Origin of the sequence: Streptomyces sp. NPDC047130, from assembly GCF_040643475.1 — a bacterium.
Taxonomy (GTDB): Bacteria; Actinomycetota; Actinomycetes; order Streptomycetales; family Streptomycetaceae; genus Streptomyces.
On the sequence record NZ_JBEYUK010000020.1, the window covers coordinates 1 to 56,791 of the forward strand.

The 56,791-nt window shown below is 72.6% G+C and carries 47 protein-coding genes, 2 tRNA genes and 3 pseudogenes (1 of these 52 cut by a window edge); 28 read left to right on the plus strand and 24 right to left on the minus strand.

Annotation, left to right across the window (positions count from 1 at the left end; genetic code table 11):
* The first annotated feature begins 1,119 nt into the window (after positions 1-1,119).
* Together ABZ836_RS22160 and ABZ836_RS22165 are read left to right on the plus strand one after the other, a co-directional pair.
* Positions 1,120-1,458, plus strand: coding sequence for a DUF1330 domain-containing protein (locus ABZ836_RS22160; RefSeq protein WP_356139379.1), 339 nt, complete (start codon positions 1,120-1,122; stop codon positions 1,456-1,458).
* Positions 1,459-3,356: 1,898 nt separating this feature from the next.
* Positions 3,357-3,485 carry a DLW-39 family protein gene (locus ABZ836_RS22165; protein WP_007824483.1) on the plus strand — a complete coding sequence of 43 codons (129 nt, stop codon included), beginning with the start codon at positions 3,357-3,359 and terminating at the stop codon, positions 3,483-3,485.
* Positions 3,486-3,640: 155 nt separating this feature from the next.
* Here the strand turns inward: ABZ836_RS22165 and ABZ836_RS22170 are convergent, their stop codons facing one another.
* On the minus strand, positions 3,641-4,195 hold the full coding sequence (locus ABZ836_RS22170) for a DNA-binding protein (RefSeq protein ID WP_356139376.1): 555 nt from the start codon (positions 4,193-4,195) through the stop codon (positions 3,641-3,643).
* A gap of 200 nt (positions 4,196-4,395) precedes the next feature.
* Here ABZ836_RS22170 and ABZ836_RS22175 point away from each other — a divergent pair.
* A tRNA-Ala gene (locus tag ABZ836_RS22175) sits at positions 4,396-4,468 on the plus strand.
* Between the two features lie 132 nt (positions 4,469-4,600).
* Here ABZ836_RS22175 and ABZ836_RS22180 read toward each other — a convergent pair.
* From ABZ836_RS22180 to ABZ836_RS22200, 5 genes are all read right to left on the minus strand, one after another.
* Positions 4,601-5,362, minus strand: a complete 762-nt coding sequence (locus tag ABZ836_RS22180) for a class E sortase (RefSeq protein ID WP_356139374.1) — start codon at positions 5,360-5,362, stop codon at positions 4,601-4,603.
* A gap of 36 nt (positions 5,363-5,398) precedes the next feature.
* A complete protein-coding gene (locus ABZ836_RS22185) occupies positions 5,399-6,583 on the minus strand; it encodes a class E sortase (protein ID WP_361144688.1) in 1,185 nt (394 codons plus the stop codon).
* A complete protein-coding gene (locus ABZ836_RS22190) occupies positions 6,580-7,218 on the minus strand; it encodes an aminodeoxychorismate/anthranilate synthase component II (RefSeq protein WP_356136497.1) in 639 nt (212 codons plus the stop codon). The genes ABZ836_RS22185 and ABZ836_RS22190 overlap by 4 nt, the downstream gene beginning before the upstream one ends.
* Entirely contained in the window at positions 7,215-7,376 is a 162-nt protein-coding gene (locus ABZ836_RS22195) for a hypothetical protein (protein ID WP_356136499.1), read from the minus strand. Before ABZ836_RS22195 ends, ABZ836_RS22190 begins: the two co-directional genes overlap by 4 nt.
* A gap of 85 nt (positions 7,377-7,461) precedes the next feature.
* The gene (locus ABZ836_RS22200; protein WP_356136501.1) at positions 7,462-8,256 is read right to left on the minus strand and encodes a DUF881 domain-containing protein; all 795 of its coding nucleotides are present in this window, start codon (positions 8,254-8,256) and stop codon (positions 7,462-7,464) included.
* Between the two features lie 161 nt (positions 8,257-8,417).
* Between ABZ836_RS22200 and crgA the strand changes: the two genes are divergently transcribed.
* The gene (crgA, locus tag ABZ836_RS22205; protein ID WP_151773591.1) at positions 8,418-8,675 is read left to right on the plus strand and encodes a cell division protein CrgA; all 258 of its coding nucleotides are present in this window, start codon (positions 8,418-8,420) and stop codon (positions 8,673-8,675) included.
* 259 nt (positions 8,676-8,934) lie between these two features.
* On the opposite strand, the gene ABZ836_RS22210 is transcribed toward crgA, so the two are convergent.
* Both ABZ836_RS22210 and ABZ836_RS22215 read right to left on the minus strand, forming a co-directional pair.
* The gene (locus ABZ836_RS22210; RefSeq protein ID WP_361144694.1) at positions 8,935-9,801 is read right to left on the minus strand and encodes a rhomboid family intramembrane serine protease; all 867 of its coding nucleotides are present in this window, start codon (positions 9,799-9,801) and stop codon (positions 8,935-8,937) included.
* A 113-nt stretch (positions 9,802-9,914) separates the two neighbouring features.
* On the minus strand, positions 9,915-10,433 hold the full coding sequence (locus ABZ836_RS22215; RefSeq protein WP_356136505.1) for a peptidylprolyl isomerase: 519 nt from the start codon (positions 10,431-10,433) through the stop codon (positions 9,915-9,917).
* A 269-nt stretch (positions 10,434-10,702) separates the two neighbouring features.
* Between ABZ836_RS22215 and ABZ836_RS22220 the strand changes: the two genes are divergently transcribed.
* Both ABZ836_RS22220 and ABZ836_RS22225 read left to right on the plus strand, forming a co-directional pair.
* Positions 10,703-11,443, plus strand: a complete 741-nt coding sequence (locus ABZ836_RS22220; RefSeq protein WP_356136507.1) for a DUF5324 family protein — start codon at positions 10,703-10,705, stop codon at positions 11,441-11,443.
* Between the two features lie 244 nt (positions 11,444-11,687).
* On the plus strand, positions 11,688-12,815 hold the full coding sequence (locus tag ABZ836_RS22225) for an LCP family protein (RefSeq protein ID WP_361144698.1): 1,128 nt from the start codon (positions 11,688-11,690) through the stop codon (positions 12,813-12,815).
* Positions 12,816-12,964: 149 nt separating this feature from the next.
* On the opposite strand, the gene pknB is transcribed toward ABZ836_RS22225, so the two are convergent.
* From pknB to ABZ836_RS22255, 6 genes are all read right to left on the minus strand, one after another.
* Positions 12,965-14,902: a Stk1 family PASTA domain-containing Ser/Thr kinase gene (pknB, locus tag ABZ836_RS22230; protein WP_356136511.1), complete on the minus strand. Its 1,938-nt coding sequence runs from the start codon at positions 14,900-14,902 to the stop codon at positions 12,965-12,967.
* A 198-nt stretch (positions 14,903-15,100) separates the two neighbouring features.
* Positions 15,101-16,552: a penicillin-binding transpeptidase domain-containing protein gene (locus ABZ836_RS22235; protein ID WP_356136513.1), complete on the minus strand. Its 1,452-nt coding sequence runs from the start codon at positions 16,550-16,552 to the stop codon at positions 15,101-15,103.
* A complete protein-coding gene (locus tag ABZ836_RS22240; RefSeq protein WP_356136515.1) occupies positions 16,549-17,973 on the minus strand; it encodes an FtsW/RodA/SpoVE family cell cycle protein in 1,425 nt (474 codons plus the stop codon). Before ABZ836_RS22240 ends, ABZ836_RS22235 begins: the two co-directional genes overlap by 4 nt.
* Before the next feature lie 27 nt (positions 17,974-18,000).
* The gene (locus ABZ836_RS22245) at positions 18,001-19,500 is read right to left on the minus strand and encodes a Stp1/IreP family PP2C-type Ser/Thr phosphatase (protein WP_356136517.1); all 1,500 of its coding nucleotides are present in this window, start codon (positions 19,498-19,500) and stop codon (positions 18,001-18,003) included.
* 174 nt (positions 19,501-19,674) lie between these two features.
* Positions 19,675-20,196, minus strand: a complete 522-nt coding sequence (locus ABZ836_RS22250) for an FHA domain-containing protein (RefSeq protein ID WP_356136519.1) — start codon at positions 20,194-20,196, stop codon at positions 19,675-19,677.
* A 10-nt stretch (positions 20,197-20,206) separates the two neighbouring features.
* Positions 20,207-21,100 (minus strand): DUF3662 and FHA domain-containing protein, encoded by an 894-nt coding sequence (locus ABZ836_RS22255; RefSeq protein ID WP_356136521.1) that lies wholly within the window; start codon positions 21,098-21,100, stop codon positions 20,207-20,209.
* A 630-nt stretch (positions 21,101-21,730) separates the two neighbouring features.
* Between ABZ836_RS22255 and ABZ836_RS22260 the strand changes: the two genes are divergently transcribed.
* The 4 genes from ABZ836_RS22260 to ABZ836_RS22275 all read left to right on the plus strand — a co-directional run bounded on the left by ABZ836_RS22260 (position 21,731) and on the right by ABZ836_RS22275 (position 25,152).
* A tRNA-Leu gene (locus ABZ836_RS22260) sits at positions 21,731-21,817 on the plus strand.
* 206 nt (positions 21,818-22,023) lie between these two features.
* A complete protein-coding gene (locus tag ABZ836_RS22265) occupies positions 22,024-23,463 on the plus strand; it encodes a DUF2252 domain-containing protein (protein ID WP_361144703.1) in 1,440 nt (479 codons plus the stop codon).
* Between the two features lie 471 nt (positions 23,464-23,934).
* On the plus strand, positions 23,935-24,768 hold the full coding sequence (locus ABZ836_RS22270) for a hypothetical protein (RefSeq protein ID WP_361144706.1): 834 nt from the start codon (positions 23,935-23,937) through the stop codon (positions 24,766-24,768).
* Positions 24,769-24,822: 54 nt separating this feature from the next.
* The gene (locus ABZ836_RS22275) at positions 24,823-25,152 is read left to right on the plus strand and encodes a rhodanese-like domain-containing protein (RefSeq protein WP_356136674.1); all 330 of its coding nucleotides are present in this window, start codon (positions 24,823-24,825) and stop codon (positions 25,150-25,152) included.
* A 239-nt stretch (positions 25,153-25,391) separates the two neighbouring features.
* Here ABZ836_RS22275 and ABZ836_RS22280 read toward each other — a convergent pair whose 3' ends face one another.
* From ABZ836_RS22280 to paaA, 5 genes are read right to left on the minus strand one after another with little or no spacing between them, the layout of a single operon-like run.
* Positions 25,392-26,543 (minus strand): 2Fe-2S iron-sulfur cluster-binding protein, encoded by a 1,152-nt coding sequence (locus ABZ836_RS22280; protein WP_361144709.1) that lies wholly within the window; start codon positions 26,541-26,543, stop codon positions 25,392-25,394.
* Positions 26,543-27,112, minus strand: a complete 570-nt coding sequence (paaD, locus tag ABZ836_RS22285) for a 1,2-phenylacetyl-CoA epoxidase subunit PaaD (protein ID WP_356136527.1) — start codon at positions 27,110-27,112, stop codon at positions 26,543-26,545. Before paaD ends, ABZ836_RS22280 begins: the two co-directional genes overlap by 1 nt.
* Complete coding sequence (paaC, locus tag ABZ836_RS22290) at positions 27,106-27,831, minus strand: 1,2-phenylacetyl-CoA epoxidase subunit PaaC (protein WP_361144713.1); 726 nt, start codon at positions 27,829-27,831, stop codon at positions 27,106-27,108. Before paaC ends, paaD begins: the two co-directional genes overlap by 7 nt.
* A complete protein-coding gene (gene paaB, locus ABZ836_RS22295) occupies positions 27,828-28,115 on the minus strand; it encodes a 1,2-phenylacetyl-CoA epoxidase subunit PaaB (protein ID WP_356136531.1) in 288 nt (95 codons plus the stop codon). Before paaB ends, paaC begins: the two co-directional genes overlap by 4 nt.
* Positions 28,112-29,137, minus strand: a complete 1,026-nt coding sequence (gene paaA / locus ABZ836_RS22300; RefSeq protein WP_361144718.1) for a 1,2-phenylacetyl-CoA epoxidase subunit PaaA — start codon at positions 29,135-29,137, stop codon at positions 28,112-28,114. The genes paaB and paaA overlap by 4 nt, the downstream gene beginning before the upstream one ends.
* A gap of 221 nt (positions 29,138-29,358) precedes the next feature.
* On the opposite strand from paaA, the gene ABZ836_RS22305 reads away from it, so the two are divergent.
* The 3 genes from ABZ836_RS22305 to ABZ836_RS22315 all read left to right on the plus strand — a co-directional run bounded on the left by ABZ836_RS22305 (position 29,359) and on the right by ABZ836_RS22315 (position 32,372).
* Complete coding sequence (locus ABZ836_RS22305) at positions 29,359-30,039, plus strand: DUF5819 family protein (protein ID WP_361144721.1); 681 nt, start codon at positions 29,359-29,361, stop codon at positions 30,037-30,039.
* Positions 30,036-31,406: an HTTM domain-containing protein gene (locus ABZ836_RS22310; RefSeq protein ID WP_361144724.1), complete on the plus strand. Its 1,371-nt coding sequence runs from the start codon at positions 30,036-30,038 to the stop codon at positions 31,404-31,406. Before ABZ836_RS22305 ends, ABZ836_RS22310 begins: the two co-directional genes overlap by 4 nt.
* Before the next feature lie 198 nt (positions 31,407-31,604).
* Positions 31,605-32,372 (plus strand): TrmH family RNA methyltransferase, encoded by a 768-nt coding sequence (locus tag ABZ836_RS22315; RefSeq protein WP_356136539.1) that lies wholly within the window; start codon positions 31,605-31,607, stop codon positions 32,370-32,372.
* A 54-nt stretch (positions 32,373-32,426) separates the two neighbouring features.
* Here the strand turns inward: ABZ836_RS22315 and paaN are convergent, their stop codons facing one another.
* Positions 32,427-34,163, minus strand: a complete 1,737-nt coding sequence (paaN, locus tag ABZ836_RS22320) for a phenylacetic acid degradation protein PaaN (protein ID WP_361144727.1) — start codon at positions 34,161-34,163, stop codon at positions 32,427-32,429.
* Positions 34,164-34,313: 150 nt separating this feature from the next.
* On the opposite strand from paaN, the gene ABZ836_RS22325 reads away from it, so the two are divergent.
* Both ABZ836_RS22325 and ABZ836_RS22330 read left to right on the plus strand, forming a co-directional pair.
* A complete protein-coding gene (locus ABZ836_RS22325) occupies positions 34,314-35,828 on the plus strand; it encodes a 3-hydroxyacyl-CoA dehydrogenase (protein ID WP_361144731.1) in 1,515 nt (504 codons plus the stop codon).
* Between the two features lie 12 nt (positions 35,829-35,840).
* Positions 35,841-36,425 carry a TetR/AcrR family transcriptional regulator gene (locus ABZ836_RS22330; protein WP_356136545.1) on the plus strand — a complete coding sequence of 195 codons (585 nt, stop codon included), beginning with the start codon at positions 35,841-35,843 and terminating at the stop codon, positions 36,423-36,425.
* Between the two features lie 140 nt (positions 36,426-36,565).
* Here ABZ836_RS22330 and ABZ836_RS22335 read toward each other — a convergent pair.
* Positions 36,566-37,066, minus strand: a pseudogene (locus tag ABZ836_RS22335) (Lrp/AsnC family transcriptional regulator); the annotation flags it as partial.
* Between the two features lie 189 nt (positions 37,067-37,255).
* Between ABZ836_RS22335 and pdhA (ABZ836_RS22340) the strand changes: the two are divergent.
* The 8 genes and pseudogenes from pdhA (ABZ836_RS22340) to ABZ836_RS22375 all read left to right on the plus strand — a co-directional run bounded on the left by pdhA (ABZ836_RS22340) (position 37,256) and on the right by ABZ836_RS22375 (position 46,120).
* A complete protein-coding gene (gene pdhA, locus ABZ836_RS22340; protein WP_356136547.1) occupies positions 37,256-38,413 on the plus strand; it encodes a pyruvate dehydrogenase (acetyl-transferring) E1 component subunit alpha in 1,158 nt (385 codons plus the stop codon).
* On the plus strand, positions 38,410-39,426 hold the full coding sequence (locus ABZ836_RS22345) for an alpha-ketoacid dehydrogenase subunit beta (protein ID WP_361144734.1): 1,017 nt from the start codon (positions 38,410-38,412) through the stop codon (positions 39,424-39,426). Before pdhA (ABZ836_RS22340) ends, ABZ836_RS22345 begins: the two co-directional genes overlap by 4 nt.
* Positions 39,426-40,907, plus strand: coding sequence for a dihydrolipoamide acetyltransferase family protein (locus ABZ836_RS22350; RefSeq protein ID WP_361144737.1), 1,482 nt, complete (start codon positions 39,426-39,428; stop codon positions 40,905-40,907). The genes ABZ836_RS22345 and ABZ836_RS22350 overlap by 1 nt, the downstream gene beginning before the upstream one ends.
* Positions 40,908-40,932: 25 nt before the next feature.
* Positions 40,933-41,322, plus strand: a pseudogene (locus ABZ836_RS22355) (NTP transferase domain-containing protein); the annotation flags it as partial.
* Positions 41,323-41,919: 597 nt separating this feature from the next.
* A pseudogene (locus tag ABZ836_RS22360) lies at positions 41,920-42,447 on the plus strand (DUF6457 domain-containing protein); the annotation flags it as partial.
* A complete protein-coding gene (locus ABZ836_RS22365) occupies positions 42,444-43,916 on the plus strand; it encodes a molybdopterin molybdotransferase MoeA (protein WP_361144740.1) in 1,473 nt (490 codons plus the stop codon). The pseudogene ABZ836_RS22360 and the gene ABZ836_RS22365, both read left to right, overlap by 4 nt.
* The gene (locus ABZ836_RS22370; RefSeq protein ID WP_356136555.1) at positions 43,904-45,040 is read left to right on the plus strand and encodes a potassium channel family protein; all 1,137 of its coding nucleotides are present in this window, start codon (positions 43,904-43,906) and stop codon (positions 45,038-45,040) included. The genes ABZ836_RS22365 and ABZ836_RS22370 overlap by 13 nt, the downstream gene beginning before the upstream one ends.
* A gap of 90 nt (positions 45,041-45,130) precedes the next feature.
* On the plus strand, positions 45,131-46,120 hold the full coding sequence (locus tag ABZ836_RS22375; RefSeq protein WP_361144743.1) for an NAD(P)H-quinone oxidoreductase: 990 nt from the start codon (positions 45,131-45,133) through the stop codon (positions 46,118-46,120).
* Positions 46,121-46,346: 226 nt separating this feature from the next.
* Here ABZ836_RS22375 and ABZ836_RS22380 read toward each other — a convergent pair whose 3' ends face one another.
* Positions 46,347-46,547: a hypothetical protein gene (locus ABZ836_RS22380; protein ID WP_356136558.1), complete on the minus strand. Its 201-nt coding sequence runs from the start codon at positions 46,545-46,547 to the stop codon at positions 46,347-46,349.
* Positions 46,548-47,213: 666 nt separating this feature from the next.
* Between ABZ836_RS22380 and ABZ836_RS22385 the strand changes: the two genes are divergently transcribed.
* Positions 47,214-47,750, plus strand: coding sequence for a bacterial proteasome activator family protein (locus ABZ836_RS22385; RefSeq protein ID WP_356136560.1), 537 nt, complete (start codon positions 47,214-47,216; stop codon positions 47,748-47,750).
* Positions 47,751-48,000: 250 nt separating this feature from the next.
* On the opposite strand, the gene ABZ836_RS22390 is transcribed toward ABZ836_RS22385, so the two are convergent.
* Positions 48,001-49,626, minus strand: coding sequence for a protein kinase (locus tag ABZ836_RS22390; RefSeq protein ID WP_356136562.1), 1,626 nt, complete (start codon positions 49,624-49,626; stop codon positions 48,001-48,003).
* A gap of 387 nt (positions 49,627-50,013) precedes the next feature.
* Between ABZ836_RS22390 and ABZ836_RS22395 the strand changes: the two genes are divergently transcribed.
* The 4 genes from ABZ836_RS22395 to ABZ836_RS22410 all read left to right on the plus strand — a co-directional run bounded on the left by ABZ836_RS22395 (position 50,014) and on the right by ABZ836_RS22410 (position 56,093).
* Positions 50,014-51,675 carry a protein kinase gene (locus ABZ836_RS22395; protein ID WP_356136564.1) on the plus strand — a complete coding sequence of 554 codons (1,662 nt, stop codon included), beginning with the start codon at positions 50,014-50,016 and terminating at the stop codon, positions 51,673-51,675.
* 700 nt (positions 51,676-52,375) lie between these two features.
* The gene (gene pdhA / locus ABZ836_RS22400; RefSeq protein WP_361144749.1) at positions 52,376-53,581 is read left to right on the plus strand and encodes a pyruvate dehydrogenase (acetyl-transferring) E1 component subunit alpha; all 1,206 of its coding nucleotides are present in this window, start codon (positions 52,376-52,378) and stop codon (positions 53,579-53,581) included.
* Positions 53,582-53,583: 2 nt separating this feature from the next.
* Complete coding sequence (locus ABZ836_RS22405) at positions 53,584-54,603, plus strand: alpha-ketoacid dehydrogenase subunit beta (RefSeq protein ID WP_356136568.1); 1,020 nt, start codon at positions 53,584-53,586, stop codon at positions 54,601-54,603.
* 14 nt (positions 54,604-54,617) lie between these two features.
* Complete coding sequence (locus ABZ836_RS22410) at positions 54,618-56,093, plus strand: dihydrolipoamide acetyltransferase family protein (RefSeq protein ID WP_361144753.1); 1,476 nt, start codon at positions 54,618-54,620, stop codon at positions 56,091-56,093.
* 114 nt (positions 56,094-56,207) lie between these two features.
* Here ABZ836_RS22410 and ABZ836_RS22415 read toward each other — a convergent pair whose 3' ends face one another.
* Positions 56,208-56,791: the 3' portion of a serine hydrolase gene (locus tag ABZ836_RS22415; RefSeq protein WP_356136572.1), read on the minus strand. 361 nt of this gene lie beyond the right edge of the window; 584 of the gene's 945 nt are visible here — the last part of the coding sequence; its start codon lies off the right edge, out of view; it ends in the stop codon at positions 56,208-56,210.

Consider the following 56,791-nt stretch of genomic DNA (forward strand, 5'->3'; position numbering starts at 1 on the left):
GACACGGCACCTGGCGTCCAGGTCGTTCGTACAGTGGCGCGCTCCACCTGGACGCCAGGCACCGCGCCTGCTCCACGGAGTGTGGGTCGACGGCACACGGGATGGGAGCTTGGGGGAGTAGTTGGTTGAGGAGGAGCGGACAGCTCACCGTGGGGAATTTCCTACTCTTGGACTGTGGATGCCGAAGAAGAGGAAGAGCGCGTCTTCGTTGCGATCACCTGCACGGATCGAGGCCAGCATCGGCGCATACGGCTGACTACAGCGCGCTTGCACGCGAGTGACCGGGGAATGGGATACGCCCTTGAGCACTTCGCGCCCCCGATGCGGGATGCCAAGCCAGGCTCGTTCGTGGGGCGAGACTCGTACGTTTTCATCTGCCCGCGGTGTAGCCGGACACCGCAGATCAAGGCCGATAGGTGGTGGTCGCTGCTGGAGGCCGTATCTGCAGCAGGGCAAGACGAGTTCGACATCTCACTGCTACCATGATTCCGTCACGGTTGTGACCCCTGTGCGAGGACGGGGTGACCTTCCAGTCGGTTGATCATCAACCGGCGTTCGCGAAAGCCCGCTCATCCGGTGGGTAGCTTCCAGCTGCCTACGGAGATGAAGTGGAAGGCTTCCTGAACGACCTCTTGGTCAACATCGCTGCCACCAGTGTGTCGGGTGTTCTCATCTTGGCTACCAAGCGGGCTGTGCAATTCCTGCGGAACCGCCGGAACCAGGAGACGGAGCGTCAAGAAGACGCGGAGTGATCGGCACGCTGCACGGCCCATCGGTGATGTCACCGGTCTGTGACATCAGTGCCTGACACCAACAAGTGCGAACTGCACCGATCACAGGCACCCGCCAGCGGCTGATCATCCAGAGCAGGACCGTGCTCCGTCGAGGTCGATAGAGCTAGTGATCGACCTGATAAGGATGAGGCCACAGGTTCAAATCCTGTTAGCCCCACCAGCACGAAGACCCCCGGTCCCCATGGGCCGGGGGTCTTCGGCGTCCATGGCGACATCGTCCCCTCGGGACGAAGGGGCTCCGGTGCTTACCTGAGAGGTCATTGAGGCGGGTCAGGCCCCTGGCTACGTTTGCGTCGTCCCACCGGAGCGAACGAAGGAGCCGGACGTGCCCGCATACGGGTTCGCGCACCTGCGTGATCGTCGCCACCACCCGGACGTCGTCGAGTACCTCAGACGCATCCAGGGCACGCTCGACCCGTTCCAGGGCCGTTTCCTGATCCACGGCCCGCCGACGGCGGTGGTCGAGGGCAGCTGGCCGGGCAGCATGGTGCTGATCGAGTTCCCGGGCATGGCCGAGGCCCGCGCCTGGTACGAGTCGCCCGAGTACCGGAAGATCCTGCGACTGCGGGCCGACCACATCGACGGAGACCTCGTGCTGGTCGAGGGCGTCGGCCCCGGGTACGACCCGCGTGAGCGCGCGGAGAAACTCCGGGCGGAGGCCTGACGCCAACGGGCGTGAACACCGTGGTCGGCCGGGTTCCCTGTTTCTCGGGCAGGGGGAAACGCCGCCGGCCCGCCGGTGGGGGCGGGCTCGAGGCAGTGGTCCGCGACCGCTGCCGCACGTGCGGTACGGCCCGGCCGAGTGTCGGCGGGCCTTCGGGGTGCGGGGTGCGGAGCGTGCGGTGCGGGTCTGCGGCCGCGTGGGCCGGGGTGCGGCGTGGGGCGGTGCTGCGGGTGCTGCGGGTGCTCGGACGGGCTTGCGGGCTTGCGGCCTGCGGCCTGCGGCTTGCTGGAGGGGACGGTCGTGCCGGGGTGGGGAGCGTGGCCGGTGTGGTGGGGAGCGGGCGGTCGGTGCGGTCGGCAAGGCGTGGGTGGGGCGGCGTGGGCCGGGAGGCCGGGCAGAGGGCTTCCGGTTCGCGAGGTGGAAGGCGGGCCAGGGCCGCCGGGAGGTGGTCACGAGGGCGTCGTCCACGGGCGGGAGAGCGGTGCGGGGCGGTACTGAGGGGGCGTCGGCACCGGGGGAGAGGCGGGGCGTTGGACGGGTCGGTACGGCGGGTGCGTGCCGGGGCCGGGGCCGGGGCCGCGCAGGGCCGTGGCGGGACGGCAGGGTCGGTGGCTCGGTGCGGGGCGCGGGGGTGCGGTCGCGGTGCGTGGGCCGGAGGGCTCCGGTGCGGAAGGTGGCCGGTGGTCCGGTGCGGGAGGTGGCCGGTGGTCCGGTGCGGGAGGTGGCCGGTGGGGTGACGGTCGGGTGGGCGTTCCGGCAGGGGGTGGCGCGAGCTCCCCGGGCACGGTGGCGGAGGCCGGCGTGCGGAGGCCGACGGGGGCCGGAGGATTGACTCGGAGGGCGCGGGGACTGGTGGACGGGCCTGCCGTGCTCCGGCCGGCCGACGTCGCTCAGGAGAGCGTTGAGGGGGTCGAGCGCGTCCAGGGTGTGGACGGTGCCGAGGGCGCTCCGGGCACTGCCGCAAGGTCCGGGACGGACCGTGCGGGCCTGCCGGGGCCGGGGCGGGGCGTGCGGTGCGGTGGTGCGGTGGTGCGGGCGGCCGAGGGCCGTGCGGCGGGAGCGGGCGGGGCGTCGCGCGGTGGTGCGGCGGGGCCGTGGGACGCCGGTGGCGGCCGTGCGCCCGGCCCGGGCGGGGTCTATGGCCGGCTCCTGCTCGGTGGCTTCGAGGAGCGGGTCGGAGGCGTCGCGGCGGGCGGCCGTGTCCGGGCCCGCGGTGGGCGCGGTGTGGAGTTCGGCGGGGGCGGCCAGGACCGCGGTGCCGACGCCGGTGCCGGAGTGCGCCCGGGACTGCGGGGAGCCGCCGTGGGCCTCGGCGAGGATGCGCTGCTTCATCGTGGGCGGCAGGGCCCGGTACGAGGGCCGGACGCCGTTCCCGGGCGTCTGGCGCGGTACCGCGGCCGTGGCCGTGGCCGTGGCCGTCGCGCGGGGCGCCGGGACGTCCGCACGACGACCGCTGCCGCCGCGGCGTCCGCCGTTGCGGGTGGGCTCGCTCCGGGGTACCGCGGTCGCGGACGGGGCGGAGACGAGCCCCAGCGCCGTGAACAGCGCGAGGAACGCGGAGACCAGCAGCTGCCACATCTTCCTGACCTGGGTTCCGGCCATGGATGACCTCACATTCGGGTTGGGCGATTTGCGTACTTTCCTCATGATGTGTATGCGTGCGGCGATCCGTGGGACGCTCGCCCATGGCGCGTCGATGGTCCGATGAACACCACCCGGATGGACCCACGGGCGGGAAGCAATCGCCGGCGCCCGGATCGGACGGGCCTCGCGGGCCGGTGGATCGGTGCCGTGCGGGGGCGGTCGGGCGGGCCCCCCTTGGTCACCGTTCGGTATCGGTCGGTGTGTATAGTCGGGCGCCAGAGGTCTCCTACGTCAACGAAAGACGAGGTCGCGCGGTGAAGAAGCTCCTCCTGGTCGCCCTGGCCGCCATCGGCGGTCTCCTCGTGTACCGCCAGATCCAGGCGGACCGCGCCGAGCAGGACCTGTGGACGGAGGCCACCGACTCCGTGCCCAGCGGTTCCTGAGCCGGCGACACCCGAGAACACACGAAGACCCCGGCCGCCCGAAGGCGGCCGGGGTCTTCGCCCGTCCACAGGAGCCGCAGGAGCCGCACGATCCGCCGGAGCCCGGCAGCCGCCGAAGCCGCAGCCGCCGGAGCCGGGGCAGGCCGGCTCCGGGCTCAGCTCTGGTGCACCTGGTAGTGCGCGACCGCGTCGGCGGTGCGGCCCGCGCCGTACACCCGCAGGAACTCCGCCAGCTCGGGGTGGCTCTCCCCGATGCTGTCGGCGGCCTCGATGATGTCACCGGCCGCGGCCAGCGAACGCAGGAGACTCTGTATCTCGCGCACCACCCGCTTGACCGTCGGAGCGCCCACCGGGCTCCCCACGGCCTGCTGGGCGGCCGCGCTCAGCATGGAGCCGCCCTGGGACTTCTTGATCTCCTCCATGCGCTCGGCGGCCTCCGCCGCGCTGACGCTGCCGTCGGCCACCTGGGCCGCGAGGTCCTGCAGCAGCCGCACCCGCTGCACGACCGCGGGGTTGCCGATCTTCGCCCGCTGGCCGCTCATCAGCTGGGACAGCATCGGCGCCGACAGGCCGAGCACGCCCGCGAGCCGCGCCTGGTTGAGCCCCAGGTCGTCGATCAGCCGTCGGAAGAGCTCCCCCAGAGGCTCTCCGTACCAGTTCCGCTGCAGCTCGCGCGCCCTCGCGGTGGCCTCCTGCTGTGCGGCTTCCATGCGTCTCCCCATCGCTTCCCCATGTACATGGTTCGCTCGAGCGAACCACGTACCGAATCTTACGGAGGGCGGGCGGCGGCGGGGACCCCGCCGCCGTCCTGGTTGACCAATCCTTTTGCGGGATACCGGGGGTGACCGGGTAGTCTGGTCGTCGGCTCGCACCGGTGGTTCGCGGATTCCGGGGCGTACGCCGCATTTGAGGGGCCTTAGCTCAGTTGGTAGAGCGCTGTCTTTGCATGGCAGATGTCAGGGGTTCGACTCCCCTAGGCTCCACTTGTTCCACCTGCTCCACCACGGACGCGTGCGAAGGCCCTCCCCCACGGGAGGGCCTTCGCACGTTCGCGGGCCCGCGCCGACGCCGCGTCAACCGGGCCCCGGGATCCGGCCGTCGGGGAGCCGCGGTGACTACGAGGCCCGGATCTCCCTGGGCGGCGTGCGCCGCTCGTCCACGGGCTCCACCCGCACCAGCTCGCCCCAGACGATGTACCGGTGCTCGGAGGTGTACATGGGGGTGCAGGTGGTCAGCGTGATGTACTTCCCCGGCTTGTCGCGCCCGGACTCCTTCGGCACCCCTTCCAGGACGCCGACGTTGAACCGGGACGTCTGCGGCAGGATCTCGAAGACCTTGTAGACGTACCACTTGTCCTTGGACTCGAAGACGATCGGGTCGCCCTCGCGGATCTTGTGGATGTCGTGGAACTTGGCCCCGTGGCCGTCGCGGTGCGCGGCCAGGGAGAAGTTGCCGTTCTTGCCGCTGGTGGGGAGCGTGGCCTTGATCGGGTCGGTGTAGTAGCCGGCCGCGCCGTCGTCGAGGACCTTCGGGTCGGTGCCCTTCTTGATCAGTATCTGGTCGTCGTCCATGGCCGGGACGTGGAGGAAGCCGATGCCGTCCCTGGTGTCCAGCTTGCCGGGGACGCCGGCGCCCTCGATCTCCTGCTCCCACTGCTCGCGGATCCGGTCGCTCTCCTGGTCCGCCGCGCGGTCGGCCAGCAGGTTGGTCCACCACAGCGAGTAGACGACGAAGAGGCCGAGCACGACGCCCGCCGTCATCAGCAGCTCGCCCAGGACGCTGACCACCGTGGCCACCGGTCCCCGGCCGGGGCGACGTTTCCCGGGCCGGTGCGCGCGGGTGTCCTCGCCGCGCCGGTCGTGCTCTACCGCTGCCACTGTGGCCGTCCCCCGTCGTGTGCCGTGTTCACGCTGTCACGGGTTCACCAGCGCGTCGGGCTTCCCCTCGCCGCGCGGGCGTTCCTCGTCCATCTTGCCCCAGACGATCATCCGGTAGGTGCTGGTGAACTCCGGGGTGCAGGTGGTCAGTGTGATGTAACGGCCGGGCCCGGTGAAACCCGACCCCGGCGGCACGGGGTCCAGTACGGAGATGTTGCCGGGCGAGGTCGAGGGAAGGATCGAGGTCATCCGGTACACGAAGTAGGTGTCCCGCGTCTCCACCACGATCGGGTCACCCGGCTTCAGGCGGTTGATGTAGCGGAACGGCTCGCCGTGGGTGTTGCGGTGGCCGGCGATGCCGAAGTTGCCCTTCTCCCCCGGCATGGCGGTCGGGATGCTGTCCTCGCCGTAGTGGCCGACCATGCCGCGGTCCAGCACGCGCTCCTTGTCGATGCTCTCCGCGATCGGCACGACCACGTCCAGGGTCGGCATGTGCAGGAGGGCGAAGCCCTGGCCCGCCTCGAAGGTGCCGGGGTCGCGGGCCCCCTTGTCCCAGTCGTCCTGGAGCTGGACGGTCTCCCGGTCCACGTCGGCGGCGGCCAGGACGTTGGTCCACCAGAGCTGGTAGGCGACGAAGAGGATCATCAGCACGCCGGTGGTGATGAACAGCTCGCCCACGGCGCGGCTGATCACCACGGCCGGCCCGGGTCTGCGGGCCCGCTCGGCGCGGCGGCGCTCCACGCGGGAGAGCGGGGCGCCGGCCCCGGCGGCCGCCTCGGAGACGGCCTCCGCGGCGGTCTCGGAGGCGGTCTCCGGGGCGCGGGCCGCGCGGCGCCCGCGGCGGCCCCTGGCGGCCGCCGCGGCCCGTCTGCGGGCCGCCCGGCCGCCTCCGGCGGACGGCACGGCGGTGTCCGCGGGCGGCACGATGGTGTCCGCGGGCGGCACGGCGGTGTCCGCGGGCGGCGCGGCGTCGGGCGGGAACACCGCCGCCAGCCGCATGGTGCTCGCCGGGTCGGTGGTACGGGCACCGGCGCGCGGCTCGTCGAACTCCGGCGGGGCCGCCGCGTCGGGGCGGGTGACGGTGTGGAGCGTGCCGTCGGCGAACCGCGGGTCGCCGGCGGTGTGACGGGTGGGACCGAGGGGGTCGGTGGGGCTCCCCGGGGGGCCCGGGGGTATGCGCAGCGCCACCGTCTCGTCGTCCTCGGGGCGCCACCCGGTCACGCCGTGGACCTGCCGACGACCGGAGCGAGGCCCTCGGAGCGCGCCACCGCGTCCGGGTCGCCGCACTCGGCCAGCCAGTTGGCCAGCATCCGGTGCCCGTGCTCGGTCAGCACCGACTCCGGGTGGAACTGGACGCCCTCGACGGCGAGTTCGCGGTGGCGCAGGCCCATGACGATGCCGTCGGCGGTCCGCGCGGTCACCTCGAGCTCCTCGGGCACGGTCACCGGGTCGGCGGCCAGCGAGTGGTAGCGGGTGGCGGTGAACGGCGACGGCAGGCCGGCGAAGACGCCCCTGCCCCCGTGCTCCACCGGCGAGGTCTTGCCGTGCAGCAGCTCCGGCGCGCGGTTCACCACGCCGCCGTAGGCCACCTGCATCGACTGCATGCCGAGGCACACGCCGAAGACCGGGATGCCGGACGCGGCGCAGTGCCGCACCATGTCGACGCAGACCCCGGCCTCCTCGGGCGAGCCCGGGCCGGGCGACAGGAGCACGCCGTCGAAGCCCTGCTCGGCGTGGGACAGGGACACCTCGTCGTTGCGCAGCACCTCGCACTCGGCGCCGAGCTGGTACAGGTACTGGACGAGGTTGAAGACGAAGCTGTCGTAGTTGTCGACAACCAGGATCCGCGCGCTCACTGTTCGTCCACCGTCACATCGCCGAAGGGAAGGAGCGGCTCGGCCCACGGGAAGACGTACTGGAAGAGCACGTACACCGTGGCCAGCACGAGAAGCAGCGAGAGCAGGGCCTTCACCCAGGTGTTGCCCGGCAGATTCCGCCAGATCCAGCCGTACACGGGTCCCAGCCCCTCCCCATCGTCACCATCGGTCGCGCCAGCCGCGGTACGCCGCCGTGTGTCACGGAGCCGTACAGCAACCAGACTAGGGCCTTTCGGAGGCGTTTCCGGCGGGCTTGGCGTACTGGAGGTCGACGGCTCCGGTGTAGCCGGGCAGGGTGCGCACGCCCTCCTCCTCGACCTCCCAGCCCAGGCCGTAGACGTTCACGTAGACCATGTAGTTCTGGACGGCAGGCGACTCGGCGAGGGCCTTCTGCAGCCGCTCCGGGTCGCCGACGGCGGTGACCTTGTAGGGAGGGGAGTAGACCCGGCCCTGGAGGATCAGGGTGTTGCCCACGCAGCGCACCGCGCTGGTGGAGATCAGCCGCTGGTCCATCACGCGGATGCCCTCGGCGCCGCCCTTCCAGAGCGCGTTCACCACGGCCTGCAGGTCCTGCTGGTGGATGACCAGGTAGTCCGGCTCCGGCTCGGGGTAGCCGGGCAGCTTCGCGGTGGCGTCCGGCGGGGCGTCGTTGAGCGTGACGGTGACCGCCTCGCCCTTGACCGGCTCGGTGCCGGCGGCCCGCTCCAGCTCCTTCAGCTCGGCGTCCTCGGCCTCGGTGGCGCCGTGCTCGCGGGCGGCGAGGCCGTCGACCTCCTCGCGCAGGCCGGCGTTGGACTGCTGCAGCGCGGCGTTCTCGCGGCTGCGCTCCTGGATCAGGTCCGAGAGCCGCAGCAGGGAGTCGTCGGTGCGGAGGTTGGTGCCCTTGGCGGTGTGGAAGCTGGTCGCGAAGAGCAGGCCGGCCAAGGCGAACACGGCCAGTGTCAGCCCCTTGACCGGACGGAACCGGGAGCGGCCGGGGCTGGTGCCCGTCCCGGGGGAGTCGGCAGAATTGCTCAACGTACCCTTGTCTCCTTCGGCGCCGCGGAAGCACTACGCTAACCGACGCCCGGGGGAGTGCTCAGTCGTCCCTTGTTGTACATCTGAACATCCCTACGCAGCTGCCCCGGAGCGTGCACCGTTCCAGCGCGGCACGCAGCGCATCGACAGGAGAGACCCTCGTGCCGAAGTCACGTATCCGCAAGAAGGCCGACTACACGCCGCCCGCGGCAAGGACGCAGCCGGCGGCGATCAAGCTGACCAACCGTGCCTGGGTCGCGCCGGTGATGCTGGCGCTCTTCCTCATCGGTCTGGCCTGGATCGTCATCTTCTACGTGACGGACGGCTCGCTGCCGCTGGAGGCCCTCGGCAACTGGAACATCGTGGTGGGCTTCGGCTTCATCGCGGCGGGCTTCGCGGTCTCCACGCAGTGGAAGTAGGGGCCTGAGCCTCACGGTTGCCCGCGGTCCGGGAGGTAGTTATCCACAGGAGTTATCCACAGGTGGAAAAGAAAAGACGATCTGTGGATAACCGCCGGACGCCGCTGCGGATGTGATCGATCCCTCACTGCTCGAATACCTGTTCCCCCTGGTTCTGACCTGCGAAAATCGCGGTCGGACGCAGGGGGTTCGGTATTTCCCCAGGTGGGCGCGGCAGCACCCCAAACCTGTGGACAAAGCTGTGACGCTGGGCGATGAATCAGGTGAGCTGGGCAGTTCTCAACAGAGTGGCGACGATCACCACGAGCAGCACCAGGGCGCAGCTTCCGTACTGGATCAGCGTCCGCCGGGGCCCGCGGGCCGTCAGCATCGCGAAGCCGAGCACGCCGCCCGCGACCAGGCCGCCGATGTGGGCCTGCCAGCCGATCGAGGTGCCGGGGAGGAACGGCAGCGCCAGGTTGAGCGCCAGGAGCACCAGCATGGGGCCCTGGTCACGGTTGAGCCGGCGCTGCAGCGCGATCGTGGCGCCGAAGAGGCCGAAGACCGCTCCGGAGGCGCCCAGCGCGGTTCCCGCCGGGTTCATCAGCAGATAACCGAGCGCGCTTCCCGCCAGCCCGGAGATCAGGTAGAGCGCCAGGTAGCGGACGCGGCCCAGCATCTCCTCGAGCGGGCCGCCCACCAGCCAGAGGCTCAGCATGTTCAGCGCGAGGTGCCAGACCTCCAGGTGGCTGAAGACCGGCGTGATCATCCGGTACCAGTCGCCCAGGTAGGCGATGCCCGCCGGCCACATCACCAGCTCGCGGGACAGGCCCGGCACGGCCGTCAGAGCCAGGAAGACCGCGAGGTTGAGGCCGATCAGGATCTTGGTGATCAGCCGGGTGTCCGCCACCACCGGCGCCCCGGCCAGCGTCCGGGGCGCCGACGAGCCGTTCTTCGCGCCGTCGCGCACGCACTCCGGGCACTGGAACCCGACGGAGGCGTTGATCATGCAGTCGGTGCAGATGGGACGGTCGCAGCGGGTGCACCGTATGCCGGTCTCACGGTCGGGATGGCGGTAGCAGCCGGGCAGGGCGTGTGCCTGCTCCTGCTGTCCCGGACCGTTCCCCTGGCCGTTCCCCGCGTCCATACCGATCCCCTCGCTCCCGGCGGCGGCGCGTCCAGCGGCCGCGGGCGGAAAGAAGTCCCGCCCCGCCCGCCTCTACGGGCGAGCGGGGCGAAAGGTTCCCTCGACGGCCTGCGTCAGCGGGACTCGATGACGACCGACTCGATGACCACGTCCTTCGCGGGGCGGTCCGAGCGGTTGGTGGGGACCTCCGCGATGGCGTCCACGACCTTCTGGCCGTTGGTGACCTCGCCGAAGATGGTGTGCTTGCGGTTCAGCCAGGCCGTCGGAGCGACGGTGATGAAGAACTGCGAGCCGTTGGTGCCCGGACCGGCGTTGGCCATGGCCAGCAGGTAGGGCTTGTCGAAGGACAGGTCCGGGTGGAACTCGTCCTCGAACTGGTAACCGGGACCGCCGGTGCCGTTGCCGAGCGGGTCACCGCCCTGGAGCATGAAGCCGCTGATGACCCGGTGGAAGACGGTGCCGTCGTAGAGCTTGTCGGTCGTCTTCTGGCCGGTGGCGGGGTTGACCCACTCGCGCTCGCCCTTGGCGAGCTCGACGAAGTTCTTGACCGTCTTGGGCGCGTGGTCCGGGAAGAGCCGGATCTCGATGTCGCCGTGGTTGGTCTTCAGGGTGGCGTAGAGCTGCTCGGCCACGATCTGCCTTCCGTTGTCGTCTGTGACTCTCCGATCCTCCCACGCCCCGTGCCGGGAGGCGGGCACCGGTCGCCGTCCGGGGCGGATCGGTGGGTTTCGGTTGCGCCCGCCGGACCGACTCGTCGCGCGAGCGGTCTCTTTCGGACGCCTATGACCCGGATCGTGACCCGGATGCCCGCCGCGGCATGCCCGATAACGCGCCCGGAGGCATGATCCGACAAAGGGTGGAAAGCCGATGGAAACCGTACGCCACCGAGGAGGAGGAACCCGTGACCCGCAAAGATTGCGCGCGCGCCCGGTCCGGTTCGGCGAAGGACAGCGTGCTGCACGCCGGTCAGGCGCTGGCGCCCTACGCCGACACGGCCAGGGTCAGGGCCGCGCAGTACGCCAACGAGGCGCGCGTACGGCTCGCGCCCGTGGTGACCCAGGCCGCCGGGCAGGCCCGCGCCCAGTACGGGGCCCATGTGGCTCCGCGACTGGCGCAGGCGTCCACGTATGTGCCGGCCAAGGTCGATTCGGCCGCCCGGGAGGCGGCGCTGCGCACGCGGCTGGCGGCCCAGCAGGCCGTCGAGTACTCCCGGCCGGTGATCGAGCAGGCTCGGGCCAACGCCGGCCCGGTCAAGGAGGAGGCCGCCGCACGGAGCGCCGCCGCGGTGGCCGCCCTGCGTGGCCAGGTGTCCGCCAAGGACATCCAGCGCCTGGTGAACAAGCGACGTCGCCGGTCCGCGATCGGCCGTTTCACCAAGAAGACGTTGCTGCTGAGCCTGGTGGGCGCGGCCGCTTTCGCCGCCTGGAAGTGGTGGGACGAGCAGGCCAACCCCGACTGGCTGGTGGAGCCGCCGGAGGCCACCGAGGTCCCGGACGACGCGAGCAGCCTCACGTCGGAGGACGACACCAGCGGTCCGGTCGCCCCGACCCCGGAGAACGCCCGCACCGACGAGGTCACCGGGCCGTCGACGGTCGGCGAGCAGAACACCCCGGCCTCGTCGGACGACGAGGAGCGCCGCTGACGTCTGCCGCACCGCGACACCGTGATGTTTCACGTGGAACATCACTCCGTCGGGCCCCGTCCGTTCCTCACCTCGGTGAGGCGGGTGGGGCCCGGTGCTGTTCCCGGCTCCCCTGTTCGAACAGCATTCCCTCTATAGTTCGATGACGGCTCCGGCCGGAACGTTGCCGAGCGCCACCCCACACGCACCCCGATGCCGCGCGCCCGGCCAGGGGGTCGGGGCAGGAACTGGGGAGAGCTCGGCGATGACTCACGCCGCGAACGAGGGGCCCGCGCGCTCCGACGACCGGTCCGACGAGGGCCGCAGAACCGGGGGCCGCAGAGCCGCAGGCCGCAGAGCCGCAGGCCGCCGCCGTCCACGACGCAGGGGCCTGCGGAACGTCCTGATCGGCTGTGCCGTGCTGGCACTGGCCGCGGGCGGCACGGCCTGGTGGATGTACGAGGACCTGGACGGCAACATCACGTCCGTCGACCTCGACGAGGCACTCGGCGACGACCGGCCCACCAAGGAGCCGGGCACCACCGAGGCGCTCAACATCCTGGTGCTGGGTTCCGACTCCCGCGCCGGTGACAACGCCGAGCTGGACGGCGCCAAGGTGGGCGGCGCCCGCTCCGACACCGCGCTGGTGGTGCACGTGGCCCAGGGCCGCAGCGAGGCCGTCGCCGTCTCGATCCCCCGCGACACCCTGGTCGACCGTCCGGCCTGCGTCCGCGCCGACGGTACCGAGGTGGGCCCCGCGAAGCGGGTGATGTTCAACTCGGTGTACGCCCAGGCCGGGTCCGCCTGCACGCTGAAGACCGTGGAGACGATGTCGGGGGTGCGGATCGACCACCTGATGGAGATCGACTTCGCGGGCTTCACGTCGCTGGTGGACGAACTCGGCGGGGTCACCGTCACCGTCGACGAGCCCATTAGGAACGCCAAGGGCGGCCTCACCCTGGACCCCGGGCAGCACCGCCTCGACGGCACCGAGTCGCTGGAATTCGTCCGCACCCGCTACGGCTACAAGGACGGCAGCGACCTGGGCCGGATCGGCCTCCAGCAGCAGTTCCTGGTGGCGCTGATCGGCGAGGTCAAGCGGCAGGACCTGCTGGGCGACCCGCTCAAGACGTACAAGATCGCCGACTCGCTGACCGGCGCGCTGACCACCGACTCGGAACTGGCCTCGCTGACCTCGCTGGCCGAGTTCGGACAGTCGCTGCAGGGCATCGACCCGGCCGCCATGGACACCGTGATGCTGCCGGTGAAGTACGACCCGGCCGACCCGAACCGGGTGGTGCCGGCGCAGCCGTTGGCCGACAAGGTCTGGGACGCGCTCCGCAACGACCGGCCGATACCCGAGGCGGCCCGGAAGTCCCCGGCCGCCGGCTGACGACGGGCCCGCGGGCCCGCAGGTCGCCGAAACGCCGGAGGGCCCGCTCACCGTGGAGTGAGCGGGCCCTCCCGCTTCGACCCGTCGACCGCGACCGAACGGTCACGCGCTCAGCGCTCAAGCGGTCAAGCGGTCAAGCGGTCAAGCGGTCACGAGCAGATCAGCATGATCGGCTGGTTGGGGTCCGGAGTGCTGTTCGGCGGCGTCACCTGTACGGCCACCGTGGCGTTCGGGTCGTCCCTGCCGGTCACCTGGACGTTGCGGTACCCGGCGTCCGCCAGCATCTTCCGGGCTTCCTGCAGCTTCTTGCCCTGCACGTCCGGGACCGGCTTCTGCTCGGCCTTCAGCTTGCCGACCTTCAGGGTGACCTTGGTGCCGACGTCGACCTTCTGGCCCGGCGCGAACGACATCTCCGCGACCTTGCCGTCGAGGTTCGGGTCGGTGGTCTCGACCTCGCCCGCGCACTCGCCGTTGAGGCCGTCCTGCGAGAGTGCCTGCTTGGCCTCCTCGCAGGTACTGCCGCGGACCTCGGGCACGTTCACCTGCTGCGGGGCCTGGGCCACCGTGATGGTGATCTCGCTGCCCTTCTCCCGCTCGACGCCGTCGCCCGGGTCCTGGTCGAGGACCGTGCCCGCCTCCCGCTGGCCGTTCACCTCGGTTTCGACGTCGACCTCGAAGCCCTCGTCCTCCAGCTTCTTGGTGGCCTCGTCCTCGGTCATCCCGACCACGTCCGGGACCTCGACCTTGGGCGCCCCGGTGGAGACGACCAGCGCGACGGACTCGCCCTTGTCCAGCTTGGTGCCCTGGTCCGGGTTCTGCGAGCAGACCCGGTCCTTGGGCTGGTCCTCGCACTCCCGCTCGGTGAAGGTGACCTCGAGTCCCACGTTGCCCGCGCGTTCCCGCGCCTCCGCCTTCGTGTTCCCCACGAAGGAGGGGACCGTGGCCTGCGTCGGGGTGTCGCCGCCGGAGATCCAGCGGCCGATGAGGATCGCGCCAATCAGCACCAGTACCGCCGCCGCGATCAGCAGGATCGTCGACTGCCGGTTCTTCTTCTGGCGCCGCCGGTCGGGGCGGTCGTCGCCGTAGCCGTAGCTGCCGTCGTCCGGGTTCATCGGCGGCAGCATCGAGGTGGCCCCGCCCGCCGGGGACATGGCGGCGGTGGCCTGGTCGTCGCCGTAGCCCTGGTTGTAGCCGCCGTAGCCGGCGCCGTACCCGACCGAGCCCATGGCCGCGGCGGCCGCCACCGGCTGGCCGTCGAGGCAGGCCTCGATGTCGGCGCGCATCTCGTCGGCCGACTGGTAGCGGTAGTTCGGGTCCTTGACGAGCGCCTTCAGCACGATGGCGTCCATCTCGGGCGTGATCTCGGGGTCGAAGACGCTCGGCGGCTGGGCCTCCTCGCGCACGTGCTGGTAGGCGACGGCGACCGGGGAGTCTCCCACGAACGGGGGACGGACGGTGAGGAGCTCGTAGAGCAGGCAGCCCGTGGAGTACAGGTCGGACCGCGCGTCGACCTGCTCGCCCTTCGCCTGCTCCGGGGAGAGGTACTGGGCGGTGCCGATCACGGCGGCGGTCTGGGTCATCGTCATGCCGGAGTCGCCCATGGCACGGGCGATGCCGAAGTCCATCACCTTGACCTGGCCGTTGCGCGTCAGCATGACGTTCGCCGGCTTGATGTCGCGGTGGACGATGCCGTTGCGGTGCGAGTACTCCAGGGCCTGGAGGATGCCGATGGTCATCTCCATGGCCCGCTCGGGCAGCAGCTTGCGACCGCTGTGGAGGAGCTCACGGAGCGTCGAGCCGTCGACGTACTCCATGACGATGTACGGGATGGAGACCCCGTCGATGTAGTCCTCGCCGGTGTCGTAGACCGCGACGATCGCAGGATGGTTGAGCGAGGCGGCCGACTGGGCCTCCCGGCGGAAGCGGGCCTGGAACGACGGGTCGCGTGCGAGGTCCGCCCGCAGCGTCTTCACCGCCACGGTGCGGCCGAGCCGGGTGTCCTGCGCGAGGTAGACCTCGGCCATGCCACCACGGCCGAGCACATGGCCCAGCTCGTACCGGCCGCCGAGGCGACGCGGCTCTTCCATAGCTACCTACCAGCCCTCTCCGTCGGTACCGACCGCACCCTTCATGGATTCGGCAGGTGTGCCGTCCGGGCATACCGTACCCGGATCGCGGTGTCCCGCCGGGCCACGCCCGTCACCCGATACACGACCGGTATGGACGGCCCGGGCGGGCGTCGCGGTCCATGACGGAGAGGCGGCGGATGTCAGTCCCCGTGCTCGTCACCTGCCGAGCGCGGCCTCCATGACGTTCTTGGCGATGGGTGCCGCGAGGCCGCCACCGGAGATGTTCTCGCGGACCGCGGAGCCGTCCTCGACGACCACGGCGACCGCGACGGACTTGCCGTTGGAGTCCTTGGCGTAGGAGATGAACCACGCGTACGGGTTCTTCTCGTTGTTCTCGCCGTGCTGGGCCGTACCGGTCTTGCCGCCCACGGTGAGACCGGGGATCTTGGCGGTGGTGCCGGTGCCCTCCTCGACGACCGTCTCCATCATCTCCTGGAGCTTCTGGGCGTTCTCCGGCGAGACCGCCTGGGAGAGCTCCTCGGGCTCGGTCTCGTCGATGACGTCGAGGTTGGCGGAGCGCAGCTGGTCGACCATGTACGGCTTCATCAGCTTGCCGTCGTTGGCGACCGCGGCGGCCACCATGGCCATCTGCAGCGGGGTGGCCCGGTTGGACGCCTGGCCGATGCCGGCCATGGCGTTCTGCGGCGGGACGTCCTTGGGGTACACGCTCTCGGAGACGCGGACCGGCGTGAACTGCTCCTCGTTGAAGCCGAACTTGTCCGAGTGCTCGATCATCTTCTGGTTGCCGAGCTCGTCGCTGATCTTGCCGAAGACCGTGTTGCAGGAGATCCGCATCGCCTCGCGCAGGCTCACGTTCTTGCAGACGCCGTGGTCGTTGGTGAGATCCGTCGTCGACTGCGGCAGCGGGAACGGGTCCGGGCTGTCGGTGGCGGCGTCGATGTCGTCGATCAGCCCCTCCTCCAGCGCGGCGGCCGCGGTGACGACCTTGAAGGTGGAGCCGGGCGGGTAGGTCTCGCGCAGCGCCCGGTTGAGCATGGGGTCGTCCGGGTTGTTCTTCTTCTGCAGCGAGTTCCACGCCTCGGAGTCCTTGTCCGAGGTGCCGGCGAACTTCGAGGGGTCGTAGGAGGGCGCGGAGACCAGCGCGAGGATCTTGCCGGTCGCCGGGTCCAGCGCGACGACCGCGCCCTTCTTGCCCTTGAGGCCCTCGTAGGCGGCCTTCTGGGCGGCGCCGCTCAGCGTGGTGACGACGTTGCCGCCCTGGCGCTCCTTGCCGGTGAGCATGTCCAGGGTGTTGCGGAAGAAGAGCCGGTCGTCGTTGCCGGTGAGGATGCCGTCCTGCAGGGACTCCAGCTGGTTGGAGCCGAAGGCCTGCGAGGAGTAGCCGGTGACCGGCGCCCACATCGGGCCGTTCTTCCAGGTCCGCTTGAACTGGAACTCGCCGTCGGTGGGCGTCGACCCGGTGACGGCCTTGCCGTCGACGATGATGTCGCCGCGCGGCACCGAGTAGCGCTCGATCCGCACCCGGCGGTTGTCCGGGTCGGTGCGCAGCGCGTCCGCCTGGGCGTACTGGAGCCAGTTGTCGCGGAGCAGCAGGGCCAGCATGAGCAGCCCGCAGAAGATCGCGATCCGGCGCAGGGGCTTGTTCACGGTCGGACCACCTGGGTCATCTCGGCGTCGGGGTTGGGGGCCGGGGCGGGAGCGGGCCGCCGTGCCGTGTCGCTGATCCTCAGCAGCACGCCGATCAGCGCCCAGTTGGCGATGACGGACGAACCACCGGAGGCCACGAACGGCAGGGTCATGCCGGTCAGCGGGATGAGGCCCATCACACCGCCGGCGACGACGAAGACCTGCAGCGCGAAGGCGCCGGACAGGCCCACCGCCAGCAGCTTGCCGAACGGGTCACGGGCGGCCAGGGCGGTGCGGATGCCGCGCTGCACGATGAGCACGTACAGCAGCAGGATCGCCATCACGCCGGTGAGCCCGATCTCCTCGGCGAAGGTCGCGAGGATGAAGTCGGAGTTGGCGGCGAAGCCGATCAGGTCGGAGTGGCCCTGGCCCCAGCCGCTGCCCAGGGTGCCGCCCGACCCGAAGGCCCACAGCGCCTCCTGGGACTGCTCGGTGTGCCCGACCACGCCCTGGCGGCTGAGCTCCCACTCGCGCATCGGGTCGAGCCAGGCCTGCACGCGCTGCTGGACGTGGGACTCGAAGCTGGCCACCGTCACCGCGCCGACCGCGGACATCAGCAGACCGAAGACGATCCAGCTGGTCCGCTCCGTCGCCACGTACAGCATGATCACGAACATGCCGAAGAAGAGCAGCGAGGTACCGAGGTCGGTCTCGAAGACCAGGATCAGGATGGAGACCGCCCAGACCACCAGGATGGGGCCGAGGTCGCGGCCGCGCGGCAGGTAGAGCCCCAGGAAGCGGCGGCTGGCCAGGGCCAGCGCGTCCCGCTTCACCATCAGGTAGCCGGCGAAGAAGACCGCGATGACGATCTTCGCGAACTCCGCGGGCTGGATGGTGAAGCCGGCGACGCTGATCCAGATCTTGGCGCCGTAGAGGTTCTTGCCGAGCCCCGGGACCAGCGGCAGCAGCAGGAGGACCAGGGCCCCCAGCATGGAGATGTAGGTGTAGCGCTGCAGCACGCGGTGGTCCTTGAGCAGGAACAGCACGATCGCGAACAGCACGATGCCGAGGCCGGAGTAGATCAGCTGGTTGGTCGCGGCCTCGACGAAACCCCTGCGCGCCTGCAGCCGCTCGGACTGGTCCAGCCGCCAGATGGCGACCAGGCCCAGCCCGTTCAGCAGGGTGGCCAGCGGCAGCAGCAGCGGGTCGGCGTAGGGCGCCAGCTTGCGCACCGCGAGGTGGCCGAGCCCGGCCATGGCGCCCAGGCTCAGCCCGTAGGTGGCCAGTCCCGCCGGGATCGAACCGTCCATCGCCAGGCCCACGTTGATGTAGGCGAAGACCGGGATGACGACGGCGAACACCAGCAGCGCCAGCTCGGTGTTGCGCCGGCTGGGCGCGCCGACGGCGCCGATGGTGGACGTCTGATGGGTACTACTGCTCATCGTGTTCCAGGGCCCCTCACGGCTTGCCTACTGATCGCCGCACAGCGAGACCAGCTTCTTCTCCTCCTCGGAGAGGCTGGGGCCGGGGCTGGGAGCGGACGACGTGTTCTCGGACGGGGACGGGCTGCCGGCCACCGCGTCCGGGTTGGTGGCCTCGGCGTTCTCCTCGGGCTTCTTCGGCGCGGGGTTCCGCTCCTCGGCCGCCTGCTGCTCCTCCTTCTTGCGGCAGGCGGTGGCCTGGGTCTTCAGCTCCTCGAGCTTCTCGACCGCCTCGTCCCGGCCGCCCTCGGCGATGGTCGCCTCGACCTTCTTCTGCTGGTAGGCCGGCAGGTACTTGAGTTCGATCTCGGGGTGGTCCTTCTCCACCTTCGAGAGCGAGACCGGTCCCAGGGTCTGGTTGATGCCCCGGTAGAGCGCGACGTGCTCGTCGTTGGTGCCGATGTAGAACTGCGTCTGCGTCCAGCGCCAGCCGCCGTAGAGGCCGCCGCCGATCACGCCGAGGGCCAGCACCGTGTAGAAGGATCTCTTCAGCCAGCGGCGTCCCTTGCGGGGCTTGGTGAGGTCCTCGTCGGTCCAGTCGCCGAAGTTCGCCTCGCCGGAGGGCAGGTAGCCGGTGTCCCCGCTGCCGGGCGGGCCGAACTGGCCGCCCTCGCCGCCCTGGGCGGGCACCTGGCGGCCCAGACCGGCCGCGCGGCCGGCGGGCGTCTGCATGGCGCCGTTGTCGTTGCTGACCTGGTTCTCGGCGACCGCGCCGACCACCACGGGGGTGTCCGACAGGCGAGCCCCGGCGAGCGTCTCGCCGGTGTCCAGGTCCAGGACGTCGGCCACGATCACGGTGATGTTGTCCGGGCCGCCGCCGCGCAGCGCGAGCTGGATCAGCTCCTGGACGGTCTCCTCGGGGCCCTGGTAGCTGGCGAGGGTGTCCTCCAGGGTCTGGTGGGACACCACGCCGCTCAGGCCGTCGGAGCAGATCAGGTACCGGTCGCCGGCCCGCACCTCGCGGATCGACAGGTCGGGCTCGACGTGGTCGCCGCTGCCCAGCGCGCGCATCAGCAGGGAGCGCTGCGGGTGGGTGGTGGCCTCCTCCTCGGTGATCCGGCCCTCGTCCACCAGGCGCTGCACCCAGGTGTGGTCCTGAGTGATCTGGGTGAGGACGCCGTCCCGCAGGAGGTAGGCGCGGGAGTCGCCGACGTGCACCAGGCCGAGGCGCTGGCCCGTCCACAGCAGGGCGGTGAGCGTGGTGCCCATGCCCTCGAGGCGGGGGTCCTCCTCGACCATGATCCGCAGCTGCTCGTTGGCGCGCTGCACGGCCGTGCCGAGGGAGGTGAGGATGTCGGAGCCGGGCACGTCGTCGTCCAGGGCGACGATGGTGGAGATCACCTCGGAGGAGGCCACCTCACCGGCGGCCTGGCCGCCCATGCCGTCGGCGATGGCGAGCAGGCGGGGACCGGCGTAGCCGGAGTCCTCGTTGCCCTCCCGGATCATGCCCTTGTGGGATCCGGCGGCGAAGCGCAGTGACAGACTCATGCGCACCTCGCCCGTCGGCTGTTGCCCCGTCGGCTGCTGCTGCCCCGTCGGCTGCTGCTGGGAAAGCCGCAGCCGGTCGTGTCGAGCCACCCTGCCCACCCTCCGGTCGGGAGCGCGCCGGCGTCCTGGGTGGGGACTGGTGCCGCGTGCTCGCTCCGCTCGCTCATTCTCGTACTACTTCCGCAGCTCGATGACGGTCTTGCCGATGCGGATCGGCGCGCCCAGCGGGATCGGCACGGGGGTCGTCAGCCGGTTCCGGTTCATGAACGTGCCGTTGGTGGATCCGAGGTCCTCGACGATCCACTGACCGTCGCGGTCCGGGTAGATCCTGGCATGACGGCTGGACGCGTAGTCGTCGTCCAGCACGATGGTGCTGTCGTGCGCGCGGCCGAGGGTGATGGTCTGCCCCTGCAGCGCGACGGTGGTACCGGTCAGGGTGCCCTCGGTCACCACCAGCTTGGTCGGGGTGTTGCGTCCGCGGCGGCCTCCCGCGGCGGCCTGGCGGCCCTGCGGAGCGGGCGCCGCGGCCTGGCGGCCGGGCCGCTCGGCGGGCCGTCCGACCTCCCTGCGGGCGCCACGCTGGGTGACCCGCACGCCGAACAGGTCACTGCGGATGACCTGCACGGCCACGATCACGAACAGCCACAGGACGGCCAGAAAACCCAGCCGCATGACCGTGAGGGTCAGCTCTGACATTGCCCCCGCTTCACCCTTCGGCTTGCCGGTAAATGATGGTGGTGCTGCCCACGACGATCCGCGAGCCGTCGCGGAGCGTAGCGCGGGTGGTGTGCTGCCCGTCCACCACGATGCCGTTGGTGGACCCCAGGTCCTGGATCATGGACGGGTTCCCGGTGTGGATCTCGCAGTGCCGGCGCGAGACGCCCGGGTCGTCGATGCGCACGTCCGCCTCGGTGGACCGGCCGAGGACCAGCGACGGGCGCGAGATCTGGTGGCGGTTGCCGTTGACCTCGATCCAGAAGCGGGTGCGCGCGCCGGCGCCGGGGACGGCCGCCGGACGGGCGGCCGCGGGCGGGTAGCCGTAGCCGCCGGGGGCGCCGGGAGCGCCCATGCCGGGCGGCGTGGAGGGCATCGGGGGCGGCGGCACGGCCGCTCCCGGCCGGCCTCCGGGGCCCGGGTAGCCGTAGCCGCCGGGGGCCGCGCCGCCCGCCGGGCCGGGGTGCGCCGGGTTCGGGTGGGCCGGGCCGCCGGGGCCCTGCTGGTCCGTGGTCCCGGCGAGGGTGCGGCTGCGGACGCGGTACAGGCCGGTGTCCAGGTCGTCGGCCTTGGACAGGTGGACCTTGATGGGGCCCATGAACGTGTACCGCTGGTGCTTGGCGTAGTCGCGCACCATGCCGGCCAGCTCGTCGCCCAGCTGGCCCGAGTACGGGCTGAGCCGCTCGTAGTCGGGTGTGCTGAGTTCCACGATGAAGTCGTTGGGGACGACGGTGCGGTCCCGGTTCCAGATCGTGGCGTTGTTGTCGCACTCGCGCTGCAGCGCTCCGGCGATCTCCACGGGCTGGACCTCGGCCTTGAACACCTTGGCGAAGGTGCCGTTGACCAGACCTTCGAGACGCTGCTCGAACTTCTTCAGGACTCCCATGGGGCACCTCCTCCGTCCCAGTCGCCGGCGTGCTCGCCGTACGGCCTGTCCTGCTTCCGGTACTGCTTCCGGTACTGCTTACTGATCGTATCCACGCGGCAGTGAATCGCCTGGTTCCCCCTGTCGCCCCAAGTCTGGCTCCGTGCGGCCCTCGCCCCCGGCCGTTCGGACCGACTGCGCTGACTGCGAAGGTTCCCTGCGAAGTCCGCCTTCGAACTTGCTCGGCGGGTCTTGCCGTGTCCTGCTCTTCAACCGCTACTGCCGGGTACCGCCCCTGGATCGTACGGGCGCTCCCCGACCAGTGTCCCGCACCTGTGGACGGAGCGGTCTCCTCTGCGGGGAGGAGGGGCTGACCGGTACAAGGTTGATACGTAAACCAGTCTGTACGCCTGGAGGGTGAGGGGCGCGGTGGCGAGGTGGCGAGGGCGGGGTGGGAGGGGTTGGGACGGGGGCGGTGGTGCGGCGGTGTGTGCGGTGGTGAGGCGTCCGTGTGTCAGGGGCGGGCTGTCGGCGGGGTTTGGATCATGGACGGAAAGCGATGTGAATCCACCCCACGGGGCGTGCTAATGTTCTGCATGTCGGAAGGCGGCGGCACCGAAAAGGAGCCGGAGCCGGAAGGCAACACCCAATGCGCGGGTGGCGGAATAGGCAGACGCGCTGGATTCAGGTTCCAGTGCCCGCAAGGGCGTGGGGGTTCAACTCCCCCCTCGCGCACCACGACGAAACGGTCGTCATCGGAAACGATGGCGGCCGTTTCGCGTTGCCCGGACCCGACCCTGTTGTGGGGAATGCCACGGCGGTAGCGTCGCGCCATTCGCTTGTTCGGCGGCGCGTGGGGAGGCGGTCCGGTGACCGGAACCGGGACGGAGACGGGGACGGGGACGGGGACGGGGACGGGGACGGGGACGGAGGCGCGTACGGCGGTGCCGGCCGCGCGGGGGCAGGGCGGTGGCGCCGTGGGCGGTGGTCTCCCGCGGGTGCCGGTGGTGCGCGGGTTCGCGCCCCGGTCGGCGCCCGGTGGCGAGGGCGGGGCGAAGGCGCGGGGCAAGGCACTGCGCCGCTCCACGCCCCGGGCCGAGCACGCGCGCCTGGACCTCGACCCCGGACGGCCCGACGCGGTCGCGGCGGTCGAGGAGTCCGGCCGTGGCCGCATACCCGAGCTGACCCCGCTGCGGGTGGGACGCATGGCCGCCGGCCCGTTCGCCTTCCTGCGCGGCACGGCCGGACTGATGGCGTACGACCTCGCCCGCACCCCTGTGACCGGTGTCACCGCGCAGATCTGCGGCGACGCCCACGCCGCGAACTTCGGCCTGTACGGCGACGCCCGCGGCGGCCTGGTGATGGACCTCAACGACTTCGACGAGACGGTGCGCGGCCCCTGGGAGTGGGACCTGAAGCGGCTCGCCACCTCTCTGGTGCTGGCCGGCCGTGAGGCGGGCCTGAGCGAGGAGGGCTGCCGGGAGGCCGCCGGAGACGTGGCCGGGTCCTACCGGCGCACCCTGCGGCTGCTGGCCAGGATGCCCGCCGCGGAGGCCTGGAACGCCATCGCCGACGAGCGGCTGGTGTCCCACGCCGACGCCCGTGACCTGCTGGGCACGCTGGAGGCGGTGTCCGAGAAGGCGAGGTCCAACACCAGCGGCCGGTTCGCCGCCAAGTCCACCGAGGAGGCCCCGGACGGCGGACGGCGGTTCGTGGAGGCGCTTCCGGTGCTGCGGCGCGTGCCGGACGCCGAGGCGGCGGCGGTGGCGCTGGCGCTGGAGGGCTACGCGGAGACCCTGTCCGAGGACCGGCTGCCGCTGCTCGCCCGGTACGCGGTGCACGACGTGGCGTTCCGCGTGGTGGGCACCGGGAGCGTCGGCACGCGCTCCTACGTGGTGCTGCTGCTGGACCACCGCGGCGAGCCGCTGGTCCTGCAGGTGAAGGAGGCCCGCCCCTCGGCGCTGGTGCCGCACCTGGCGACCGCCGGAATCGGCACGCCGCCGGTGGAGCACGAGGGCCGCCGGGTGGTGCTGGGGCAGCGGCACATGCAGGTGGTCAGCGACGTCCTGCTCGGCTGGACCACGGTGGACGGCCGGCACTACCAGGTGCGCCAGTTCCGCAACCGCAAGGGCAGCGTGGACCCCGCCGCGCTCGCCGCCGACCAGGTCGACGACTACGCGCGGATGACCGGGGCCCTGCTGGCCCGGGCCCACAGCCACAGCGCCGACCCTCGGCTGCTGGCCGGCTACTGCGGCAAGAACACGGAGCTGGACGAGGCGGTGGCCTCGTTCGCGGTGGCCTACGCCGACCGGATGGAGGCCGACCACGCGGATCTGGTGGCCGCGGTCAGGTCGGGGCGGATCGCGGCGGAGACGGGGGCGTAGTCAGGGGGGCGTAGTCAGGGCCTTTGCAGGGCTTTGACAGGGCCTTCGCCAGGGTCTCGGAGGGGGCCCTCCGGCTCGGTCCTGGCCGGACGGACGGGGGTGCGTGCATGGAGGTCCGTGCGGGATCGGGATGTGCGGTCCGGGGCCTCGACGGCGCTGGGGCGGCGGGGGTCCGGACCTGGACGGAACGGCGGGGTCGGTACGGCGCGGGCGGCTCCCGGCGGGGGCAATGCGGCGCGGGCGGCCGGCAGGGGCGGTTTCGGCGCGGGCGGCCTGGTGGGGGTGGTGCGGCGGGGGGCGGCCGACGGGGTCGAGACGGCTTGGGCGGCCCGCAGTCCGCAGCACCGGCGGGTGTGGCCCGGCGGAGTTGGTGCGGCGCGCAGGTGGCCCGGCGGGGGTGGCGCGGCGGGGGTGGCGGTCCTTGATCGGCTTGTGGGGCGCGGCACTTGGCGTGTGGCCTACGCTGGTCGGATGACCACCCCGGAAGCTGATCGGACTCCCGAGCACTCGGAGGGAGCCGCCGGAGCGGCTCCCCGTCCCGAGGAGCGTCTGGAGCGCGCCGTCACGGCCGCGGAGAAGGCGCTGATCGACTACGAGATCGCCGTGGAGACCTTCCGCGTCGAGATCGAGAACTTCTCCCGCCTGCACGAGCAGCGGCTCGGCCCGCTGTACGCGCGCCTGGAGGAGCTGGACGCCTTGATCGCCGAGGCCCGCGCGGCCCGCACCGGCGACCCGGAGGACCTGCGCCTGGCCCAGGAGGCCCGTGCCCGCCTGGCGCCCATACCCGGCGTGGAGGACCTGCTGCACGGCTGGATGGACGGCCAGGGGCTGTTCCCCGAGTCGGTGGCCATGCTCACCGACCGGAGCGTGCAGCCTCCGCCGCGGGTCCGGCCGGGGGAGGAGGCGCGCCGCCTCTACCGTGAGCTGGTCCGCAAGGCGCACCCGGACCTGGCGCAGGACGAGGGCGAGCGCGCGCGGCGTGACGAGTTCATCTCCCGGGTGAACGCCGCCTACGCGCGCGGCGACGAGGGGGCGCTGCTCGCCCTGCAGGAGGAATGGGCGGCGGGGCCGGTGCAGAAGCGCCGTGCCACTCCCGCGGACGAGCTGTACGCCCGCCTCGAGTGGCTCGCGGCCCGCAAGGACCTGCTGTCCGAGCTGGCGGGGAAGCTGGAGGAGAGCGCCATCGCCTCCATGCTGCGGCTGGCGCCGGACGACCCGGACGCGCTGCTGGACGACATCGCCCAGCGGCTCACCGGTGAGATCGCCGAGCGCGAGGCGGAGCTGGTGGCGCTGGGGCAGGCGTAGCCCGGACCCCGGGGGAGGTCGGGTAGCGTCGGGCGTATGAACTTCGGAGCTGGTGTGCCCACGGTGCAGGTCACGGACCTGAAGGACGGCGACTTCCTGCTGGACGTCCGCGAGGACGACGAGTGGCGGGCCGGTCACGCCGCCGGGGCGCTGCACATCCCCATGAGCGAGTTCGTGGCCCGCTACGGCGAGCTCACCGAGGCCGCGCCGCAGGACGGCCGGGTGAACGTCATCTGCCGGTCCGGCGCGCGTTCCGCCCAGGTCACCATGTACCTGACGCAGCAGGGCATCGACGCCGCGAACGTGGGCGGCGGCATGGGCGCGTGGGCCGCCTCGGGCCGGCCGGTCGTCGACGACGAGGGCAAGCCGGGCCAGGTCGTCTGACCCGGCCCGCGGCCCCCGGCCCCGACCTCCCGACCACCTGCCGACTGACTGACCGACCTGCCGACCTGCCGCCCGCCCGGCTGACCGGCCGGGCAGCCGGGCGGGCGGGCCGGCCCGCTCAGGATCGGTTCGTCGGGCGCGGTGGGCCGGATGTGTCCGTCCGGTCCCCGGCCGCGGCGTGGCCCGGCACCGCCTCCGCCCGCCGATGCGGGAGGCGGGCGGCCGGCCGTCCCTATCGGTTATCGGTCGAAGTCGAGCTCGACGCGCTCCGTCACCGGGTGCGACTGGCAGGCCAGGACGTATCCCGCATCCGTCTCCTCCGGCTCGAGGGCGTAGTTGCGGTCCATCCGCACCTCGCCGGAGACCAGGAAGGCCCGGCAGGTGCCGCAGACGCCGCCCTTGCAGGCGTACGGGGCGTCCGGGCGGTTGCGCAGCACCGCCTCGAGCAGCGACTCCCGCTCGGCCACGGCCCAGGTGCCGCTGCGGCCGTCCAGGCGGGCGGTGACCGAGGCCCGGGCGGGTCCCGCCGCCGCGCTGCCGATCGCGGCGGGCTTCGCCGCCTCGCCCGCCGCCGCTCCCCCGGTGTTTCCCGTGCCGGCGTTCTCCGGGCCGGCGTTCTCCGTCCCCGCGTCGTCCACGTGGAAGATCTCCTCGTGGACCCGGGCCCTCGGCACGCCGAGGCCGCGCAGCGCGCTCTCCGCCTCCCGGACCAGGCCGAACGGTCCGCACAGGTACCAGCCCGCCACGTCGTCGACCGGCAGCAGCGCCGGCAGCAGGGACGTCAGCCGTCCCCGGTCGAGACGGCCCGAGGGGAGGCCCGCCTCCTGCTCCTCCCGGGAGAGCGCCGTGACCAGCTGGAAGCGGTCCGGGTAGCGGTCCTTGAGGTCGGCGACCTCCTCGAGGAACATCGTCGACGCCGCCGTCCGGTCGCCGCGCACCAGGCAGAACCGGGCGTCGGGCTCCCGCTCCAGCAGGGTGGCGGCGATGGAGAGCACGGGGGTGATCCCGCTGCCGCCCACCACGGCCGCGTACCGGCCGGGCGCCGGCTCCAGCATGAAGCGGCCGGTGGGGGTGCCGACCTCCAGGGTGTCCCCGAGGTTGATCTCCTTGAACGCGTGGGTGGAGAAGACGCCGTCGGCGACCAGGCGGATGCCGATGCGCACCTCGCGGGGCCCGTCGGAGCCGGGGGCCGGGGCGGGGGAGCAGATCGAGTAGGTGCGGCGTATCTCGCGGCCGTCGGCGAGGTGACGCACCGGGACGTGCTGGCCGGGCGTGAAGCGGTAGAGCTCGCGGAGCTCCGCGGGGACCGCCAGGGTGAGCGCGACGGAGTCGTCGGTGAGCCGGTCGGCCCCGGTCACCCGCAGGGCGTGGAAGCGGGACGGACGCGCCATCACAACTCCTTGAAGTGGTCGAACGGTTCCCGGCAGGCCAGGCAGCGGCGGAGCGCCTTGCAGGCCGTGGACGAGAAGCGGCTGAGCAGTTCCGTGTCCGCGGAGCCGCAGAGCGGGCAGCGCACGGGGTCGTCCCCGGACCGCTCGCCGCCGGCCGCCCGCGTGGGGCCGAGGGAGACGGGCACCGGCCCGGCGCCGCGGCCGCCGGTGGAACGCGGCGGCGCGATGCCGGCGGCGTGCAGCTTGCGGCGGCCCTCGGCGGTGATGTCGTCCGTGGACCAGGCCGGGCCGAGCACCGTGCGGACCGAGACCTCGGGCACGCCGTGCTCGCGCAGCACGCGCTCTATGTCCGTGGCCATGGTCTGCACGGCGGGGCAGCCCGTGTAGGTGGGCGTCAGGTCGACCTCCACCGCACGGGGGCGGCCGTCCTCGGCGGCCAGCGTCCGCAGGGCACGGACCACGCCCAGCTCGGCCAGGGTGAGCATGGGCAGCTCCGGGTCCGGGACCGACCCCGCGAGCTCCAGCAGTTCCTCCTCGGCGGCGGTGAGCGGTGACGGGTCGGTCACCATGTCGCCCCCGGATGGCTGCGGTGCAGGTGCTGCATCTCGGCGAGCATCCGGCCGAAGGGCTCGGTGTGCACCCCCTGCCGGCCGAGGCCCGCCGACCAGACCGGGGACCGGGGGCCCTCCGGAAGGGTCAGCGTGGCCTGGTGGAGCACGGCGCCGACGGAGGTGAGCCACTCGGACTCCAGGCGGTCCAGGTCGACCTCCAGGCCCTCCACGGGCTGGAACAGCTCGCCGGTGTACCGCCAGAGGCCGTCGCAGGCGTCGGCCATCCGCCGGTGGCTCTCCTCGGTGCCGTCGCCCAGGCGCAGCGTCCACTGCTCGGCGTGGTCACGGTGGTAGGCCGATTCCTTGACCGCCTTGGCCGCGAGCTCCGCGAAGGGGCCGCCGCCCTCGGCCAGCCGGCTGTGGAGCAGGTGCTGGTAGGTGGAGAAGTAGAGCTGGCGGGCGATGGTACGGGCGAAGTCGCCGTTGGGCTGCTCGGCGAGCTGGGTGTTGCGGAAGGCGCGCTCGTCCCGGAGGAAGGCGAGCTCGTCCTCGTCGCCCACCATCGACAGCAGCAACCGGGCCTGGCCCAACAGGTCGAGGGCGATGTTGGCGAGGGCGACCTCCTCCTCCAGGACGGGGGCGTGCCCCCCCCACTCGCCGAGGCGGTGGGAGAGCACCAGGGCGTCGTCGGCCAGGGCCAGGGCCGCCGTCAGGGGGACCGTGGGAGCGGTTGTCACAGGTGCCGCACCCCTTCCGGGATCTCGTAGAAGGTGGGGTGCCGGTAGGGCTTGTCGGCGGAGGGCTCGAAGAAGGGGTCCTTCTCGTCGGGCGAGGAGGCCGTGATCGCCGAGGAGGGCACGACCCAGATGGAGACGCCCTCGTTGCGCCGGGTGTAGAGGTCCCGGGCGTTGCGCAGGGCGAGCTCGGCGTCCGGGGCGTGCAGGCTGCCGGCGTGGGTGTGCGACAGTCCTCGGCGGGAGCGGACGAAGACCTCCCACAGCGGCCACTCGCTGGTGCTCATCGGTCGGTCTCCTTCTCCGTGCCCGGGCTCGAGGCCTGCGGGGCGGGCTGCGGGGTGGGCCGGACGGCGTGCTTGCGGGCGTGGGCGGCTGCGGCCTCGCGGACCCAGGCGCCTTCCTCGTGGGCCCGGCGGCGCTGACCGATGCGCTGGTCGTTGCACGGGCCGTTGCCCTTGAGGACCTGCTGGAACTCGGACCAGTCGATGGCGCCGAAGTCGTGCTGGCCGCGCTCCTCGTTCCACCGCAGGTCCGGGTCGGGCAGCGTCAGGCCCAGGGACTCGGCCTGGGGGACGCAGATGTCCACGAAGCGCTGGCGCAGCTCGTCGTTGGAGAACCGCTTGATCCGCCAGTCCATGGACTGCGCCGAGTGCGCCGACTCCGCGTCGGGCGGGCCGAACATCATCAGCGACGGCCACCACCAGCGGTTCACCGCGTCCTGGGCCATCTCGTGCTGCTCGGGGGTGCCCCGGCTCAGGGCGAGCAGCAGCTCGTAGCCCTGGCGCTGGTGGAAGGACTCCTCCTTGCAGATGCGGACCATCGCCCGCGCGTAGGGGCCGTAGGAGCAGCGGCACAGCGGGACCTGGTTGGTGATCGCGGCGCCGTCCACCAGCCAGCCGATGGCGCCGACGTCGGCCCAGGTCAGCGTCGGGTAGTTGAAGATCGAGGAGTACTTCTGGCGGCCGCTGTGGAGCTTGTCCAGCAGTTCCTCACGGCTGACGCCGAGCGTCTCGGCCGCGCTGTAGAGGTACAGGCCGTGGCCCGCCTCGTCCTGCACCTTCGCCATCAGGATCGCCTTGCGGCGCAGCGAGGGCGCGCGGGTGATCCAGTTGGCCTCCGGCTGCATGCCGATGATCTCGGAGTGCGCGTGCTGGGCGATCTGGCGGACCAGCGTCGCCCGGTAGGCGTCGGGCATCCAGTCGCGGGGCTCGATGCGCTCCTCCGCCGCGACCGCCGCCTCGAACGCGGCCTCCAGTTCTTCGGGCGGTGCGGGACCGTCGGCCACCCGAACGGCTGCTGTCGCCATGGATCCCCCTCGGATACGTTCCGGGACGTCTGCGGATGTACCGCCCGACCGGCCTCCCGACCGATCGTTCGGTTAGTTCGATTCAATGGTGGGTCGGTACGCCGTAAGGTGTCAACCGCTGTGGAAAACCCCGGCATCCTGTTGTCCACAGGGGTGTCCTGGGGTCGCTGGGACTCAGTACGGTGCGTGCGAACGACCGGTACGGGGGAGACGGGGCGCGGATGGAAGCACACGAGGGCGGTTCTCCTCCCGAGGAGACGCATCCCCCGGCCGGAGTGGCGTCGCTGCGCCTGCCCTACCGGATCGCCGCGGCGGTGGCGCTGGCGGCGGTCGCGGGCCTCGCCTGCGTGCACCTCGGCATGGTGTTCCTCCACGTGGCGCCGTCGAACACGCTCAGCAAGCGGCACGCGGAGGCGGTGGACGACTGGATCTACCCCGAGTTCGAACAGAACTGGAAGCTCTTCGCCCCCAACCCGCTCCAGCAGAACATCGCCGTGCAGGTCCGCGCGGAGGTGAGGGCCGAGGGCGGCGAGGCCCGACAGGTCGGCTGGACCGACCTCTCCGCGGAGGACGGCCGGGCCATCGACGGCAACCCGGCGCCCAGCCACACCCAGCAGAACGAACTGCGCCGCGCCTGGGACTTCTACGTCTCCTCGCACGACGACGAGAACCGCGCGGTCGGCTCGCGGGGCCGGCTCGCCGAGGAGTACCTGCGACGCATCGTGGTGATGCGCCTGACCCGGACCCACGGGGCGGAGGTCGAGCGGATACAGATACGCTCCCGGACGCTGCAGGTGCCGCCGCCGTCCTGGAGCGGGGAGACCGCCGAGACGGAGCCGCGGTACCGGGTGCTGCCCTGGTGGAACGTGATCACGGACGACGCTCCGGGAGGCACCCGGTGAACCGTCCGGCCCTCGCCTTCGGAAAGCTGGTCTCCCGGGTCACCGACACCGCGCTCGGCCCGTACCAGAGCGCGGTCATACGGATAGGCTTCGCCGCCACCTGGCTGCTGTTCCTGCTGCGGGAGTTCCCGCACCGGCACGAGCTGTACGGGCCGGACGGCCCGTGGAGCTGGGAGCTCGGGGAGCGGCTGGTCGCGGACAACGGCGCGTTCACCGTGCTGCTGTGGACCCGCTCGGAGCTCTGGTTCGAAGCCGTGTACCTCTTCGCGATCCTGGCGAGCCTGCTGCTGGCGCTGGGCTGGCGGACCCGGACCATGTCGGTCCTCTTCATGGTGGGCGTGCTCTCGCTGCAGAACCGCAGTGTCTTCATGGGCGACGGCGGGGACAACGTCCTCCACCTGATGGCCGTCTACCTGGTCTTCACCCGGTGCGGGCAGGTCTGGTCCCTGGACGCACGCCGGGCGCGGCGCGACAGGAGCGGGGCGCCGGACGCGGCCCCGGACATGGCCGAGGACGCGGACCCGGACCGTGCCGACCGGGTGGAAGGCGCGGGGCGGCCGCGCACCGACCGGGTCGGGCCCCTGCTGTGGACGCTGTCCGGTCTGGTGCTGGTGCCGGCGACGGTGCTGGGCGCCTTCGACGGTGATCCTTTCGTCCCGCGCGTGCTGTGGGTGATGTGGATCGCGCTCGCCGTGCGGTGGGTCGTCGAGCGGCGGGCTCCGCGGTCCCAGGCGCGGATCCTCTCCGACGTGGTGGGCAACGTCGTCCACAACACGGCCCTGCTGGTGATCATGGCGGAGGCGTGCCTGATCTACGCCACGGCCGGCTGGTACAAGATCCAGGGGTCGCGCTGGCAGGACGGCACCGCCCTGCACTATCCGCTCCACCTCGACTACTTCTCGCCCTGGCCGGCGCTGGCCGAACTGCTCGCCTCCAACGGCACGATGGTGATGCTGATCACCTATGGCACGGTGGCGGTACAGGTCGCGTTCCCGTTCACCCTGTTCAACCGCCGGGTCAAGAACGTCCTGCTCGCGCTGATGATCACGGAGCACCTGGCGATCGCGGTGGTCCTGGGGCTGCCGTTCTTCTCGCTGGCGATGATCGTGGCCGACTCCGTGTTCCTGCCCACGACGTTCCTGCGGCGGATCGGCCGGGCCGCGGGTCGCACGACCGACCGCCTGCGGCCGAGGGGCAAGGAGAAGGCGGGGGTCCAGGGTCCCTGGTCCGGTCCGGAGGCCGCCACCGCCGCACCGGGCGCGACCGTGCCTGTGCCCGCGCAGGGCGGTGGTCCGGAGGGCCTTGGGGAGGGCAGCGGGGCGGGCGACGTCACCGAGCCGCCGAGGGACACCACCGCGCGGAAGTGACGGGAGCACCGCGGTACTGCGGTGCTGCCCCGCCTACACCTACACCTACCGCCTAACGCCCCCCGCCCACCGCACACCGGTACCGCTCCCTTTCGTCGACCCCCGCTCGCCGCCTGCTGACCGTGGTCCCCCGGCTCCTCCCGGCCCACCGCCCTTCGCGGGACGGAGGCCGGGGCGGTGCGCCTAGGCTTGCGGGTCGTGACCGCCCTCCCCGACATCCCGCGCGCCTGGCACCGCGCCGCCGAGGACCTGGTGCTCCTCGACGGCTTCCACGCGCTCAAGCACGCCCTCCGCTTCGGGGCCGCCGTGCCGATGGCCGTCGCGACCGACCGGGCCGCGGCGCTGGCTCTCGCCGACGACCTTGCCCCGGACGTCAGGGACGCACTCGAGGCGCTGCTGACCCAGGTGGACGACACGGTCTACCGGCACCTGGTGCCCCGGCCCCACCCGACGGGCGTGGCGGCGCTCGCCGAGCGACCGGACCGTGATGCGGGCCTGCGCACCCTGGGCACGCTCCCCCGCAACGCGCCCGTCGTGGTGCTGGACCAGCCTCGGAACCTCGGCAACGCGGGCGCCGTGGTCCGGCTCGCGGCCGGTTTCGGGGCGACCGGCGTCGTCACCACCGGACCCCTCGACCCGTGGCATCCCACCGTGGTGCGCGGCGGCGCGGGGCTGCACTTCGCCACTGTGGTGGAACGGCTGGACGTCGAGGAACTGCCGGCCGGGCCGCTGTTCGCGCTGGACGCCGAGGGGGACGACCTCCGCGACGTCAGGCTGCCGGACGACGCGGTGCTGGCCTTCGGGTCCGAGCGCAGCGGGCTCACGCCGGAGCTACGGGCCCGGGCCGACCGGCTGCTGGCGCTGCCCATGCGGCCCCAGGTGTCCAGCTACAACCTGGCCACCAGCGTGGCGATGACGCTCTACCACTGGAGCGCGCAGTCCCCCGCGGGACCGCCCGGCCCCTGACCGGGACCGCCGCCCGCGGGGCACCGGTGGGAGCCCCGCGGGCGGGCGTGATGCCTAGGCCTCGCGGCGGACCTCCACCGTGCGGAAGCGGTTGGCCACGAACGCGGCGTCGCACAGGGCCGCGTTGGCCGCCGGGTTGCCGCCCGAGCCGTGGAAGTCGGAGAACGCGGCCGTCTGGTTGACGAAGACGCCGCCCGTGAGGTTCAGGGAGAGCTGGGCGCACTCCTCCAGGCAGACCTCCTCGACGGCCCGCTCCACCTCGGCGGAGGTGGTGTAGGCGGCGACCGTCATCGCGCCCTTCTCGCGGACCGTGCGGCGCAGCAGCTCCACGGCGTCGTCCACGGAGTCCACGGCCACGGCGAAGGAGACGGGGCCGAAGCACTCCTCCAGGTAGGCAGGGTCCTCGTCGGACTTGGCGGCGTCGAGGCGGACCATCACCGGCGTGCGCACGACCGCGTCGGGGAACTCCGGGTGGGGCACCTCGCGCGAGGGGAGCACGACCTCGCCCAGGTCGGCGGCGGCCTCCAGACGCGCCTTCACGTCCGGATTGACGATGGCGCCGAGCAGCCCGGCCGCCCGGGCGTCGTCGCCCAGCAACTTGGAGACGGCGGCGGCCAGGTCGGCCGTCACCTCCTCGAAGGAGCGGTGGCCCTGGTCGGTCCCGATGCCGTCCCGCGGAATCAGCAGGTTCTGCGGGGTGGTGCACATCTGGCCGCTGTAGAGGGAGAGGGAGAAGGCGAGGTTGGAGAGCATCCCGCGGTAGTCGGCGGCCGACTCGATCAGCACCGTGTTGACGCCGGCCTTCTCCGTGTAGACCTGCGCCTGGCGTGCCGTGGTCTCCAGCCAGTCGCCGAAGGCGGTGGAGCCCGTGTAGTCGATGAGGCGGATCTCCGGGCGGACCGCCAGCGTCTTGGCCAGTCCTTCACCGGGCCGCTCGGCCGCGAGCGCGACCAGGTTCGGCTCGAAGCCGGCCTCGGCGAGCACCTCGCGCGCGATGCGCACCGTCAGCGCCAGTGGGAGCACGGCCCGCGGGTGCGGCTTCACCAGGACCGGGTTGCCGGTGGCCAGCGAGGCGAAGAAGCCGGGGAAGCCGTTCCAGGTGGGGAAGGTGTTGCAGCCGATCATCAGCGCGACACCGCGCGGCACGGCCGTGAACTCCTTGGTCAGGTGGAGCGGGTCGCGCTTGCCCTGCGGCTTGCTCCAGTCCGCGGAGCCGGGCACCCGGGTCTGCTCCTGGTAGGCGTAGGCGACCGCCTCGAGGCCGCGGTCCTGCGCGTGCGGGCCGCCGGCCTGCAGGGCCATCACGAAGGCCTGGCCGCTGGTGTGCATCACGGCGTGCGCGAATTCGTGGGTGCGGGCGTTGATCCGCCGGACGATCTCCAGGCAGACCAGGGCGCGCAGCCGCGGACCGGCCTCGCGCCAGCCGCGCATCCCCGCCCGCATGGCCGGCAGCAGCACGTCCACGTCCGGGTGCGGGTAGGTCACGCCCAGCTCGGGGCCGTAGGGGGAGGTCTCGCCGCCCACCCAGTCGTCGGTGCCGGGCTGGTCGAGCTCGAAGCGGCGGCCCAGCAGCGCCTGGAAGGCGGCCTGGCCCTCCTCGGCGGACAGGGTGCCGTTCTCGCCGTACGCCTTGGGGTGTTCGGGATGGGGCGACCAGTACGCGCGGGTCCGGATCGCCTTCAGGGCCTGGTCGAGCGTGGCCTGGTGGCGGTCCGTCAGCTCGGCGGCGGTCAGGCCGCCGTCGGTGGACGGGGACGCGGCGGGGACGTGCGCGGTCGGTGCGGTGGCCATGGGTGGACCCACCTCCTCCTCGGACCGGCTCCTCTTCGAACCGGCGCGCTGGGCAGGAACAGAAGGACAGGGCTAGAGTAACCGAACGATCGGTCGGGACAAGGGGGTCCGCCGCGGCTGTGGAAAACCCCGTGCGGGAGGATCGCGCTCATGACAGCACTCGACCTGAACAGCCCCGTGGCAGTAGTCGGTACCGGCACCATGGGCCAGGGCATCGCCCAGGTCGCACTGGTCGCCGGACACCCCGTCCGGCTCTTCGACGCCGCCCCCGGCCGGGCCGCCGAGGCCGCGGCCGCGATCGTGTCCCGTCTGGACAGGCTCGTCGAGAAGGGCCGTCTCCCCGCAGCCGACCGGGACGCCGCCCGGGACCGGCTGACCGCGGCCGACACCCTGTCCGACCTGGCCGGATGCGGTCTGGTGGTCGAGGCGATCGTGGAGCGCCTCGACGTCAAGCAGCAGCTCTTCCGGGACCTCGAGGAGGTGGTCGGCGAGGAGTGCCTGCTGGCCACCAACACCTCGTCCCTGTCCGTCACGGCCATCGGCGGCGCGCTGCGCCTGCCCGGCCGCTTCGTCGGGCTGCACTTCTTCAACCCGGCCCCGCTGATGCCGCTGGTCGAGATCGTGTCGGGCTTCGCGACCGACGCCGAGGCCGCCGGACGGGCCCTGGAGACCGCCCGGGCCTGGGGCAAGAGCCCGGTCTCCTGCGCCGACCAGCCCGGCTTCGTCGTCAACCGGATCGCCCGGCCGTTCTACGCCGAGGCCTTCGAACTGTACGAGACGGGCGCCGCCGACCCGGCGACCATCGACGCGGTGCTGCGCGAGAGCGGCGGCTTCCGGATGGGCGCCTTCGAGCTCACCGACCTGATCGGCCAGGACGTCAACGAGGCCGTCACCCGTTCGGTCTGGAAGTCCTTCTTCCAGGACGTCCGCTTCCGCCCCTCGCTCGCCCAGCGCCGCCTGGTCGAGTCCGGCCGTCTGGGACGCAAGTCCGGGCACGGCTGGTACCCCTACGCCGACGGGGTCGAGCGGCCCGAGCCGCGCACGGCCGGTCCCGAGGAGGCGCCCGGTCATGTCACCCTTCTGGGTGAGCTCGGCCCGGCCGCCGGGCTCGTCGAGCTGATCCGCGAGGCCGGCATCGAGGTCCGCACCGAGGACGACAGCTTCGCCGAGGAGGAGAAGGGCCGCCTGGTGCTCCCCGGCGGCGGCACCCTGGTCCTCGCCGACGGCGAGACGGTCGGCGAGTACGGCCCCGACCTGGTCTCCTTCGACCTTGCCCTGGACTACCGGACGGCCACCCGGATCGCCCTGGCCGCGGCCCCGGTCACCGCGCCGGACACCCTCGCCGAGGCGGTCGGACTCTTCCAGGCGCTGGGCAAGAAGGTCAGCGTGATCGGCGACGTGCCCGGCATGATCGTGGCCCGCACGGTCGCCCGCATCATCGACCTCGCCTTCGACGCGGTGGCCCGTGGCGTGGCCGCCGAGGAGGACGTCGACACCGCCATGCGGCTGGGCGTCAACTACCCGCTCGGCCCCTTCGAGTGGAGCCGCCGGCTCGGCCACGACTGGGCCTACGGGGTCCTGGACGCCGTGCACGAGCGGGAACCGTCCGGTCGCTGCGCCCCGTCCCTCGCGTCGCTGCGGCACGCGTTCGCCGCGGCGAAGTGACGGAGGCCTGCCATGACCACGCCCAAGCGCGACACCTACACGCCGGACTCGCTGCTCCAGGTGGCCGTCCAGGTGTTCAACGACCGCGGCTACGACGGCACGTCCATGGAGCACCTGGCCAAGGCGGCCGGGATCTCCAAGTCGTCGATCTACCACCACGTCTCCGGCAAGGAGGAACTGCTCCGGAGGGCGGTGAGCCGGGCGCTGGAGGGGCTCTTCGGCATCCTCGGTGAGCCGCGGGCCCAGGAGGGGCGGGCCGCCGACCGCCTGGAGTACGTGGTCCGGCGGATGGTCGAGGTGCTGATCGCCGAGCTTCCCTACGTGACGCTGCTGCTGCGGGTGCGCGGCAACACCGGGACCGAGCGGTGGGCGCTCGAGCGGCGCCGCGAGTTCGACCACCGGGTGGCGGAGCTGCTGAAGAACGCCGCTGCGGAGGGCGACGTCCGGGGCGACATCGAGGTGCGGCTGGCCACCCGGCTGGTCTTCGGCATGATCAACTCGATCGTCGAGTGGTACCGCCCCGACGGGCGCACCGGCGCCCGCCGGGAGATCGCCGACGCGGTGGTGCAGCTCGTCCTCACCGGCCTGCGCGGCTGACCGGGCGGCTCTCAGGCCCCCGGCGACGTGCCCGCGGGGTGCGCCGTGGCCTTTGCGCCCGGCGTGCCCGGCGTGCCCGGCGTGCCCGGCGTGCCCGACGCGCCCGTCGGGTGTTCCGCATCCGTGGTGCCTGCTGTGTTCTCGAGGTCCTCGACCTCGAAGACCAGCAGGGTCCGCGTGGAGAGCACCTCGGGCATGGAGTGCAGCCGGGTGAGGACCAGTTCCCGCAGCGTCCGGTTGTCGGGGGCGTGCACCAGCATCAGCACGTCGAAGTCGCCGCCCACCAGGGCCAGGTGCGACGCCCCCGGCAGGGAGCGCAGCCGCTCCCGCACGGTGCGCCAGGAGTTCTGCACGATCTTCAGCGTGATGTAGGCGGAGGTGCCCTGACCGGCCCGTTCGTGGTCGATCCGGGCGCCGAAGCCGCGGATCACCCCGTCCTCGATCAGCCGGTTGATCCGGGCGTAGGCATTGGCGCGGGAGACGTGCACCCGCTCGGCGACCGACCGTACGGACGCACGCCCGTCCTTCTGGAGCATCCGCAGAATGTCCTGATCGATGGCGTCCAGGGCCCTTCTGGGCGGCAGGGGGCGCGGTGGTCCTGCGGGTGCCGGCACGACTGCCTCCTGCGGGCCGTCGGCCATTTGTTCAGGTCGCATGGTCTCCCGACTCCCTCCCCTGGACACCGTGCCTCCATCTCAGGCTGTGGAGAACCGTTTGTCCACAGGCTGAAGCCGCCTGTAGCCAAATTGCGCCGACGACCGAACAATCGGTAGGTGAGGTGCGTCACATCCGGCGGGCCTCGTCAGCCACTCCCACGAGGAGGTGCCGTCATGACGGTGATGGAGCAGCGGGACACCTACCGGCCCGCTCCGCCGCCCGCCTGGAAACCGCGCACGGATCCGACGCCCCTGCTGCCCGACGCCGAGCCCTTCCGCGTCCTGGGCACACCGGCGGCCGACGCGGTCGCCGAGGCCGATCCCGGCCTGCTGCGCCGCCTGTACGCCGAGGTGGTGCGCGGCCGCCGCTACAACGCCCAGGCGACGGCACTGACCAAGCAGGGCCGTCTCGCGGTCTACCCGTCCAGCACGGGGCAGGAGGCCTGCGAGGTGGCCGCGGCGATGGTCCTCGCCGACCAGGACTGGCTCTTCCCCAGCTACCGGGACACCCTCGCCGTGGTCGCCCGCGGTGTGGACCCGGTGGAGGCGCTGACGCTGCTGCGCGGTGACCGGCACACCGGCTACGACCCGTACGCCCACCGTGTCGCCCCGTTGAGCACGCCGCTGGCCACCCAGCTCCCGCACGCCGTGGGGCTCGCCCACGCGGCCCGCCTCAAGGGCGACGACGTGGTGGCCCTGGCGATGATCGGCGACGGCGGGACCAGCGAGGGCGACTTCCACGAGGCCCTCAACTTCGCCGCCGTCTGGCAGGCCCCCGTGGTCTTCCTGGTCCAGAACAACGGCTTCGCCATCTCGGTGCCGCTCGCCAAGCAGTCCGCCGCGCCCTCCCTGGCCCACAAGGCCGTCGGGTACGGCATACCGGGCCGACTGGTGGACGGCAACGACGCCGTCGCCGTGCACCAGGTGCTGGGCGAGGCCGTGCGGCACGCCCGCGAGGGCGGTGGTCCCGTCCTGGTCGAGGCCATCACCTACCGCCTGGACGCCCACACCAACGCCGACGACGCCACCCGCTACCGGGACGCGGCCGAGGTCGACGCCTGGCGCGACCACGATCCGGTACCGCTGCTCGAGCGGGAGCTCACCGCCCGCGGCGTACTGGACGAGGACGCGATCCGCGCCGTCCGCGACGACGCCGAGGCGATGGCCGCCGACCTGCGGGCCCGGATGAACCAGGACCCCGAGATCGACCCCATGGAACTGTTCGCGCACGTCTACGCCGAGCCCACGCCGCAGCTGCTGGAGCAGCAGGCGGTCCTGCGGGCCGAGCTGGACGCCGAGGCGCACGCGAAGCAGGAGGAAACGGCCCGATGACCACCGTCGACACCGCCGTCGCGGTCAAGCAGACGGCCATGGCGCAGGCGCTCAACCGCGCCCTGCGCGACTCCATGGCCGAGGACCCGTCGGTCCACGTCCTCGGCGAGGACGTGGGCACCCTGGGCGGCGTCTTCCGGGTCACCGACGGCCTCGCCGCCGAGTTCGGCGACGACCGCTGCACGGACACCCCGCTCGCCGAGGCGGGCATCCTCGGCTCGGCCGTCGGCATGGCGATGTACGGGCTGCGGCCGGTGGTGGAGATGCAGTTCGACGCCTTCGCCTATCCGGCGTTCGAGCAGCTCCTCTCGCACGTCGCGAAGATGCGCAACCGCACCCGCGGCGCGATGCCGCTGCCGATCACCGTGCGCGTCCCGTACGGCGGCGGCATCGGCGGCGTCGAGCACCACAGCGACTCCTCCGAGGCCTACTACATGGCGACCCCGGGCCTCCACGTGGTCACGCCGGCCACGGTCGCGGACGCCTACGGCCTGCTGCGGCAGGCCATCGCCTCCGACGACCCGGTGGTCTTCCTCGAGCCCAAGCGGCTGTACTGGGGCAAGGACGCCTGGGACCCGGAGGCCCCCGCGGAGGTCGAGCCGATCGGCAGGGCCGTGGTCCGCCGGAGCGGGCGCAGCGCCACGCTGATCACCTACGGACCGTCCCTGCCGGTCTGCCTGGAGGCCGCCGAGGCGGCCCGGGCGGAGGGCTGGGACCTGGGCGTGGTCGACCTGCGGTCGCTGGTGCCGTTCGACGACGAGACGGTCTGCGCCGAGGTCCGGCGCACCGGACGCGCGGTGGTGGTGCACGAGTCGGGCGGCTTCGGCGGGCCGGGCGGGGAGATGGCGGCGCGGATCACCGAGCGCTGCTTCCACCACCTGGAGGCCCCCGTTCTGCGGGTCGCCGGATTCGACATCCCGTATCCTCCGCCGATGGCGGAGCGGCATCATCTGCCCGGCGTGGACCGGATTCTGGACGCGGTGGGGCGGCTGCAGTGGGAGGCGGGCGACTGATGGCCGAGGTACTCGAGTTCAAGCTGCCCGACCTGGGCGAAGGTCTGACCGAGGCGCAGATCGTGCACTGGATGGTCGAGGTCGGCGACGTGGTCGTCGTCGACCAGCCGGTGGTCGAGGTCGAGACGGCCAAGGCGATGGTGGAGGTGCCCTGCCCGTACGGCGGCGTGGTCACCGCGCGGTACGGCGAGGAAGGCGGTTCGCTGCCGGTGGGCGCGCCGCTGCTGACGGTCGCCGTCGGCGCCGACCCGGGCGACGCCCGGGCCGCGTCCTCCGGCGCGGGGGGCGGCGCGGGGGGCGGCGCGGGGGTCGGCGCGGTGAACGGCACGGCCGTCGAGGGCGGCGCCGAGAGCTCGGGGAACGTCCTGGTCGGCTACGGCACCTCGGCGCCGCCGGCCCGGCGCCGCCGGGTCCCCCCGTCGTCCCCGGTGCGGGCCCGACCGCGGCCCGAGGCGCCCCGCCCGGCGCCGGAGCCGGCCGCGGACACGACGCCTTCCCGGGCGGGCGCCGCGCGGCCCGGGGCCGACCACGCAGGCGTCCCGTCCGCGCACGACGGTCCGGTCCCGGTCATCTCCCCGCTGGTGCGCCGTCTCGCCCGGGACAACGGGCTGGACCTGCGGGACATCACCGGCTCCGGGCCCGACGGCCTTATCCTGCGCGCCGACGTCGAGTACGCGCTGCGTGCCGCGGCGGCGCGGGAGCAGGCCCAGGAGACGGCGCCGGCGGCCACCGCACCGCCGACCGTCCGTCCGGCGGGTGCCGGTGCGGGTGCGGGCGTCCCGGCGTCGGCGGGGACCAGCAGGATCCCGCTGCGCGGCCTGCTGGGCGCGGCGGCCGACAAGTTCACCCGGAGCCGGAGCGAGATCCCGGACGCCACGTGCTGGGTGGACGCCGACGCCACGGAGCTGCTGAACGCCCGTGCGGCCATGAACGCGGGGTCCGGTCCGAAGATCTCGCTGATCGCGCTGCTGGCGAGGATCTGTGTCGCCGCCCTCGACCGCTTCCCGGAGCTGAACGCCACGGTCGACACCGCGGCCCGGGAGATCGTGCGGTTCGAGGAGGTGCACATCGGCTTCGCCGCGCAGACCGAGCGGGGCCTGGTGGTGCCGGTGGTCCGCGACGCCCACCGGCGCAACGCCGAGTCGCTGAGCGCGGAGTTCGCCCGGCTGACCGAGTCCGCGCGCGGCGGCGGGCTGCGGCCGGCCGAGCTCACCGGCTCGACCTTCACCCTCAACAACTACGGGGTGTTCGGTGTCGACGGTTCGACACCGATCCTCAACCACCCCGAGGCGGCGATGCTGGGCGTGGGGCGGATAACCCCCAAGCCCTGGGTCCACCAGGGCGAGTTGGCGGTGCGTCAGGTCACGCAGTTGTCGCTCACCTTCGACCACCGGGTCTGCGACGGCGGCACGGCGGGCGGGTTCCTCCGCCATGTGGCCGACTGCATCGAGCAGCCGGCGGTACTCCTCCGTTCCTTGTGATCGGGGATCCCTCCATACTCGTGGGGTGACCGACCACGAGAGCTCCCCCGCGACGCGGGGCGACGGGCACCACGGCTACGACGCCGTGGTGCTCGCGGGCGGCGCCGCCCGCAGGCTGGGCGGCGCGGACAAACCCGGCGTGCGGGTGGGCGGCAGGGCGTTGCTCGACCGGGTCCTTGCCGCGTGTTCGGACGCCGTTCGTACGGTCGTGGTGGCCGATCCCCGCCCGACCGCGCGGCCGGTGCGGTGGGCCCGCGAGGAGCCGACCGGCGGCGGGCCGCTGGCCGCGTTGGCGGCGGGCCTCGAGCACACCGCCGCCGAGGTGGTCGTGGTCCTCTCCGCCGACCTCCCCTTCCTGGGCCGCGACACGGTCCACCACCTGGTGGCCGTCCTCGCGGCGGCCCCCGACGCGGCCGTCCCGCCGTCCCCCGTGCCGGACGCCGCCCGCAACGCCGCCACCGAGCCTTCCGCCCCGGCCGGCCCCGGGCCGAGCGTCCCATCCGCCGGCCCCGCTCCCACGCCGGAGGCCGCGACCACCGCCCCGGACGCCACCGGGGCTGCCGCGCCGGGTGGTGCCGAGGCCGTCACTGCCCACGTTCGAGCCGCTGCCGCGTCGGCCGCCTCGCCGCCCGACGCCGGGGCCGCCGCGTCGGCCGCCCTTCCGTCCGGCGCGGAAGCCGCCGCTTCGGCCACAGCTCCGGACGCCGCCGAGGCCGTCCAACCGGTCGCCCCCGAAGCCATCTCGCCGGACGCCGCCACGGCTTCCGTGCCGCCGGACGCCGCCACGGCTTCCGTGCCGCACGACGCCGCCACGGCTTCCGCGCCGGGCAGGGCCGCTGTGGCTTCGGCTCCGCATGACGCCGCTGCGGCTTCCGTGCCGGACGTCTCCGTGGCCTCCGCGTCCGTGGCCTCCGCGCCGGACGCTGCCGCTGCCGCGCCGGTCGTCTCCCGGGCCGCCGCGCCGCACCTTCTCGGCCCCGGCGCGTCGGGTGGTGCCGCGGACGACGGGGTGGAGGCCGTGCTGGTCGTCGACGGGGAAGGGCGGCGGCAGCCGTTGGTGGCCGCGTACCGGGCCGCGTCATTGCGGCGGGTGCTCGCCGAGGTGGCCCGGACACACGGTGGACTCACCGGCCTGCCCCTGCGGCGACTGACCGAGTCGCTTCGGGTCACACTCGTCAGGGACCCGGCCGCGTCCTTCGACTGCGACACCTGGGAAGACATCGGCACCGCCCGCGCACGTATCAGGGAGCATGAGCACGTGTTGGATGAATGGATCACCGCAGCCAAGGACGAGCTGGGCATCGACCTGGACGTCGACACCGCCCTGCTCCTCGATCTCGCCCGGGACGCCGCGCACGGCGTGGCCCGTCCCGCGGCGCCGCTGACCACCTTCCTGGTGGGCTACGCGGCGGGTCGCGCCGGTGGCGACCCCGAGGCGGTCGCCGAGGCGGTGTGCAAGGCCGTCGCCCTCGCCCAGCGGTGGGCCGAGGAGAGCGCGGCCGAGGAGAGCGCCGCCGTGAAGCCCACGGACGCGGGATGACAGCCCCCGGCAATGCGGCCGGCCGGCTGCCCGCCGACGGCGGGGACCTGGACGAGCTCGGGGTGCAGGAGGCCCTGTCCCTGGTCAACGAGGCGGCCAGGACCTCGGCCGTACCCGTCCCCGGTGCCCCCGGAGGACCCCAGGCGTCCGCGCCGCCCGCCCCGTCCGGGACCTCCGCACAGTCCCCCGCGTCCCCCGCGTCCCCCGCATCCGCACCGTCCGCCCCGTCCGCGGAGGCCGGTCGTCGGCACTCCGGGGGGCTCCCGTGGCGCCAGGCCCGTGCCGTCGCCGACCGGGCCGGTCACGCATCCCGTGCCACGCGCCACCGGAACCGGCTCCCCGCACAGGTGGCGCTGGACGAGGCCCTCGGCCTGGTGCTCTCGGCCCCGCTGACCGCGCTGACCGACCTGCCGCCGTTCGACACCTCCGCCATGGACGGCTGGGCGGTGGCCGGGCCCGGCCCCTGGCAGGTGCGCGAGGACGGCGTGCTGGCCGGGGACGCCGAACCCGCCCCGCTGGCCGACGGCGAGGCGGCTCCGATCGCCACCGGCGCCCGTGTCCCCCGGGACACCACCGCGGTCCTGCGCAGCGAGCACGGCCGTCTCGACCCCTCCGGGCGGCTGCACGCCCAGCGGGAGACGGGCCACGGCCAGGACATCCGCCCCCGCGGCCAGGAGTGCCGTTCGGGCGACCAACTGCTGCCCGCCGGTACCCCGGTCACCCCGCCGGTCCTCGGCCTCGCCGCCGCGGCCGGCTACGACACGCTAGGCGTCGGCCCCCGGCCGCGTGCCGAGATCCTGGTGCTGGGTGACGAGCTGCTCACCGAGGGCCGCCCCCGGGACGGCCTGATCCGTGACGCCCTCGGCCCCATGCTGCCGCCCTGGCTGCGGGTGCTCGGTGCCGAGGTGACCGCCGTCCGCCGCCTGGGTGACGACGCCGAGGCGCTGCGCCGCGCGGTGGTCGGCAGCGAGGCGGACCTGATCGTCACCACCGGGGGCACCGCCTCGGGGCCGGTCGACCACGTCCACCCGATCCTGCGTGAGGCCGGGGCCGAGCTGCTGGTCGACGGCGTCCAGGTGCGCCCCGGCCACCCCATGCTGCTGGCCCGTCTCCAGGACGGGCGTCTCCTCGTCGGGCTGCCGGGCAACCCCCTGGCCGCCGTGTCCGGCCTGCTCACCCTCGCGCAGCCCCTGCTCCGCGCCCTGGGCGAGCACCCGGCGCCGGAGCCCTACGCGCTGCCCCTGGCCGAAGGCGTCCAGGGGCATCCGCACGACACCCGGCTGGTTCCGGTGGTCGTCCGTGCGGACCGGGCCCAGCCCTTGCACTACACAGGTCCCGCCATGCTCCGCGGCATGGCGGCGGCCGACGCCCTCGCCGTGATCCCGCCGGGCGGGTTGCGGGCGGGAGAGGAAAGCGAGCTCCTGGATCTCCCCTGGACGCTCGCCGGAACTGGAGTGTGTTTCACGTGAAACTGCCGGGACAGGACGTCATCGCCCGACAGGCGGGCGAACGTCTGGTCACCCACCGGGTGAAACTTCCGCAGAAGGAAGTGCCGCACCCCCTGCGTCAGGTCAGCAAACGGCTGTCCATGGCGCTGTTCGTGCTGGTACTGACCGCGTTCATCGTGTACCTGGACCGTGACGGCTACAACGACAACGCCGGCGGCGGGCTGACCCTGCTCGACAGCTTCTACTACGCGACCGTCACCCTCTCCACCACGGGTTACGGCGACATCACGCCCGCCAGCGAAGGCGCGCGGCTGACCAACATCCTCGTCATCACTCCCCTGCGCGTGCTGTTCCTGATCATCCTCGTCGGCACCACCCTCGAGGCGCTGACCGAGCGCACGCGGGAAGAACTGCGCCTGAACCGCTGGAGGCACACCTTGCGGGACCACACCGTCGTCGTCGGCTTCGGCACCAAGGGCCGGTCGGCCCTGCAGACGGTCAGCGCCTCCGGCGTGCCCAAGGAGCAGATCGTGGTGGTGGACGCCAGCAGCAAGGTGGTCGACTCCGCCGCCGCCGAGGGGTACGCGGGCGTGGCCGGCGACGCCACCCGCAGCGACGTCCTGATGCGCGCCGAGGCCCAGCGGGCCCGTCAGATCATCATCGCCACCCAGCGCGACGACACGGCGGTGCTGGTCACCCTGACCGCCCGGCAGATGAACCGGGGGGCCAAGATCGTGGCCGCCGTCCGCGAGGAGGAGAACGCGCCGCTGCTGCGGCAGTCGGGCGCCGACGCCGTGATCACCAGCGCCAGTGCGGCCGGCCGCCTGCTGGGACTCTCGGTGCTGAGCCCGGCGGCGGGCATGGTGATGGAGGACCTGATCCAGCAGGGCAGCGGGCTGGACATCGTGGAACGGCCGGTCATAAAGGCCGAGGTGGGCAAGACGCTCAGGGAACTCGACGAGATGGTGATCAGCGTGCTGCGCGGTCACCGGGTCCTCGGCTACGACGACGAGTCGATCGGCACGCTGCAGATCGCGGACCGCATCATCACCATCGTGCGGTCCTCCCAGGGGGCCCAGGTCGCGCCCGACCAGCGGCCGCTGCCGCACCCGGACCGGCAGACGGGCACCATCGACCGTCCGTGAGTGACCGGCCGCCGTCACCCGTCACCGCACCGGCCCCGTCCGTGACGGGTGGTCTGGGGGATCACCGGACGGAGGAGTAGCGTCGTTTCCATGCGTGCGATCACGATTCCCGAGGCGGGCGGTCCCGAGGTCCTGGTCTGGGCCGAGGTGCCGGACCCGGTGCCCGGAGAGGGCGAGGTCCTGGTCGAGGTGACGGCGGCGGCGGTGAACCGCGCCGACCTGATGCAGCGGCAGGGGTTCTACGACCCGCCGCCGGGCGCCTCGCCGTATCCCGGGCTGGAGTGCTCCGGCCGGGTCGCGGCCGTGGGCCCGGGGGTGTCCGGATGGAGCGTCGGCGACGAGGTGGCCGCCCTGTTGTCCGGGGGCGGCTACGCCGAAAAGGTGGCCGTTCCGGCCGGTCAGCTGCTGCCGGTGCCCGCGGGGCTGTCCCTCACGGAGGCGGCGGCGCTCCCGGAGGTGACCTGCACCGTCTGGTCGAACGTCTTCATGGTCGCCCACCTGCGGCCGGGCGAGACCCTGCTGGTCCACGGCGGCTCCAGCGGCATCGGCACCATGGCCATCCAGCTCGCCAAGGCGGTCGGGGCGAAGGTGGCGGTGACCGCGGGCAGCAAGGAGAAGCTGGACCGCTGCGCGGAGCTGGGCGCGGACATCCTGATCAACTACCGCGAGCAGGACTTCGTCGAGGAGATCGCCAAGGCGACCGACGGCGCCGGGGCGGACGTCATCCTCGACAACATGGGGGCGAAGTACCTGGACCGCAACGTCAGGGCGCTCGCGGTCAACGGACGCCTGGCGATCATCGGGATGCAGGGCGGCGTCAAGGGCGAGCTGAACATCGGGACGCTGCTGGGCAAGCGGGGGGCGGTCAGCGCCACGTCGTTGCGGGCGCGGCCGCTGCAGGAGAAGGCGGCGATCGTGGCGGCGGTGCGGGAGCACGTGTGGCCGCTGGTGGCCGACGGGCACGTGCGGCCGGTGATCGACCGCGAGCTGCCGATGGCCGACGCGGCCGAGGGACACCGGGTGCTGGAGGCCAGTGGTCACGTGGGCAAGGTCCTGCTGATCGCCCCCGACGCGTCGTGACGCCACCCTGACCGCACGGCCCCCGCCGAGACGGTCGGTGCCCGAAACGGTCAGGGTCTGAGCGGCGACGGCCCGAACCGGTTCGCCGCCGCCGCCGCCCCCGCCGCCGACGCCGACGGCGACTTCGACGCCCGCCCCGACGCGGAGGACCCCGCCCCGGCCGGACCGGACCGGGACGGGGCGACGACTCCCGCCTCTGCCGGCTCGGGCACGGTCCACCCCCTCCTCAGTCGCGGCGAAGGCGGAGGGCCTGGCAGGTGAGGGCGAAGGCGAGGCCGGTGAGGATCAGGCCGAGGCCGAGGGGCGCCGTGCTGCGCGGGTGCTCGCGGGCGCGGGGCGCGGAGGCGGGGTCGCCGTGGGGGCCCTGGTCGGCGGTGTCCGGGGGGACGGACGGCAGCGCGAAGTCCCCGGGCGGGACGCTCGGCACCGGGAAATGGTGCGGCGGCGCGTCCGGGCCCTGGTCGGACACGGGCGGACCCGAGGACGCCCCCGCCGAGGCGGACGTCCCAGCGGAGGCGGACGCCGACGGCAAGGCCGTCCGCCCCGACGGTGAGGGCGCCGGCGAGGCCTCCGGCGGGCCGGGCGGCCGGGGAACCGCCCCCGGCGGCGCCGACGGCAGGGCGGACGCCTCCGAGGCCCCGGACGGCCCGGCGGACGCGCCGGGCGAACCGGAGGGGAAGCCGGAGGGCGAGCCCGTGACGGCACCCGTGGGGGAACCCGACGGCACGCCGGACGGGGCGGTCGGCGACGGCGGCGGACCCGTCCGACCAGGCCGTTCCTGGCCCTCGCCGACCACGCTGCCCGCCCGTGACGGCTCCGCCGCCGAGGGCGTGGGCGGGCCCGGAGGCCCGGCCGCGGCGGCCGGCATGGGAAGGAGAAGACCGGGCAGGAGCAGTGCGGCCGCGAGTGCCCGTCGGCCGTGGGTGGCCATGGCGATGCCCCCCTGGTGGTACGGAGCCCGAGAGCGACAGCCCCAGCGTCACACGCGGCCGTGGTCACGGCATGCTGGGTGATCCGGACGGTGGATCAAGCGACGCGTAGGGCAAGGACGGTATTGACCGTGTGGGGACAACAGGTGCGAGACAATGGCGGCATGGAGATGCCGAGGAACGAGAGGTCGCCCGAGAACCCGCAGATCCTGGTCGTCGGCCAGGACGGTATGGCTCTCGGAGGCGGCGGGGACGACGAGTCCCGCGAGACCCCGGTGACCGAGCAGGTGGAACAGCCTGCGAAGGTCATGCGGATCGGCAGCATGATCAAGCAGCTGCTGGAGGAGGTGCGGGCGGCGCCTCTCGACGAGGCCAGCCGCGTGCGCCTGAAGGAGATCCACGCCAGCTCCGTGAAGGAGCTGGAGGACGGTCTGGCACCGGAGCTCGTGGAGGAGCTGGAGCGGCTCTCGCTCCCGTTCACCGACGAGGGCACGCCGAGCGACGCGGAACTGAGGATCGCCCAGGCCCAGCTCGTGGGCTGGCTGGAAGGGCTGTTCCACGGGATCCAGACGACGCTGTTCGCCCAGCAGATGGCCGCGAGGGCCCAGCTGGAGCAGATGCGTCGCGCCCTGCCGCCGGGTGTCTCCGGCGACGTCGACGACGGGCGCGGCACCGGCCGCACGGGCGGCCCCTACCTGTGACCGTGACGGCCTGACGTGACGGCCTGACGTGACGGCCTCGCGAGGCGTCCGCACGTGACGTCCTCGCGAGGCTTCTCACGGGACGCACCGACGGCGGCACGACCGCAGCACCCGAGGGACACCGCAGGAAGACCGGAGCAACACCACAGGAACACCACGGGCCGGGATCCGCGCCGAGCGCGCGCATCCCGGCCCGTCGCCGTCCGCCGGAACTCCTGCTGGTACGTGCCGCCGGGGCAGCCGCGAGCGGCTACTCGGGCCGCCCGGTCGAGATCTCCACCTCGATCTCGACGCCGTTCTCGTCGACCTCGGTGCCCGGGGCCGGGAACTGGCGCACGACCATGTCCTCGCCCCACGTGGCGTCCGGGACGTCCTTGTCGTCGTACTGCCAGCCGCCCGCCTGGAAGCAGGCCTGCACCGAGGGCCAGTACTTGTACCGGAAGTCGGGTACGACGATCTTGTCCTCGTCGTTGTACGCCTCTTCCGGTTCGCTGCACTCCTCGGAGTCGATGGTCTTCTCCTTCTCCGGCCCCTTGTACTCGCCGGCCGGGTCGGCGGACGCGGACGCGGTGGAGCCGCCGCCGGTGATCTTCTTGTCGTCGTCGCCCGGGAGGTTCAGCGCGGCGATGACGCCGCCGGCCACCAGCACCGCGGCCACGGCCGCGCCGATGAGCACGGAGCGGTTCCTGCCGCCCCGGCCGGGGGCCGCGCCGCCGCCCGGCGTGCCCGCGGGGCCCGTGGCGTAACCCGGGCCGGTGGCCATCGGGGTCGGGTAACCCGGCTGCGGCTGCTGGTAGCCGCCGGAGTGCGGGTAGCCGTAGGCCGGCTGCTGCGTCGCGTACGGGCCGGGCGTGGGCGTCGGCGGCTGGTAGGGGGTGTGCACGCCCGCCGGCGGCGGGGTCTGCTGGCCGACCGGCGGGAACACCGCCGAGCCGACGCCGGCCCCGCTCTGGGCCTGGGTGCCCGGAACGATGCTGGGCGCGACCTGCTGGAGGGACTGCATCACCCGCAGGCACTCGTCGCGCATGGCGACGGCGCTCGGGAAGCGCTCGTTGGGGTTCTTGCGCAGCGCCCGGGCGACCAGCGCGTCCACCGCCGGGGGCAGCGACCGGTTGATCGAGGAGGGCGCGGCCGGCTCCTCCTGGACGTGCGCGTAGGCGATGGCCAGGGGCGAGTCGGCGTCGAACGGCAGCCGGCCGGTCACCAGCTGGAAGAGCATGATGCCGACCGAGTACAGGTCGGAGCGCGCGTCCACGCCGCGGCCCAGCGCCTGCTCGGGCGACAGGTACTGCGGGGTGCCGACCACCATGCCGGTCTGGGTCATGGAGGTGACGCCGGACTGCATGGCGCGGGCGATGCCGAAGTCCATCACCTTGACCACGCCGCGCTTGGTGATCATCACGTTGCCGGGCTTGATGTCCCGGTGGACCAGGCCCTCCTCGTGGCTGATCTCCAGCGCGGCCAGGACGTCGGCGGTGACCTTGAGCGCCTTGTCGGCGGGCATGGCCCCGTACTGGTCGATGTCGGCCTGGAGCACGGAGCCGAGCGGGCGGCCCTCGACGTACTCCATGACGATGTAGGGGGTGGTCAGCTCGCCGAGGACGTCCTCGCCGGTGTCGAAGACCGAGACGATGTTGGTGTGCGCCAGCTTGGCGACGGCCTGCGCCTCGCGGCGGAACCGCTCGCGGAACGCCTGCTCGCGGCCCAGCTCGGTGTGCAGCGTCTTGATGGCGACCTGCCGGTCGAGCACCGCGTCGTAGGCGAGGTGCACGGAGGCCATGCCGCCCTGGCCCAGGAGGTCGCGCAGCTGGTAGCGCCCGCCCGCGAGTGACTGTCCCGCGTACCGGCCATGGCTCTGTGCGCCGTCCTGGCTCATGTGTGTGCTTCCCCCATCGGCTTCGGCACGGCGGCAGCGGCCGGGGCCCTCCCGCGAGTGGGTGTCGACCGTGATCGACCGTATGTTTCCCGGCCAAGTCTGCCGTAGGGCACAGACACGTCAAGCGTGGTGCCCGTTCCGTGACCGTACGCGAAGGAAGCGTCGCGGAAGCGTTACGGGTTCTCCTCCGCGGTCACCGGGAATTTGCATGTCAGGCATGCCACCGGGTTTGATGACCGGTCCGTCTCCAGCCGGGCCTGCGGGGTGTCTCCCCGACCGGGACCTGGGTCCGACCCCGGACGGAGGGGTGCCGGAAGGCTGTAGCGTGGCTGACGGAGACCGCAACAACACTGCCGCGCACCGCGGGCAGAAAGACGGCGAGGACTGATGGCACAGCAGCATCCCGCTCAGGGCCCGTCCGATCCCGAGGCGGCCGGCGGCGGCATGTCTGACGCGCCGGATAATTGGGGCAACGGCGGACTGGTAGGCGACGGACGGTACCGGCTGACCCGCAGACTCGGGCGGGGCGGCATGGCCGAGGTGTTCGCGGCCGAGGACGTGCGTCTGGGGCGGACCGTGGCGGTGAAGCTGCTCCGTGCCGACCTCGCCGAGGACCCGGTGTCCAAGGCGCGCTTCACCCGCGAGGCCCAGTCGGTGGCCGGACTCAACCACCACGCGATCGTCGCCGTGTACGACTCCGGCGAGGACAGGGTCGCCGACGGCTCCTCGGTGCCGTACATCGTGATGGAGCTGGTCGAGGGCCGCACCATCCGCGAGCTCCTGATCGAGTCCGAGGCCCCGGGGCCGGAGCAGGCGCTGATCATCGTCTCGGGCGTCCTCGAGGCGCTGGCCTATTCGCACCAGCACGGCATCGTGCACCGCGACATCAAGCCGGCCAACGTGATCATCACGCACAACGGCGCGGTCAAGGTCATGGACTTCGGCATCGCCCGGGCCCTGCACGGCGCGCAGTCGACCATGACGCAGACCGGCATGGTGATGGGCACCCCCCAGTACCTGTCCCCGGAGCAGGCGCTCGGCAAGGCCGTCGACCACCGGTCCGACCTGTACGCCACGGGCTGCCTGCTCTACGAGCTGCTGGCGCTGCGGCCCCCGTTCACGGGTGAGACCCCGCTGTCGGTGGTGTACCAGCACGTCCAGGACATCCCTCGGCCGCCGTCCGAGACGAGCTCCGAGGTGCCGCCGGAGCTCGACGGCCTGGTGATGCGCTCCCTCGCCAAGGACCCGGACGACCGGTTCCAGACGGCCGAGGAGATGCGCGGGCTGGTCCAGTACGCGCTGGAGATGCTCTACGAGCAGGGCGGTCACACCGGCACCTGGAACACCGGCCCGGTCCTCGCCAACGGCGGCCCCCGGGGCGGCGCGGGTGTCGGCGCGGGCACGACCGCGGCGACGGCGATGCTGCCGCAGGGCGGCGGCCGCGGCGGCCCGTCGACCGCGCAGATCCCGCAGCCGATGATCCCGGCGTACGACCCCCACGACGACGGCGGCTACACCGGCGGCCAGGGCGGGTCCGGCGGCCGGGGCAAGCTGCTGCTGCTGGCCGCGCTGGCGCTGATCGCCGTGGTGGCGGGCGTCGCGCTGGCGATGAACACGGTGAACGGGGACGACACCAAGGGCAAGCAGGACCCGAAGCCCACGGCCACCAGCCGGACCACCGCCCCCGAGGAGGAGTCCGAGGCCCCGGAGGAGACCCCCACCGAGGAGGACACCGCGGACACCGGCACCGGCGGCGAGTGGGACGACTACCCGCCCCAGGAGGAGTCGCCGCTGCCCAGCGCGACGCCGGAGTCCCCGAACCCCGGGGGAAGCGGCACCGGAGGGAACACGGGATCCGGCGGCAACACCAACACCTCCGGCGGCACCGACGGCGGCACCGAGGGCGGCGACACCGAGGGGGCCACCGAGGGGACGACCGAAGGCACCACCGAGGGCGCCACCGAGGGCACGACCGAGGGCGGCCAGACCGAGGGCGCGACCGAGGGCGCCCTCCAGGGCCAGCTCGGGTCCATGACCGGCGGCGGTTGACGGACGACCGGCGGTCCGCGGGAGGGCGGAGGGGACGAGGGCCTGTCCGACGGATCTTGCACGTGGGTCGCGGGGGCCGGCACGCACGTCTGCGGCGTTGTCGTCACTCGACGACGCTCCGCGTCGCCTCCCTCCTCCGCCTTGCAGCCGCACGCACCAGCCCTCGCTCAGGGCGGTGACAAGGGAACTCGGCAGCAAGAACGGCAAGAGCCGCCGGACAGGCCCTAGGCGTCCCCTCCGCCCTCCGCCCTCCGCCGTTTTCGCCGGAACCTCCGTGCGCTCCGGGAAAGGGGTGCGCGAGGGGTGCGCGAGGAGGAGAAAAAGAGTCCGTACGGAGTCTTCCGCACGACTCGTGTCCGTTATACGGTGCGCGATGTTCCGGCCCCCTGCGGGCCCGTTCCAAGGCTGCCACCAGCGGTTCTTCCCGACATTCGCGATGTGGTCGGACTTCCGAGCTTTTTTACTTGGATATCCAATCAACATCGCAGGTCAGGCGTGGTTTCCCAGAAATGCGGAACCGCGGGTAACGTGATTTCTCGCAGGGCTCTCGCCGGGGCACTGTCACGCCTGATCCCGGTCGAGGGCACCCACCCCGTGCCGCTGCCGGGGCCGGGCGAGCCGTTCCCCCGCGCCCCAAAGGGCGAGGGGGGCATCCCCAGGTCACCCGGCAACCCCGGGGACCGGACGACGGAGGAGCAACGTGACCGTGGAGAGCACTGCCGCGCGCACCCAGCGACGCAGCGCCGCCTCAGGCAAGGCGGCCGGGGCGTCCCGTGGCCGTACGGCGGCGAAGAAGTCCGCCAAGGGGGCAGGCCCCGCCGCGGCGGAGCCGGAGCTCGTACAGCTGCTGACTCCCGAGGGGCAGCGGGTGAGCCACCCGGAGTACGACGCGTACGTCGCCTCGATCACCCCGGAGGAGCTGCGCGGCCTGTACCGGGACATGGTGCTGACCCGCCGTTTCGACGCCGAGGCCACCGCCCTGCAGCGCCAGGGCGAACTGGGCCTGTGGGCGTCGCTGCTCGGCCAGGAGGCCGCGCAGATCGGTTCCGGCCGGGCGCTGGACGACGACGACTACGTCTTCCCGACCTACCGCGAGCACGGCGTTGCCTGGTGCCGCGGGGTCGACCCCACCAACCTGCTGGGCATGTTCCGCGGCGTGAACCACGGCGGCTGGGACCCCAACAGCAACAACTTCCACCTGTACACGATCGTCATCGGCTCGCAGGCCCTGCACGCCACCGGCTACGCGATGGGCGTGGCCAAGGACGGCGCGGAGAGCGCGGTCATCGCCTACTTCGGCGACGGCGCCTCCAGCCAGGGCGACGTGGCGGAGGCCTTCACCTTCTCGGCCGTCTACAACGCGCCGGTGGTGTTCTTCTGCCAGAACAACCAGTGGGCCATCTCCGAGCCGACCCACCGCCAGACCCGGGTGCCGCTGTACCAGCGCGCCCAGGGCTACGGCTTCCCCGGCGTCCGCGTCGACGGCAACGACGTGCTGGCCTGCCTCGCGGTGACCAAGCAGGCCCTGGAGCGCGCCCGGCGCGGCGAGGGCCCGACCCTGGTCGAGGCCTTCACCTACCGCATGGGCGCCCACACCACCTCCGACGACCCGACCCGCTACCGCGGTGACGAGGAGCGGGCCGCCTGGGAGGCAAAGGACCCGATCGCCCGCCTGCGCGCCTACCTCCTCGCCGAGACGGACACGGACGAGGGATTCTTCGAGGAACTCGAGACCGAGAGCGAAGCGTTGGGCAAGCGGGTGCGCGAAGCGGTCCGGGCGATGCCCGAGCCGGACAAGTTCGCCATGTTCGAGCACACCTACGCCGACGGACACGCGCTCGTCGACGAGGAGCGTGCCCAGTTCGCCGCCTACCAGGCGTCGTTCTCCGACGGTGAGGAGGTCTGACCATGGCTGTGAACACCGTGGCTTCCAGCACCGCGCCGGCGTCCGGCGCGAAGAACCTGCCGATCGCCAAGGCGATCAACGAGTCGCTGCGCAAGGCCCTGGAGACGGACCCCAAGGTCATCGTCATGGGCGAGGACGTCGGCAAGCTGGGCGGCGTCTTCCGGGTCACCGACGGGCTGCAGAAGGACTTCGGGGAGGAGCGGGTCATCGACACCCCGCTCGCCGAGTCCGGCATCGTCGGCACGGCCATCGGCATGGCGCTGCGCGGCTACCGGCCGGTCGTGGAGATCCAGTTCGACGGCTTCGTCTTCCCCGCGTACGACCAGATCGTCACCCAGCTCGCCAAGATGCACGCCCGCTCGCTGGGCAAGGTCAAGATGCCGGTCGTCATCCGCATCCCCTACGGCGGCGGCATCGGCGCGGTCGAGCACCACAGCGAGTCCCCCGAGGCCCTGTTCGCGCACGTGGCGGGCCTGAAGATCGTGACGCCGTCGAACGCGTCGGACGCCTACTGGATGATGCAGCAGGCGATCGAGTGCGACGACCCGGTGATCTTCTTCGAGCCCAAGCGCCGCTACTGGGACAAGGGCCAGGTCGACACCGAGGCCATCCCGGGCCCGCTGCACAAGGCCCAGGTCGTCCGCCAGGGCACCGACCTGACGCTCGCCGCGTACGGTCCGATGGTCAAGCTCTGCCAGGAGGCCGCCGACGTGGCCGCCGAGGAGGGGCGCTCGCTGGAGGTCCTGGACCTGCGGTCCGTCTCCCCGCTCGACTTCGACGCCGTCCAGGCCTCGGTGGAGCGCACCGGCCGCCTCGTCGTGGTCCACGAGGCGCCGGTCTTCTTCGGCTCCGGCGCGGAGATCGCCGCCCGGATCACCGAGCGGTGCTTCTACCACCTGGAGTCCCCCGTGCTGCGGGTCGGCGGCTACCACGCCCCGTACCCGCCGGCCCGGCTGGAGGAGGAGTACCTGCCCAGCCTGGACCGGGTGCTCGACGCCGTCGACCGCGCGCTCGCGTACTGAGGGGAGGACGGGACATGAGCACCTCCGTGCGTGAGTTCAAGATGCCCGACGTGGGCGAGGGCCTCACCGAGGCCGAGATCCTCAAGTGGTACGTCCAGCCCGGTGACACGGTCACCGACGGCCAGGTCGTCTGCGAGGTCGAGACCGCCAAGGCGGCCGTGGAACTGCCCATCCCGTACGACGGGGTGGTGCGCGCCCTGCACTTCCCCGAGGGCACCACCGTCGACGTGGGCACCTCGATCATCGCCGTGGACGTGGCCGGCGGCGCCCCCGCCGAGCCCGGGGCGGCGCCCGCCGCCGAGCAGCGGCCTGCCGCGGCCCCGGCGGCCCCCGCTGCTCCGGCCGAGGAGGCCAAGCCGCAGGGCCGGCAGCCGGTGCTGGTCGGGTACGGCGTGGTGGAGTCCTCCACCCGCCGCCGCCCCCGGAAGAACGGTTCGGCACCCGCCGTCGCCGCGCCGGCCGCCGCGCCCGCGGCTCCGGCCGCGCTCAACGGCAGCGCCGCCCCGGCCGTCCCCGGTGCCCCGGCCGTCCCCGGTGCCCCGGCCGTCCCCGGCGCCCCGGAGCGGCCGCTGGCCAAGCCGCCGGTGCGGAAGCTGGCGAAGGACCTCGGGGTCGACCTGTGGTCCGTGCGGCCGACCGGACCCGACGGGATCATCACCCGGGCCGACGTCCAGGCCGCCGCGGCCGCCGCCGTGCCCGAGGTGCAGGCGCCTGCCCCGGTCGAGGCCGCGCAGGCCGCCCCGGCGGCTCCCGTCACGGCCGCGGCGCCCGCCGCGTCCTTCGACGGCGCTCGGGAGACCAGGATCCCGGTCAAGGGCGTCCGCAAGGCCACCGCGCAGGCGATGGTCGGCTCCGCCTTCACCGCCCCGCACGTCACCGAGTTCGTCACGGTCGACGTGACGCGCACGATGAAGCTGGTCCAGGAGCTCAAGCAGGACCCGGACATGGCGGGGCTGCGGGTCAACCCGCTGCTGCTGGTCGCCAAGGCGCTGCTGGTGGCGATCCGGCGCAACCCGTCGATCAACGCGTCCTGGGACGAGGCCGGCCAGGAGATCGTCGAGAAGCACTACGTCAACCTGGGCATCGCCGCGGCGACGCCGCGCGGTCTGATCGTGCCGAACATCAAGGACGCGCACGCGAAGACGCTGCCGGAGCTGGCGAAGGCGCTGGGCGAGCTGGTCGCCACGGCCCGCGAGGGCCGCACCGCCCCGGCCGACATGCAGGGCGGCACGGTCACCATCACCAACGTCGGCGTCTTCGGCGTCGACACCGGTACGCCGATCCTGAACCCGGGCGAGGCGGCGATCCTGGCCTTCGGCGCGGTCAAGCTCCAGCCGTGGGTCCACAAGGGCAAGGTCAGGCCGCGGCAGGTCACCACCCTGGCGCTCTCCTTCGACCACCGCCTGGTGGACGGCGAGCTCGGCTCCAAGGTCCTGGCCGACGTCGCGGCGGTGCTGGAGCACCCCAAGCGGCTGATCACCTGGGCCTGACGGCCCACACCCGGGCCTGACGGCCCGCACCGGGGCCCGACGGCCCACCGGCCCGGGAACGACGCGGGGCCCGCCACGCGGACGCGTGGCGGGCCCCGTGCCTTGCCGGGAGCCTCAGCCCAGGCGGGCGAAGCCGTGGTTCAGCAGCCGGGTCGCGTCGGTGGTGCGCTGCGCCGACGAGGTCGAGGCCAGCACCGTGCCGATCACCGTCCTGCCGTTCCGGGTGGCCGCGAACACCAGGCAGTAGCCGGCGACCTGGCCCGAGCCCGTCTTCACACCGATCGTCCCGCTGTAGCTGCCGAGCAGCGGGTTGGTGTTCTTCCAGGCGCCCATGGTGCGGGTGGTGCCGCTCCTGGTGGTGGTCTTCGCGGTGTACGACGTGGTCTTCACGACGGTCTTGAAGGTGCTGTTGCCCAGCGCGTTGCGGGCCAGCTTGGTGAGGTCGCGCGGCGTCGAGTAGTTGGAGCCGTTGCTGATGCCGTCGAACGAGTCGAAGTGCGTGTTGGTCATGCCGAGGCTCTTCGCGGTGGAGTTCATCTTGCCGATGAACGACTTCACGCGCGCGGACCGCGAGCTGCCGGTGCCGAACTTGTCGGCGAGGGCGTAGGCCGCGTCGCAGCCGGACGGCAGCATCAGCCCGTAGAGGAGCTGGCGGACGGTCACCTTGTCGCCGACGACCAGGTTGGCCGAGGAGGCGC

Bases quoted from the DNA above. Each gene is read 5' to 3' on its own strand.
- ABZ836_RS22210 (WP_361144694.1), bottom strand. From the start codon at position 9,801: ATGGACGCGGGGAACGGCCAGGGGAACGGTCCGGGACAGCAGGAGCAG.
- paaA (WP_361144718.1), bottom strand. From the start codon at position 29,137: ATGGCGACAGCAGCCGTTCGGGTGGCCGACGGTCCCGCACCGCCCGAA.
- ABZ836_RS22270 (WP_361144706.1), top strand. From the start codon at position 23,935: ATGACCACCCCGGAAGCTGATCGGACTCCCGAGCACTCGGAGGGAGCC.
- pknB (WP_356136511.1), bottom strand. From the start codon at position 14,902: ATGGAAGAGCCGCGTCGCCTCGGCGGCCGGTACGAGCTGGGCCATGTG.
- ABZ836_RS22390 (WP_356136562.1), bottom strand. From the start codon at position 49,626: ATGAGCCAGGACGGCGCACAGAGCCATGGCCGGTACGCGGGACAGTCA.
- ABZ836_RS22305 (WP_361144721.1), top strand. From the start codon at position 29,359: ATGGAAGCACACGAGGGCGGTTCTCCTCCCGAGGAGACGCATCCCCCG.
- ABZ836_RS22375 (WP_361144743.1), top strand. From the start codon at position 45,131: ATGCGTGCGATCACGATTCCCGAGGCGGGCGGTCCCGAGGTCCTGGTC.
- ABZ836_RS22280 (WP_361144709.1), bottom strand. From the start codon at position 26,543: ATGGCGCGTCCGTCCCGCTTCCACGCCCTGCGGGTGACCGGGGCCGAC.
- pdhA (WP_356136547.1), top strand. From the start codon at position 37,256: ATGACGGTGATGGAGCAGCGGGACACCTACCGGCCCGCTCCGCCGCCC.
- ABZ836_RS22350 (WP_361144737.1), top strand. From the start codon at position 39,426: ATGGCCGAGGTACTCGAGTTCAAGCTGCCCGACCTGGGCGAAGGTCTG.
- ABZ836_RS22250 (WP_356136519.1), bottom strand. From the start codon at position 20,196: ATGTCAGAGCTGACCCTCACGGTCATGCGGCTGGGTTTTCTGGCCGTC.
- ABZ836_RS22395 (WP_356136564.1), top strand. From the start codon at position 50,014: ATGGCACAGCAGCATCCCGCTCAGGGCCCGTCCGATCCCGAGGCGGCC.
- paaD (WP_356136527.1), bottom strand. From the start codon at position 27,112: ATGGTGACCGACCCGTCACCGCTCACCGCCGCCGAGGAGGAACTGCTG.
- ABZ836_RS22245 (WP_356136517.1), bottom strand. From the start codon at position 19,500: ATGAGTCTGTCACTGCGCTTCGCCGCCGGATCCCACAAGGGCATGATC.
- ABZ836_RS22410 (WP_361144753.1), top strand. From the start codon at position 54,618: ATGAGCACCTCCGTGCGTGAGTTCAAGATGCCCGACGTGGGCGAGGGC.
- ABZ836_RS22225 (WP_361144698.1), top strand. From the start codon at position 11,688: ATGACTCACGCCGCGAACGAGGGGCCCGCGCGCTCCGACGACCGGTCC.
- ABZ836_RS22330 (WP_356136545.1), top strand. From the start codon at position 35,841: ATGACCACGCCCAAGCGCGACACCTACACGCCGGACTCGCTGCTCCAG.
- ABZ836_RS22345 (WP_361144734.1), top strand. From the start codon at position 38,410: ATGACCACCGTCGACACCGCCGTCGCGGTCAAGCAGACGGCCATGGCG.
- ABZ836_RS22170 (WP_356139376.1), bottom strand. From the start codon at position 4,195: ATGGAAGCCGCACAGCAGGAGGCCACCGCGAGGGCGCGCGAGCTGCAG.
- ABZ836_RS22385 (WP_356136560.1), top strand. From the start codon at position 47,214: ATGGAGATGCCGAGGAACGAGAGGTCGCCCGAGAACCCGCAGATCCTG.
- paaB (WP_356136531.1), bottom strand. From the start codon at position 28,115: ATGAGCACCAGCGAGTGGCCGCTGTGGGAGGTCTTCGTCCGCTCCCGC.
- ABZ836_RS22240 (WP_356136515.1), bottom strand. From the start codon at position 17,973: ATGAGCAGTAGTACCCATCAGACGTCCACCATCGGCGCCGTCGGCGCG.
- ABZ836_RS22365 (WP_361144740.1), top strand. From the start codon at position 42,444: ATGACAGCCCCCGGCAATGCGGCCGGCCGGCTGCCCGCCGACGGCGGG.
- ABZ836_RS22325 (WP_361144731.1), top strand. From the start codon at position 34,314: ATGACAGCACTCGACCTGAACAGCCCCGTGGCAGTAGTCGGTACCGGC.
- paaN (WP_361144727.1), bottom strand. From the start codon at position 34,163: ATGGCCACCGCACCGACCGCGCACGTCCCCGCCGCGTCCCCGTCCACC.
- ABZ836_RS22405 (WP_356136568.1), top strand. From the start codon at position 53,584: ATGGCTGTGAACACCGTGGCTTCCAGCACCGCGCCGGCGTCCGGCGCG.
- ABZ836_RS22255 (WP_356136521.1), bottom strand. From the start codon at position 21,100: ATGGGAGTCCTGAAGAAGTTCGAGCAGCGTCTCGAAGGTCTGGTCAAC.